The sequence below is a fragment of the Acinetobacter sp. 22512 genome, from assembly GCF_052044755.1.
GTDB lineage: Bacteria > Pseudomonadota > Gammaproteobacteria > Pseudomonadales > Moraxellaceae > Acinetobacter > Acinetobacter pittii.
Window position 1 is genome coordinate 33463 of record NZ_JBQENP010000007.1, and the last position, 57671, is coordinate 91133.

Sequence of the window (57671 nt, forward strand, 5' to 3'; positions counted from 1 at the left end):
AGGCACCGGGTTTTGATCTCGGCATCCGTTGGTTCGAATCCAGCCGCCCCTGCCATCTATTTCATTACATACCAACCGCCAAGGGTGCTTCATGCCCAATCTTGTCGTTTTTAGTGGAAATGCTCATCCACAGTTCGCTCAAAAAGTCGTAAGTCACTTACATATCCCTCTAGGTGCTGCATCAGTCGGTCACTTTTCTGATGGAGAAATTTCAGTAGAAATTACTGAAAATGTTCGTGGTAAAGACGTATTTATCGTTCAGCCTACTTGTGCCCCTACCAATGATAACCTTATGGAAATCTTGGTTATGGCAGATGCTTTGCGTCGTGCAAGTGCTGGTCGTATTACCGCTGTTATCCCTTATTTTGGTTATGCTCGCCAAGACCGTCGTCCACGTTCTGCACGTGTGCCGATTACAGCTAAAGTTGTTGCAGACATGCTTACCACTGTTGGTATTGACCGTGTCGTGATGATCGACTTACATGCTGACCAAATTCAAGGTTTCTTCGATATTCCAGTCGATAACATCTACGGTACTCCTGCTTTGCTTGCTGACTTACGTCAACAACAACATGACAACCTTATGGTGGTTTCTCCTGACGTTGGTGGTGTAGTACGTGCTCGTGCTGTTGCCAAACAGATGGGTGACATCGATTTAGCAATTATTGATAAACGTCGTCAAAAAGCCAATGAGTCGCAAGTTATGCACTTAATTGGTGACGTAAAAGATCGTGATTGCGTTATCGTAGACGATATGGTTGATACTGCTGGTACATTGTGTAAAGCAGCTGATGCGCTTAAGCAATTTGGTGCACGTCGTGTAGTTGCATACGCAACTCACCCTGTACTATCAGGTAAGGCTATTGAAAACTTACGTAATTCAGTTATTGATGAACTGGTTGTGACTGATACCATTCCTCTTTCTGAAGAAGCATTGACCTTAGGCAAGATCCGTCAGGTTTCTGTTGCTAGCATGGTTGCTGAAACGATTCGTCGTATTAATAACGAAGAGTCTATCAGTGCAATGTTCGATAGTTTATAATATTGCAGCTTTTTATAAACCCTAGCCTTGGCTGGGGTTTTCTATCACTAAACTGGTCGCAAGTTTAGTCTTTTAAACTTTAATGAGGATTTACTCATGGCAAACTTCGTATTAAACGCTCAAGCGCGTGCTGAAGACAAACAAGGGAAAGGTGCGAGCCGCCGCCTTCGTCGCGAAGCTTTAATTCCAGCTATCATTTATGGTGGCAACGCTGAGCCTGTAACTGTTACTTTAGAACTTCGTGAGCTTGTAAAAGCTTTAGAAAGCAATGCTTTCTTTGAAGAAGTTGTAGAAATCAAAGTGGGCGACAAAGTTGAAAACGTTAAAATCCAAGCGTTACAACGTCACCCATCTAAAAACACTCCTATGCACGCTGACTTCAAACGCGCATAAGTGTTTAAAGGCGTAGATTAGTGTCAAATATTTCGCTAATTGTTGGTTTGGGCAATCCTGGTTCAGAATATGCCCAAACCCGCCATAATGCAGGTTTTTGGTTCATTGAACAGCTTGCTGACAAATATGGCATTACATTAAAAAATGATCCGAAATTTCACGGAATCAGTGGACGTGGTAATATAGAAGGACACGATGTCCGTCTACTTCTACCCACTACATTTATGAACCGTTCTGGACAAAGTGTAGTTCCATTTGCAAAATTTTATCAAATTGCTCCCGAAGCAATTTTGATTGCTCATGATGAACTTGATATGAGCCCAGGTGTAATTCGTCTTAAAACAGGCGGTGGACACGGTGGTCATAACGGTTTACGTGACATTGTCCCTCATATTGGTCCAAATTTTCACCGTTTACGTATTGGTATCGGACATCCTGGCTCGAAAGAGAAAGTTTCAGGTCACGTACTTGGAAAAGCGCCAAGTAGTGAACAAAGTCTGATGGATGCTGCAATTGATCATGCCCTTTCTAAAGTGAAGCTACTTGTTCAAGGACAAGTTCCACAGGCCATGAATCAAATTAATGCATATAAACCCACTTAAATTGTTGAACAATCATGCTTGCTATCTTGCTTTTTTAGGAGCAAAATGCGCATCAGCCACTTTGCCAACCGCAAAAGCTAAAGATTTCACCATAAGATCTACCTCTTAGGTCTACTCAGGAGACGCTAGCCATGCTATCTCGTTTATTAAAATGCAAAATTCACCGTGCAGTTGTAACCCATGCTGAACTTCACTATGAAGGTTCTTGTGCAATTGATGGCGTATTGATGGACTTAGCTGGTATTCGTGAATATGAAGAAATTCATGTTTGGAATGTAACCAATGGCAAACGCTTCACAACTTATGCGATTCGTGGTGAAGATAACTCTGGAATTATTTCAGTAAACGGCGGTGCTGCACATCAAGCAGACGTTGGCGATTTAGTAATTATTGCTACATTTGGTGATTTTACTGAAGCTGAAGCAAATATTCATAAACCACGTTTGGTATATGCTAATCCAAATAATACAGTCAACCACACAGCGAATTGCATTCCTGTTCAAGTTGCCTAATTTATTTTAAGAATAAAAAGCCCGCATTGACGGGCTTTTATTATTTTATAAATCCTTAATAGTTCCTTCCCACCAGTTCTTTTGTTTTTCACAATTTAATGGTTGAAGCTGCTCTCCTCGTAATTCGAACAATATCACCTCTCCTTCAGGATTTACCTTAAATTCAGCATATTTGGCTTTTTCATAACATTGAGCCAAGCCTTCTGCAAACAAGAAACTGCGAGAGGCAGGATATAAAGCCTGCAAACGATTTTCAGGATTTTTTAAAATTAACCTCTGCCCAGCAAATGAATTATTAATATCTAAAATGGTACGAACTACGCGATTTTGTGAATCCAAAATAACTTTTGCGGGAACGGAAGAGCGATTAAAAATCACCTGTTCCAGAGCCTCACCTTCACTTCCTGCAAGAGCTTTAAGAGATTGTAAATGTAATTCATAAGCCAGTGCCATATAGTCACCTTGTAAAATTGAACGAGGGTCAACTGGCTTAAGCTCAATAAAAATACTTTTACTATGGTGCAAATGCCATTCATTTTTCGCCACTAAACCTGCAAAAAATAATATGGTGGCTAATGCAAGAATAAGAGAAAAATACTTTTTCATTCTTTCTCTCCTTTAACAAGATCATTTTTATTTTCACGTTGAAGTAACCAAGACAGAGCCAATAAAACAATACCCGAAATAAAAATAGATGCACTCTTAGCTAGAAAAGTTATTTGTAGGTTGTAATAGAGCTGCCAGAACACAAAAACGAATACAGTTAAGCTCACTCCATACACAATATAATCTTTCTTTTTTAATGCCCACGTTAAAATAATAAGCAGGATGAAAATTTCAAAATATCCCAACACAATAAGTAACACACCAAATATTAAAAAGGCGAAAAAAGTGAGTGCCTTAAGTTGTCGATATAAATGAAGAACACTAAAGCAAAGTAACCAGACAACAGGTAGCAAATATAAAACCCATAACTGCTGATCTATCGAATTTTCTGGTACCAACCCCATAAAAGTATTGAAAAAAGAAGCTACAAGAATTACGACCAGCACGCATAAAAAAATACTACGCTCGTATAGGGCTATTGATTCTCTCTTAGGTAAGAGCACCAAACTAAAAACCAAGTAACTGAGCAAAGTTAAATTTAAATAAGTCTGAGTAGAATGTATTGACCACAATGAATGGTCCAGTTGTAGCAAATAGATAAAAGCTATGCCATACGTAGCAAGCATTTGAATTAAAATGAAGAACCAATGAGGTTTAAGAAAATAACTAATACATAGAATAAAAATCTGTGCAATTAAAACCCATAGAATTTGATCTGTTTCTGAACCAAGATGAAATAAGAAAGCGGTCTGCCCACTGATAAATAAACAATAGGCAAATTGCCGAAAGAAATAGCTTTGTGATTTCTTTAAAAGAATAAACGCCGATCCAACAAAAACAATTCCAATAACTAAAGAAATAGCTTCCCAAAACACCAGCGTAAAAGCTGCAAGTGCCAAGCCAGCAAGCCAAGCACCAATTGCCAATGGAATGATATAAAAGCGGCTTTGACGAAAAATTTTTATTAAAAGATAGCTAATCAGCGCAAACCAAATAAAAATAATGCCTGCAGTCAATAAAAATATGAACTCATTAGAGTCTTTAAATAGGTTATTAATCCCATCTACAAGCCATATGGTTGCGGTCACGCCCAGAACAGCAGCCATTAAACTGGCACATAACTGATCATCTTTTTTGAAGAAATAATAAAAAGCGATTATTCCTGAAAAGAAAGCAGAAATTAGATAAGCAATATTCTCATTCGATAAATATTGAATCATTCCAATAATCGAAATAACGGCGAACCAAGCGATAAAGACAAATCGTAAAGCACGATATTTCTTTATACACACCCAAAATTCAATAAGGCTTAATAAATTCAGAGCAAATAGATATACATAAGGAAATTTTTCTGACCAGAAAGTCTGTTTAAAAAATAAAAAAAGTGTAAGTTGGCTGGTAATACAAATTAAAGCAAAGATTCCAATATTTGGTCGATATAACCACGGCAGTATAAGCAATGTCCAAATTAAAAAAAGCAAATAACTGTCCGCACCTGTTTGATAAACCTGTCCAATAACGGCCAAGCTTAAGCCTATCATCAAACCACAAACGCTATGTAAGGTCTGCCTAACCCCATCACTTAAAGTATCTTTTGTGCTGAACCATGCTGACACAAGTAATATAACGGGCGGGATAGCGAGTTGAATACTGTTTGGAAGCATAAACCAGTTGGCAGCAATTAAATAAAGGATACTTACTGCCATAAATACATAACTGAAAATATGGAGATGCTGAATAAATGAGCTATTGGTTAGAGGATAATAGTCTCTTATCTGCATGAAACACCTATTTTATTTATAATTTTCTATAAAAAACATAGCATTCCATTTTCATATGAACAAGTAAGCTCTTGTTAAAAAGCCTATTTCGATTTATGAAAATGCTTATTCATAAAGAAACTTAGCATTCTATAAAAGCATCTAGCCAATTCTATCAAGCGCGCTATAATAAAACCCATCGCTTCAGGGCGGGGTGCAATTCCCCACCGGTGGTAAAGTTAATTTTTATAAATAGATTAACAAGCCCACGAGCTTAAATTGTGTAATTTGAGCAGATTTGGTGAAACTCCAAAGCCGACGGTATAGTCCGGATGAAAGAAGACGACGAACTGGGATAAATCCGTTTTATTTCAGTGCCAGCCTGTTTTTACATCAGTCCTGAAATGTTCAACCGTATTTTTACGAGAGCGTTTCATTATGTCTAGCTTAATTCAACCAGAACTTTTTTTCTCAGCTCTCTCTCCTGCTGAGCAACGCATTCAGCAAGCATTAGAAGATATCCGTCAAGGCAAGCCTGTCTTGGTTATGGACGACTTTGATCGCGAAAATGAAGCAGATTTAATTGTTGCAGCCGAAACTTTAACGGTAGAAACAATGGCACGCATGATTCGTGATGGCTCGGGTATCGTATGTTTATGCCTTACAGAAGAGCTAGCAGACCATCTAGAACTACCACCAATGGTTTCTCAAAACTCGAGCCAGTTTCATACCGCTTTTACAGTGACTATTGAGGCAGCTCAAGGCGTTACCACTGGTGTTTCTGCTAAGGACCGTGTAACAACCATTCAAACTGCTATTAAAGATGGTGCTGTTGCAAGTGACTTAAATCGTCCGGGTCACGTTTTCCCATTACGTGCACGTAATGGTGGAGTCCTTACTCGTCGAGGTCATACCGAGGGAACAATTGATCTAGCAAGATTAGCTGGTTTAAAACCTGCTGGTGTGTTATGTGAATTAACCAATCCAGATGGCACGATGGCATCAGGCATTCAAGTTTTAGCATATGCTCAAACTCATCACTTAACGGTGATTACGATTGAAGAACTTGTTCAATACCGCCAACAACACAGCATTTAAACAAAAAAGGTTTGGCTTTAGATCAAAGCCAAACCTTCAAATTAAAATTTAATAAATAATATTTAAGAAACTTTCTTTTGTGCTGCCAGTTCTTCAACGTAGTCCAAAAGCTCAGAAAATTGCTTAATCATTGCTTTTGGCTGTGCTTGAGCAAGTTCCTCTGCTGTTCCGTAACCATAAGTCACCGCTACCGCCTCAATACCGTTATGACGAGCACCCAAAACGTCATATTGACGGTCACCGACCATCAAGCATTCTTCTGGGTTTAATTGCTCATGCTCAAGAATATAATGGATAAGATCAGCTTTATTTGTGCGCTCACCCGTTAACTCACTCCCATAGATATGTACAAAGTATTGACTTAATTCAAAATGGTCCAAGATACGTTTTGCATAAATCGTTGGTTTAGCAGTTGCGACAAATAAACGATATCCTTCTTTTTTTAAAGCGCTAAGCGTTTTGGCAACAGATGGATACACTTCATTTTCGAACAGGCCAACCACCGAAAAACGCTCGCGATAAGCAAGTAAAGCTTGTTCAGCTAAAGCATCATCTTGAGTAGCTAATAATTTTGCGAGTGATGGCTTTAATGGTGGGCCAATTGTCCAATCAATATCTAAATCAGCAGCCAATGGATAGCCTAATTTCTCCATTGCATAGCGAATTGAAGTATGGATTCCAACTTTTGGGTCTGTTAAGGTTCCATCCAAATCAATCAAAATATGTTTTATAGCCATTCAATCACTAACCCAGTAAAGTATTTAATTCAATTGGTCGAGAGTTTAATCAAACTCTCTTATACTAACGTAAATTTAAATTGAAAAGGAAATAACCGTGCGTCCAACCGTACTTTGTTTCTCGGGTTTAGACCCTTCAGGTGGTGCAGGTTTACAAGCCGATATCGAAGCAATTGGACAAAGTGGTGCCCATGCAGCAATTGCATGTACTGCCCTCACAATTCAAAACTCACAACAAGTATTTGGCTTCGAAGCAACCTCAAAAGAACTCTTATTAGCACAAGCAAATGCAGTTGTAGGTGACTTACCCATTAAATGTGTTAAGTCAGGCATGCTTGGCACGACAGATAATATTGCGGCACTAGCTGAATTTTTACGTGCTCATCCTGACTATCAATATGTACTTGATCCTGTTTTAGTCGCAAACAGTGGCGGCTCTTTAGGTGATCAGGCAACTCTCGTTAAAGCGTTCGTTGAACTTATTCCTCTAGCCACAATTATTACTCCAAATACCGTTGAATTACGTGCTCTAACAGGTATTACTGATTTAGATCAAGCCACTCAAAAGCTTTTTGAAATGGGTGCTAAAGCTGTTCTAGTGAAAGGTGGACATGAAGATACACCAGATCATATTAAAAATAGTTTATACATAAATGGTGAACTAGCAGCGAGTAGTAGCTGTCCTCGCCTTGAAGGTGAATATCACGGCTCAGGTTGTTCTTTAGCTAGCTTTATCGCTGGCCGTTTAGCTTTAGGTGATTCTTTAAAAATTGCAGTACAGCATGCTGAAACATGGTTATTCGGTGTTTTAAAAAATGCAGACACCCCTGTACCAAACGGACAAAAGATTCCAAAGCGTTTTTAAAAGCACAAAAAAGGCGCTTAAAGCGCCTTTTTTATTAATCTTAATTATTGAGGAATACGTAAAACTTGCCCCGGGAAAATCTCATCAGGATCTTTTAACATTGGTTTATTTGCTTCAAAGATTTTTGGATATTGATTTGCATCACCGTAAACTTCTTTCGCAATTTTTGAAAGGTTATCACCAGATTTCACTGTATAAAATTTACTTTCTGGTTCAGGAGTTGCCACTGTCATCTGGTCATCTACTTGAGCCACATGATCAATGTTTCCAACAATAAGAATAATTTTCTCTTTATCTGCTTGGCTTTTTACCTGCCCTTTAATAATTGCAGTATCAGTAGTACCGTTATAGGTTACAGATAAGCCTTCTACCCCTAAGCCCAAACTTTTAATTAAACCTAATAATTTATTTGCAACTTCTTGTGCAGAAGGTTCTGCTGGTGTTGCTGGAGCTGGTTGTGGTTCTGCTGGTGCGGTATTTTTTTTGCCAATACCTTTTACAAAATCAAAAAGACCCATCTTTTAGTCCTCATATTATTGTTTATAGTAAAGTCATTAAACTGACCTTTATTGTTATACTTCAAAAAAGTTATACCTCTGCTATCAATTGAGGTTGATCTTGTAAAAATATGTATCTCTTAAATTTTTTCTAAAATAAAAAAAGCCACCTTACGGTGGCCTTCTTTTTATTCAGCAATATGCGAATTAACCAAGTTTTTTAGTTACATAGTCAATTGCAGATTGAACTGTAGTGATTTCGTTAGAATCTTCATCAGGGATAGTGATGTCGAAGTCATTTTCGAAAGACATAACAAGTTCAACTAAATCTAAAGAGTCAGCACCTAAGTCATCCATAAAAGATGCTTCGTTTTTAATCTCTTCAGCTTTAAGACCAAGTTGTTCTGCAACCGCTTGTTTAACGCGTTGTTCGATATCGCTCACAGGAATTCTCCTCATTGCTTGTGGCGTTTAATTTGCCACTAGTTTAATTGAATATAAAAATTTTTAAAAGTTTATACATCGGCGTTAGGCCATGTATAAACCACCATTTACATGTAATACCGTACCGGTAATGTAACCTGCTTTATCACTTGCAAGGAAACTCACCGCATTTGCGATATCTTGTGGCTCACCTAAGCGATTTAAAGCCACTTGATCACTCATTTTTTTGCGAATGTCTTCACTAAGTGCATCTGTCATTTCTGTTGCAATAAAGCCTGGCGCCACACTGTTTACAGTAATTTGGCGGCTACCCATCTCTTTTGCAAGGCTACGGCTGAATGCTTCAATACCTGCTTTAGCAGCAGAATAGTTCGCTTGGCCTGGGTTTGCAAAATGAGCTACAACAGAACTGATATTAATAATTCGACCAAAACGCGCCTTCGTCATACCCTTAAGCACACGTTTAGATAAACGATAAACTGCTTTAAGGTGAATGTTGAGAATGTCATCCCAATCATCTTCAGACATACGAAGCAACAAATTGTCTTTCGTAATACCTGCATTGTTAACTAGAACAAGTACAGGACCATAGTTCTGTTCAATATGAGAAACGACTGCTTCAATCTCATCGAGATTACGCACGTCGAGCGCCAAACCTGCCCCTTGTTCACCAAAGCTATCACTTAACTTTTGTGCACCAGATTCAGAAGTCGCAGTACCTACAACAAAATAACCGTCTTGAATAAGTTGCTGGGCAATGGCAGCGCCAATACCCCGACTCGCGCCCGTTACTAATGCAACTTTGCGTTCTTGTGTCATGCAATTTTTCCTTCTGCCACTAAAACAGCATTTAGGGCATCTTCCATTTTGCTCTTACTATCAATAGAAAAAGCTTTTTCAATATTTGGTAAACGCTTTGCGAGATTACTCAATACTGTACCTGGACCACACTCAACAATGTACTGAATACCTTGGTCTTGTAGAGACTGCATGGTACGTGTCCATTGTACAGACTGGTACAATTGTGCTGTTAAAGCCTGACGTAATTGAGCAACATCGGTAGCAATTCCCGCGTTGACATTTTGTATTACAGGAATGGTAGGTAGCTCAATGGCAGTTTGTTCCAAAGCTTCTGCAAATTTTTCTGCTGCCGGCTTCATCAATGAACAATGTGATGGAACAGAAACTGGTAAAGCAATTGCTTTAGCAGATTGTTCTTTTGCCAATGCCATAACTTGCTGTACAGATGCAGTACTACCAGCAATCACAACTTGACCTTGTGAATTATAGTTTGCTGCTTCAACTGAACCTTGGCCTGATGCAGATACGCTCTGGCACAATTCAACTACTTTATCATCAGCTAAACCAAGAATAGCAGCCATAGCGCCTTCCCCTTGAGGAACAGCATTTTGCATGAGTTTTCCACGCAAATTAACTAACTTAACTGCATCCGCCAAACTCATTGAACCTGCTGCAACTAAAGCGCTGTATTCACCTAAAGAGTGACCTGCAAGGTATTTAGGAGCTAAACCACCTAAATCTAACCATAAACGCCATAAAGCAATACTGGCAGTTAATAATACAGGTTGGGTATTTTCTGTTTGGTCTAAACCTTCACCACTTTGTGCAATGTGCCAAAGATTAAATCCTAGCGCGTCTGAAGCTTCGGCAAAAGTTTGCCCAACTCCACTAAACTGTTCTGCGAGTTCAGCGAGCATACCAACTTTTTGTGAACCTTGACCTGGAAACACAAATGCAGTTTTTGTGGCTAAAGCTACTTGTTCAAGACGTTTAGCAGACATAAGAAATCCTTTTTGGGTTTTCACTCATTTCTCTGGAGCGGAAATTTAACATTTAATTTGTATATTTATAATTGCGAAAAACAACAAAAAAAGGGAGCTTTCGCTCCCATTTTTTCTATACTTAAGCATCACGCTTAATGCATATCATGCAATTATTCAGCATCAGCTGCTTTAGCGAATAATTGGCGACCACGGTAGAAACCGTCTTTAGTCACGTGGTGACGACGATGAGTTTCACCAGTTGCTTGGTCTACTGTTAATGCATTCTCGGTTAAAGCGTCATGTGAACGGCGCATGTCACGGCGAGAGCGACTTTTACGGTTTTGCTGAACGGCCATGATGGCTCCTTACAAAGATCGAAAAAATGGATCAGAACAAATTCAGTTGTCTTATCTCACAATTATAACACAAATTATGAGTTAAGTTTACCCTTCAAACCTGCCAAAACATCAAACGGATTATCCCGTTTTTCTTCGACAACATTCTGAATGGTAGGTTGATGTTTATGTTCACAAGCATCATGCTTGGGAGATAAAGGCATCAACAATAACAGTTCATCTTCTAGTAATGCGAGTAAGTTAATCGAGGCAGGCGTATCATAATCGCCTTTCGTCGAAGACTCACTTTCACCTAAAACGATGAAATCAGCATCCTCATCCAAGCGCTCTATCAGTGACTCATCATCCACTAATGCAATATGGAAGTCTAAGACAAGAGGCATTTCAACAGGTTCCAAACAACGTTGGCACTCCATTGGAACTTTCGTGTCCATGTGACCGTCCATCCACACAATGCGATGATATGCATCCATTGATAGCTTACAGTCTATGTTGATCAATTGATTATCAATTGATCCAACAGCTTCACGAGCGATACGAGCAAAGCGAGACAAGGGCAGTTGACCTGACCATGTAAAGCCTTGTTCAGCCCATTTAAACGGCTCAATCTGTGCCGGAAAGGTATTTGCTGACATAATTAAGGCGGCAATTCTACAAATTCATCGGTACTCTGTCAAAGATTAAGATACAATTTTGCACTTCTTTAGACAGAACTCGGGGTAAATTAAGCAATGCACCTGTTGCAGCCGCAACCTGAAGTTAACACTTCATTACTCGTTTGCACCCATTCAACTCATCAGAACACTCTTGTACCTGACCTAGTGCAACTCTCACCATGGTCAAGCTCAAAATCGGAGTCTGAGCAAGTTGATTGGCTTATTTTACACTTTAATCACTGGTTTTCCCACCATAATGTGACATTAGTTCGTGGTGATTTTGAACCTGAATATTTTCCAGCGACAAATAAAGAACCAGCCAAGATCCAATTTGCTCACGGTTTCTTTAATAGTGCTTTGCATGAAATTAGTCACTGGTCTATTGCAGGTGAAAAAAGACGTCTATTACCAGATTTAGGTTATTGGTATGCACCTGATGGTCGCACCCAAGAACAGCAAAGTTTATTTGAACAAGTAGAAATTAAGCCACAAGCAATTGAATGGTTATTTGCGCAATCTTTTGGCCGAAAATTTAGAGTTTCACTCGATAACCTTACAGGTGATAGCGGTGATGGCAAACTATTTAAAGATAACGTTTATGCTCAAGTGCAACGTTACTTTTCGGGTGAAGCTAAGTTGCCACGTGATGCAGCATCATTTATTGGTTTTATTTGCCAATGTACACGTTCGGGTACACCTTTACAATTAAATGAATTTAAACGTGAACTCCTTGATTAATTGACAAAAAAGCTACGTTAATTACTTGCCTAGGCCATTTAAAAAGCCTAATAATTATTTTTAACACTGGCGTGATGGAGTCTCTAAAATATGATGCATTTACATGTACATCCTGAAAATCCACAGCAACGCCTCATTGCCCAAGCGGTTGAACGTATCCGAGCAGGAGATGTTGTGGTCTACCCTACCGATGCTGCCTATGCAATTGGGTGTCAAATCGGTAATAAAAATGCCATGGAACGTATTGCACAGATTCGTGGCTTAGGGCCTAAACATCAATATGCCATTATGTGCTGTGACTTATCTGATATTGCAACTTATGCAAAAGTTGATAATGCGACATATCGTTTATTGAAAGCGAATACACCAGCTATTACTACATTCATTTTACCTGCAACAAGTGAAGTTCCTCGTAGATTGATGCACCCTAAAAAGAAAACGATTGGTTTACGTATTCCAAGCAACCCGATTTGTCAGGCTTTATTACAAGAACTTGGTGAGCCGCTACTCACCAGTACATTAATTTTACCGGGTCAAGAAGACCCTCTAGATGACCCTTATGATATTGAAAATCAGTTAGATAAACGAATTGATATATTTATTGACGGTGGTTTTGGTACCTTGACCAGTACAAGTATCGTTGATTTATCGGGCGAACATCCTGAAATTATCCGCCGTGGTGTTGGCGATGTAAGTGCTTTTGAATAAGCACTTACTTTTTTACCAATAGTTTAAAAAAAAGTATTATCACTCAAAAAAATACTCTTTATTTATTTTGGATTTTTTTTACACTTTAGTCGTTAAGTAATTTATTAAAAGACACAATTCATTTAGAATGATTTTCACTATCTGCTGTTCTTCTACTTACAGCTGTCTAGGACTTGAATAACAAGTCTCATGCTTTTGAAAATTCGCGTGGCTTATAATCGTAATGAATCAATCACTTCATCAATCCATGGAAGACGCTCCACACATCCGTGTTTTAGATGAGTGGCATGACAAAATTCCAGAAGATCTCTATATACCTCCAGCTGCATTTGAGATTTTGCTCGAGCGGTTTGAAGGTCCATTAGATTTTTTAATTTATCTGATTCAGAAAAACGGTTTCGATTTAATTCAACTCGATATTGCTCCTATAGCGACTCAATATTTGGCCTATATGGATAGCATGAAATCTTTAAATATCGAGTTGACAGCAGATTATATGGTGATGGCTGCTTTATTGGCTGACTTGAAGTCTCGCCTACTTCTACCAAAACCTACAATTATAAGTATTGAAAAAGATCCTAAGCAGGAGCTTATTGATCGTCTTGAAACCTATCTACGCATTAAGCAAGCAGCTGAGCGTTTAGGTCAAATGCCAATTCTTGAGCGCGATACATTTAGTGCCAATGTAAGCTTGGGACATATCTCTCCTGTTTATGAAGGTTACGATATCTCAGCGCTACATGATGCGTTGTTCTGTGTATTTAATCGCCCCGAACCTATTACCCATGTTGTCGCTCAAGAACCTGTTTTACTCGAAGAACGTATTGCATATATTGAAGAGAAATTAGAGTCTGGTGACGTGTTAAGTTTTAAAGAATTACTCAATCCCCAGCAAGGTCGTATGGGAATGGTTGTTACTTTTATGGCAGTTTTAGAATTGACTCGCCAACAGAAAATTAAAATTATTGCCACTGGTATTGAAGCCCCGTTAGCAATTCAAGGATCTTCAATATGAGTAGTTTTGAACAAAATAATAGTGATTTGTCATTAGCTGACATACATCATGAAGTCTTATTACAACTTGAAGCAATTATCTTTGCCAGTGAAGCGCCTGTTTCAATTGCCCGCTTAAAAGAAGCATTTAACAATCAATATAATAAACAACAGCTTCGTCAGCTCTTGCAACAGCTCGCGCTATTACAACATGGTCGATCTATTGAGCTGATTGAAACAGCACAAGGGTTTCGCTTTCAGGTAAGATCTAAATATCGTAGTATTATTGCGCAAATTTGGCCAGAGCGACCAACAAAACTGTCGCCTTCATTACTAGAAACCCTGGCTGTCATTGCTTATCATCAACCGGTTACCCGAGCTGATATTGAACAAATTCGTGGTGTATCTAATAATAGTCAAATTCTTAGAACACTATTTGACTGGAACTGGATTAAAGAAGCCGGTTTTAGAGATTTACCCGGAAGACCTGCGTTGCTAATTACAACGCCTCAGTTTCTGAATGCTTTTGGTCTAGCCTCTCTAGGCCAATTGCCTCCCCTACAGAACGCCAAGGAAGCCTTTATGGCTCTCGATGCAAATGCACCGAAATCATAAAGAGGTGGACTGTTGATCATTATGTCTAAGGTTGTGCTGTCATGAGTGAAAAATTGCAAAAAGTATTAGCGCGAATCGGATTAGGTTCCCGCCGATATATGGAAGAGGTTATTGCCGCAGGACGCGTGAGTGTAAACGGTCGTGTTGCCCAAGTGGGTGAGCGCATTGAACCAGGCGATGAATTACGCATTGATGGCCGTAAAGTTCAGTTTCAGATTGAAGACGAAATTCGTCGTCGCGTACTGATTTATTATAAGCCTGAGGGTGAAATCTGTTCACGTAATGATCCTGAAAAACGCCCAACCGTATTTGATCATTTACCACAAATTGCCAATGACCGCTGGGTAATGGTAGGTCGTCTGGATATTAACAGTACTGGTTTATTACTATTCACAAATGATGGTGAACTTGCTAACCGCTTAATGCACCCATCTAATGAAATCGAACGTGAATACGCTGTTCGAGTAATGGGTGAAGTAACGCCAAAACTACGCCAAAACATGGTCAACGGAGTAGAGCTCGAAGATGGCCCTGCCAAATTCGAATCATTCTCTGAAATTGGTGGTGAAGGTATTAACCGCTGGTACCAAGTTGTAGTAAAAGAAGGTCGTAACCGCGAAGTACGTCGTATTTTTGAATCGCAAGATCTTAAAGTAAGCCGTTTATTACGTACACGCTACGGCACAGTTATTTTACCGCGCGAATTACGTACTGGTCGTTGGATGGAACTCGACAAAACTGACATCGACAACTTAGCCAAATCGGTTGAGTTAAAACCACGTCAAGGTACAGGTTTATTTGGTATGGCAAAACGCCGTACTGATCGTATGACTGAAAAACCAATGGCTGCGCGTCGTGGCGGATACTTACGTCAACAACGTCGTGATGATGAAAAAGAAACTCCTGTTAACACAGGGAACCAACGTAAATCGACTGGTTTTAACCGCGGTTCGAAGAAATTCTAAGATATTAAAAAGATGTAAAAAAAACCGCTCAAATTTGAGCGGTTTTTTATAGCCGTTTAACTTAATTCATTTTTGCCAGTTCAATCCATTCAGCTTCGGGGAAATGAATAGCTAAGTAATCTTTCAAATAATTTGAAGTATCTTGAGAAATTAATGGATCTTTTGATTCATCTTTTAGATTATAAACCAAGGCATGCAACTTCAGCCCCCGAGACTTAAGTGCTTCAAGACTAAGCAAAGTATGGTTAATACTTCCTAAACGGCCCGATGTTACTAAAATAACGGAAAACTGATGCTGAGCGACATAATCAATGGTAAGCAAACTAGTGGTTAATGGCACCATTAAGCCTCCAGCACCTTCCAACAATACGATTTCAAAACGCTCCGCCAATGTTTTGGTCGCATTTTCAATTTTTTGAAAATCAATTTCTCGGTTATCAAGACGTGTTGCAAGATGAGGTGAAGCAGGATAACTGAAGATTTCAGGCATGGTTAGCTTGTCATGATCTTCTTGAAACCAACCCTGCCCCATAATTTCACGATGCTTTTCAATATCCTCAGAAATATCAGTATTACCTGTCTGAATGAGTTTTTGAGTAATCACTTTTTTACCCTGCTCAGTCCATAATTTTGCTAAGAAACCTGTCGCATAGGTTTTACCAATTTCGGTATCAATCCCACTCACAAAATAGATCTGGCCACTCATTTACTTCATTCTCCGGACAATACAATAAATCGGATGATATGTTAGGGAATATCCTTCGGCATACTTAAACCGATCATAATCTTGATAAAACTGTTGTAAAGTTTGCTTAGTCCAACGATGCTGCGCCGTTGCTGTTACACCTGTTGCTTTTAAATGCTGTAACACGTCTTTAGGTGAATCGAAATAGAGTTGAGTTTCTGATTCTGACAAATGCAAAATCTCAAAACCAGCCTGAATTAAGGCACTATTCCAATTTTCAACTGACCAATAACTTAAACCTTGTCCTGTTAATTCTTTAATCTCTAATAAGTTTTTAGAACCGAATGTTGAGAAGCACAACCAACCTCGCTCAGTTAAAGCCTCATTACAACGTTCGAGCAAATGCGGTAAATCTTGCATCCACTGTAAAGCTGAACCTGAAACAATCATATCCAGCTGCTGAGGGAAATCTAAAGTTTCAATATCCCCAATCAACCATTTTAAATTTTCTTGATGACTAAAGTGCTGCTGCACATCTGCATATAGATCATTCAAAATTAACTCTTCAAACTGAAAAGATGTAGCAAGAAGACGAGTTAAATTGCCAGAACCACAACCAATTTCAAAGACACGCGACATCGTAGCTGGGCAGAACTGCTGAACTAAACCTGTTAAATTTTGGCAAATCTGTTTTTGAACAATTGCATGCTCTGAATAGCTTTGCCCTGCTTTGGCAAAACGCTGGGCAACTAAGTTTTTATTCAAACTCACAGAAAACTCACCAATTCTTCAAGTTCATGTTGCTGCACCATTGACGTTAAAGAAATACGCAAACGCGAACTGTTTTTAGGTACTGTTGGTGGACGCACAGGCATAGCATAAAAACCACTTTCCTGAACGTATTTCGCTTTATCGATCGCAGCCTGACTTTCTCCAACAATGACTGGAATAATATGGCTGGTCGATGGGCTTACATAACCCTTTTGCACAACAGCTTGTTGAAGATATTGGCTAATATTTTTTAAGTGTTCACGTTGAGATTGAGAGACTAATACTTTTTGAAAAATAAAGTTTGCCCATGCCATAACAATCGGAGGCTGTGCAGTACTAAAAATAAGTGGGCGCATTTTATTAATGAGATAATCTTTAATAATTGGATCACAAATAATGTAACCACCGACCGCCGCTAATGCTTTGCCTAATGTACCGACCAGAAAATCAATTTCCTGAATCACATTATATTGTTCAGCACATCCTAAGCCTTGCTGACCACGAACCCCAATTGAATGCGCTTCATCAACATATAACATAGTTTTAGCAAACCGTTTTTTTAGCTGAACTAAAGCGGCTAAATCCGTCTCATCACCGTCCATACTAAAAATACTTTCTGTGACCACAATGATTCTTTCGATCTTGTCATCATCATGATATTTTTGGAGGAGTTGTTCCAAGTGTTGTAAATCGTTATGTCGATAACGCACATACTGAGCGCCAGATAAACGTATACCGTCAATCATACTGGCATGAACTAACTTATCCGCCAATATTAAAGTTTTACTATCAGCAACAGCTGGCAAAATACCAATATTCATATGGTAGCCACTATTAAATAATAGTGCCGCGCGACCACCAAATGCTTGGCTTAGGCTATTTTCTAATTGTTCATATTCATCAAAATTGCCCGTTAATAGACGTGAAGATGATGAACTAAAATAGCTACGCTCGATTGGAAAGCTATCTAAAAACTCTTGACGAAGATTGATATCAGCAGCCAACCCAAGATAATCATTTGAAGCTAAGTTGAGCATCGTTTTATTTTGAATCGTAATAAAACGTCCGTGCTGCACATTTTGGGTAAATTGTCTAAAGTTACCTTGTTGCTTTAACTCATCTAATTCGGCAGAAAAATGATCAAGCAATGACATCTTAATTCGCTCCCTGCATCGTTTGAACAACTTCAACCAATTGTTCGAGCAAATCGCTTAACTCTTGATGCGTGATGACATACGGTGGCATCACATAAACCAATTTTCCAAAAGGACGGATCCAGATTCCACGGTCTACAAATTGTTGCTGTAAGGTTTTCATATCAACATTAAAGGTGAGTTCTACTACACCAATTGCACCCAGCACTCGCACATCGGCAACATAATCAAGCTGACTTAAAGGCGTTAAATATTGGCTAAGCTGTTGTTCAATTCGCTCAATATTAGCCTGCCAATCTTGCTCAATTAATAATTGGGTACTTTTTAAAGCGACCGCGCAAGCAAGTGGATTGGCCATAAAGGTTGGACCGTGCATAAACACCCCAGCCTCACCGCGACTAATGGTTTCTGCAACATGCTTTGTCGTTAAGGTAGCAGATAACGTCATGTAGCCGCCTGTTAGTCCTTTACCTATGCACATAATGTCTGGCTCAACTTGTGCATGTTCCCAAGCAAAAAGCTTACCCGTGCGACCAAAACCAGTCGCAATTTCATCAAAAATTAATAACAGATTATATTGTTCACAAAGTGCTTTCGCCTGACGTAAATATTCAGGATGATAAAAACGCATCCCCCCTGCACCTTGAACAATCGGCTCAATAATCAGTGCAGCAAGGTTTTCATGATTTTGCTGAATAGCTTCTTCTAGCTCGGCAATATCTTCTTGGTTCCACTCTTCATAAAATTTGGTTTGCGGAGCTGCTACAAAAAGACGGTTCGGTAAACTTGTACCAAAAATCTGATGCATACCTGTAACAGGATCACAAACAGACATCGCATTCCATGTATCACCGTGATAACCGGAACGTGTAGTAATAAAATTTGTTTTTTGTGGTTGGCCTTGTGCTGTCCAGAATTGCACAGCCATTTTCAAAGCAACTTCAACGGCTACCGAACCTGAATCTGCATAGAAAATTTTATCGAGACTTGGCGGCGTAATTTTTAAAAGAATTTTTCCAAGTTCAATTGCAGGATCGTGAGTTAAACCACCAAACATGATATGTGACATGTTTTGTAATTGATCTGTCACTGCCTGATTGAGTTCAGGGTGGTTATAGCCGTGAATTGCACACCACCATGACGACATACCATCAATTAAAGTCTTACCATCATCTAGTTCAATCGTTGCCCCATAGGCACGTTTAACTTTAAACGTTGGTAAAGGTTGGGTCATTGAGGTATATGGATGCCAAATATGTTCCAAATCAAAATTATCGGTCATCCTCTATACCCTTTTACAGCAATTAAATCTTTCATTTAGCACATGTTAAACCTGTTAAGAATGAAAGAAAATTGCGAGATCAACCAAAGCTTATTAACTTTGCTGATGAATTGTTAAAAATTGGCAGATTTCTTCAATTGTTCGATCTACTTCTAGGTATGGAAAAGCATGAGTAGCGCCTTCTAATACTTTATAACTCATGTTTTCTGTCGCGATATCCTTGAAATTTTCACTAATTTTGCAAGGAATGACATTATCTTGCTCGGCAAACACATGAAGCTGCGGACCTAGATAGTTTTTTAAGTTATTTACCAAATTTAGTTGCTCAAGCATTTGCAAACCTTCTGATAGCAATTCACTTGAAGGCGGATTTGCTATGTTTTGCATGCTTATCCAATCTTGTTTAGCCTGAGAGGAACCGAGTGTAATTAAATAATAAAAACGCTTTAAAGTGGCTTGCGGGTTTTGTAAAAAAGAAGTCTTAAATTGACTAAACACATCAGCAGGCATAGCAGTCTGCCAATTATCGTTGGTAACAAAACAAGGATTTGAAGCGAGCGTAATTAAAGTTTTAGTTTGCCCTGTTTGTTCATAAAAAGTATTAACCAGTTGAGTTGCTAACTGTCCACCTAAAGACCAACCTATTACTACATCAACCTCAGCAACTAAATCAAGCTGGGCACGATACTTACCATCTAAAATATTAAAAATATTAATAAGTTGTGTTTGATAGCCAGCTTTTTCCAATTGCAATTTAAGGGACTGCAAAGGCTCCACTCCTACTCCCCAACCTGTAATTAATAAAATTTTATTTTGTAACTTCATATGCCTGCTCAAAGCCAATTTTATAAGGATTATATAATAATATCGATTTAAAATATCTTTTAAAATCAATATAAAAATTAAATTTTAGAGCATAAAATTAAGCATTTATAATGTGATAATATTCTGAAATATATTGATAAATAAGACCCGCATTATTCATAGTAAACATACAAAAAATTAATTATCTAAACATTGAAGCCAATCAAAAAACAACATACTCCACACTTCGCCTATAAATCCATTATGCAATGTAATTAATGTTAATACTTATGTTTTTTTATTAAAAAAAATGACTCACCAATTCATTTTAATGCTAGAAGATTAATTATTGATCAAAAAGTATTAGGAAGGCTAATATGAACAGTCAAAGCACAATATCTGATGGGAGAGAAAAAAATACATCTTTTGTTACACCCAATGATATTATAAACAACTTATCTTTAGATAAAAATTACTGCTTATTTTTGGATATTGATGGTACATTAGCACCCTTTCAAATTAATCCTGAGCATAGTTTTATTCCACAAACTACCTTAGACGTTATAAAAAAAATTACTAAATTAAATATACCTGTTATTGCTGTAACAGGTCGTGATGTAGATACAGCAAGCAAACTACTACATCCTATTGAAGTTCCAATTGCTGGTTTACATGGTTTAGATATTTATTTTGATTCAGGAAATTATATTCGACCAGATTTAAGCAGTATTAATTTCAAAAAATTAAAACAAGATATTACCAAAAATTGTGATAAACATCCTGAATTATTAATTGAAGATAAAGGATATTCTATTGCCTTACATTATCGTAAAAATCCTAATTTAGAAAATAATGCCATTAATATTATGCAAAGAATTAATTTAAATTATCCTCAATTAAAAATAAATAGAGGGAAATTTGTTGTTGAATTAATTCCAAACCAAGCTGATAAAGGTAGAGCAATTAAAACTATATTAAATCATCTTGATTTACCTGCTGTATTACCTATTTTTATAGGTGATGATTTAACAGATGAATCTGGTTTCACTTACATTAATCAGCAATCTGGCCTTAGTATTAAAGTAGGTCCGGGTGAAACACAAGCAAAATATAGATTAAAAGATATTGATAATGTCGCGGATTTTCTTCTTTTATTTCAAAACAGAATAAAAAGCTTATATGTCAAAAATAGCCAAAATCAGAATGGAGAAAAATTATGTCTAAATTAATTGTATTATCGAACAGAATAAGTATGCCATCGGGTAAAGCTTCAGCAGGTGGTCTTGCTGTAGCTGTACAAGATGCACTAAATGATAGTAACGGCATCTGGTTAGGCTGGAATGGGCAGCAAATTACCGATAGCGAAGCGCCAGAATTTGCGCAGGCTTATTCTCAAGGAATTGACTACATTACCTGCCCTCTCACTCATCAACAATATGCCCAATATTATTGTGGTTTCGCTAACAAAGTTTTATGGCCAGCAATGCATCATAGAGATGATCTAATTGAATATGATGCAGAAGAATATAATACCTATCAAAAGGTTAATCGCTTATTTGCTCAAAAGCTAAAAGAGCTTGCTCAGCCTGAAGATCTTATTTGGGTGCACGATTACCACTTTTTTAGTGTGGCTCGCTATTGCCGTGAATTAGGCATGCAAAACAAAATTGGTTTCTTCTTACATATTCCTTTTGCCAGTCTGAATATCTGGCACAAAATTCCGGTAGCCCGTGAGTTAATTCAAGACTTGAGCCAATATGATGTTATTGGCTTACAAACTCAGATTGACCAAAATGCCTGCATGCAGACTTGTCTGAATTTACTCGAAGCTCAAAAAATTCAAAGCAACAGTATTAGCTATAAAAAACGTCAAATATTAATTAAATCATACCCAATTGGTGTTCAGCCTGAACTTATACAAAAACAAGCCCAGCAAGATTTGGCTACCTCTTCGGTGTTTAATTTTGAAGAAATACCACGTCAAAAGACAATTATTGGAGTTGATCGTATTGATTATTCAAAAGGTTTACTCGAAAGATTTAATGCATTTGCAACCTTTTTGGAAACCAGCCCTGAATATCATGGCTTAGTTCGACATCTTCAAGTGGCGATCCCTTCTCGTACCGATATTCCAGCTTATCAACGCTTATATCAACGTTTTAAAACCAAGCTGGAGTTAATTAACGAAGAGTTTGCGCATGAAGACTGGAGACCTGTAGATTGCTGCTATGACACGGTACAACACCATAATCTCATGCACATTTATCGTCATTCAGATATTTGCTGGATCAGTTCACTACGTGATGGGATGAATCTAGTAGCTAAAGAATATATTGCGGCTCAAGACCCAGAAAATCCAGGTGTGCTCATTTTATCTAAATATGCTGGTGCTGCTGAGCAGATGTCTCAAGCCTTGATTGTTGACCCACAAGATAGAGCGGCAATGATGGATGCTTTAAAAATGGCTTTAGAAATGTCTAAAGCTGAGCGTATTAATCGTTATCAACAATTGATAGAGGGATTAACATCATCTGATCTTACCCATTGGCGAAATAATTTCTTGGATGATTTAGAAAAGACACCAACTTTACTAATGAAGCCTCAACGATTATTACAAGATAATTATCAATCTATTTATCAGGTTTTATAAATCTAAATAAAAGAACATCGAGAAATTTAATTTCTCGATGTTCGCTATTTGGTGATTATTATTTATAAATTAGTTTGTCTTTACTAATGTAAAACGGTTAAGTAAAGCAATAATAAATAGTAATACAGCGACGCCTGTTAAAACCGTACTTAAACCAGTCCATTCCCCAATTAAACCGATTAAAGCTGGTCCACTTAATGAACCGGTATAGGCAATTGTTGATACTAAAGAAAGTGCTGCTGCTTTAGGCATATTGTTTTGTCGACCAACACGAGAAAACATCACTGGTACAATATTAGAACAACCTAATCCTAACAGTGCATAACCCAATACAACCACTTGCCACACTGGTGCAGTTACAATAACAGCCATACCAATGGCGGCTCCAATTGCACTATAAGTCACAATATTTTTTTCACCCCATTGCTTAAGCAAGATATGACCTGCAAAACGACCAGTCGTCATGCTAAGCGCAAAAAAAGTGTAAGCTAAACCAGCAAAAGCAGGATTAAGCTGATATTTACTTGTTAAATAAATACCACCCCAGTCCATTGCTGCACCTTCTGATAAAAAGGCGATAAAACACATCACACCAATAAGCAGAATAATGCCATCAGGACGATAAAGTTTTTTGGGCGCTTGAGTGGTATCTTCATGTGGCTTTTCATCCTGTTCAAAAGACGTTAAACAAGATGGAATCGCAACACCACCAATAACAAGCAAAATCATAACGACTGATAAAGTACTCATTAAGGGTGAAAGACCTACTGCCAATAATGCTGTCACAAGCATAGCGCCTGTTAAGCCACCAAGACTGCACATTCCATGGAAGCTAGACATAAGAGCTCTCACACTATGTTTTTCAACAACTACTGCTTGTAAATTGATAGCTACTCCAAGACATCCTGCTGCCGATCCAAAAATAAACAATGCTACGGCCATCGTCACAATGCTGCTCCACATCGTAAGGCTAGGCAATAAAACCATTAACAACATCAATGCCAAAGCAATTAACGGACGACATCCCCAGCGCTTTACTAAAGCACCAGTCGCAGGCATAGCAATCATTGACCCGATACCCATACACAGCAAAAGTAAACCAAAATCGGCATGATTTAGGTTTAAACGTTGCTGTGCAAAAGGAATAAGAGGTGCCCAAGCTGCAGTCGCAAAACCTAAGCTAAAAAAGCTTAGTCGTGTTGCAAGACGCTGTGTACTTAGGAGAGTAGCTGTATCTAGAACAGCAGGTTTGGTAAATAACATATTTCGCGAACTCACCATAAAATCATTGGCGATCCATACCAACCGATTTTCCATAGAAAAACCCTTGCCTCATTAAATTTCTAGGCAAGGGTTTTATTGGCGAAATTATAAACAATTTCATAAAAAAAACAGGGGGTGCGATACAATTTTTCTGACTTTTTTGTAACTGCCAAAGCCTTATATAGTAAGGCTTTGAATATGTTCAATTTGACAAAAACAACATCTAAGTTAAGACTTCATTTTATTAAAATGAGCCAATAAAAAACCCAGCCTTAGCTGGGTTTTTTATTAAATTTGAGATTGAATATAGTTTTGCAAGCCAATCAACTCAATTAAACGTAATTGCTTTTCTAACCAGTATGTATGGTCTTCTTCAGTATCTGATAATTGTTGACGCAACATATCACGGCTAATGTAATCGCCCTTCTCTTCACAAAGTTTGATACCTGTCGCTAACTTTTCACGAACATGATATTCAAGCGCCAAATCAGCTTTTAAACAAGATACAACGTCTGTACCAACATTGATATCTTCACGGTGCATGTTTGGTTTAGCACCTAAAAACAATACACGGCGAATGATCGCATCAGCATGAGAAGCTTCTTCTTGCATCTCATGATCAATACGTTCATAAATTTTATTTAAACCCCAATCTTCATACATACGAGAATGGATTAGATATTGATCACGGGCAGCCAATTCTCCGCCAATGAGCATATTTAAATAGTCTATGACTTCTGGATTGCCACGCATAATAAATCTCCTATCGTATGAGAACTATTATGGGCAATCTTAAAAGTGATTGCAAAACAAAAAATGGTTAAGTTTATGATTTTTATCAAATTAAAATGAGAAACATACGCATTTGCAGTTTAAGTTATTTAAATTTCCTCTGCAAAAAGAAACGCTTGTCCAATTTATAAGTTCAGACAAGCGTTAAAATATGGCTCAAACCATCAATTTATAAATTTGTAACTAAAATCAATGGTTCTTATTTCGGTAGATCTATTCGCTTAAAGTCTGCCCGTAGCTTGCCATAAGTGATAAGAAATCAGTCTCATTCATAACAGCAATACCTAGTTTTGCTGCTTTTTCTAATTTCGAACCAGCCTTCTCACCCGCAACAACACATTTGGTTTTACTCGATACACTACCGCTTACACGCGCACCTAATGCTTGTAGCATTTGTGTTGCCTGATCACGGGTCATTTGCTCTAAAGTGCCTGTTAACACCCAGCTCTCGCCATTTAATGGTTGGCGTGTTGGTGCAGTCGGTGCATCCCAATGAATTCCTGCTGCTATTAATCGATCAAGCACTTCAATGTTGTGCGGTGCCAAGAAAAAGTCAGCAATCCACTCGGCAGTAATATCACCAACATCTGGTGTTTTCTTTAAAGCTTCAACATCAGCAGCTTTAAGCGCTTCCAAAGTTTGGAAAGTATTGGCTAACATCCTAGCTGTTGTTTCACCTACCCCACGAATTCCCAGAGCATAAATAAAACGCGCAAGCGTTGTCTTCTTACTGGCTTCAATGGCATCAATTAGATTTTGTACCGATTTCTCACCCATTTTTTCAATCCCGAGTAAAGTTTCTCGGTGTTCGTGCAAATGATAAATATCGGCAACATCTTTGAGCAAATCGAGGTGTAATAAAGACTCTACCCAACGATCGCCTAGACCTTCAATATCTAGAGCTTTACGTGATACGAAGTGACGAATCGCTTCAATACGCTGTGCAGCACAATACAGTCCACCAGAACAACGTGCTAAAGCTTCCCCTTCTGGCATTACCACTGGTGAGGCACAAACAGGACAGTTTTCAGGTAAATGTACAACTTCAGCATCAACAGGACGGAACTCTGGCCAAACTTTTTCTACTTTAGGAATAACATCGCCTGTACGATAAACACTCACCGTGTCACCAACACGTACATCTAGGCGATGGATCTCACCAATGTTGTGTAAAGTTACATTGGAAACCGTAACTCCCCCTACAAACACAGGGTTTAAACGCGCTACTGGAGTCAAAGTACCTGTACGCCCTACTTGCCAATCAATCTGATCAACCGTAGTTAATGCAGCTTGGGCAGGGAATTTATAAGCAGTTGCCCAACGTGGTTCACGACTTAAAAAACCAAGTTGTTGCTGTTGCTTTAAGTCATCAACCTTTACAACCATCCCATCAATTTCAACTTGTAAATCTGAACGTTCTTGCTGAATTTGCTCATAACGTTGCTGTACTTCTTGAATTGAATTACAAAGATATTGACGTTCAGCAATTTCAAATCCAAGTTTTGTGAGCCATTGCAGACTGTCATGCATGGTAGTTAAGCCATGATTAGGTTCACATTGAGCGATGCCGTAAGCATAAAATGCTAAAGGTCGAGCCGCAGCAATATTAGGATCGAGTTGTCTTAAACTACCAGCTGCAGCATTACGCGGGTTGGCAAATGTTTTATCGCCTTTGGCTTCCTGTTCAGCATTGAGTTTTTCAAAACCAGACTTTGGCATAAGTACTTCACCACGAACTTCCAGCAAACGTGGAATTTCAAAGTGATCTGAATGTAACACTTTAGGCAAATTACGAATCGTTTTAACGTTCTGCGTAATGTCCTCCCCAGTTTCTCCATCACCACGTGTAACGCCACGTATTAACACACCATTTTCATACCAAAGAGAAATCGCAAGACCATCAAGTTTTAGTTCGACTTCGTATTGTACTTTTTGATTAGGCAAACGCTCTTCAACACGACGTGCAAATGCAAACAAGTCTTCCTGATTAAAAACGTTCCCCAAAGAAAGCATCGGAACTACATGAGTCACACTTTGAAATTTAGAGAGTGCTTGTCCACCTACTTTTGTAGTGGGTGAATCTGATTGAACAAGATCAGGATATTGCTCTTCTAAAGCTTTTAGCTGGTGAAATAAATGATCATATTCACTGTCCGAGATTGTCGGCTGATCCATGACATAGTAGGCATGGTTATGCTTTGCAATCAGTTGAATAAGCTGACGCATCTGTTCGATCACGGAAGTTGTTGCCATTATGTTATTCACCATAAAAAAGGGTGGAAATTTCTCCACCCTGAGCTGCGACTAGATATGTTGCAATTATCGCAACGAACGTAAAAAATTAAAACTAGGCGGTCGCCTGTGCCGGACGATAATCAATCACATGATGACGCCAGTGCTCTTTTAACTGTGGCGTAAATTCAAGATTATTCTCATCGTAAACTTTGCCATCAATTTCACGAGCGATTAAACCTGCAATACTCGCCATCATGTCAAAACCAGTCACGGCTTTACTGTTTGGAAGCGCAAGGAAAAATGCTAACCCTTGAACTTGTTCAGTAGATAGCGTTTCAAGATCAAACCCAGCTGGTCCATTGTCTGTCATACGCAATACAGAGAACATGAGTACACTCGGCTCATCGGTATTTTCATAACGATGGAAGCACGACATTTCACCGTAGCGTAAACCATATTTCAACAGCACTTTAAGCGCTTTATCGCCAGACAATGCACGACGAGGGTTTGGATAAACATTTAGCGCAATAATCTGTTCAGCCATCGCTAATGCACTTTCATCATCATAACGTTGCTGTTCATGTAAATGCACATCCAGAATATTACTCTCGCCTTCAAACTCAGCAATTTCGGCAGTTTCAATATTCGGGTTTAAACTCAGCTCAGGCTCAGTTTTTTCGCTTTCAGCTTCCAGATTTTCTTTTGCTAAAGCTTCAGCTTCCGGTTTAACAGAAACTGTATCAACCAACTCAACTGAACCATCTTTATGAATGGTAGAGCTTGGTAGTGTTTCTTCAGATTTAATTTCTTCTACAGAAGCGTTTTCAACAACTGCTTGAGTTTGTTCAGTTTGAATTGCTTTAGCGGGTTCTACGGTCTCAATTTCTGACTGTTTTGTTTCAGGTACTTGTGACGGCGCGGCTTCGCTTAAAGTCGGCTCTACTCGCTCTGCACTAGTCACCGCCACAGATTCAACTTCAGTTTTCTCAAGCTGATCTCTCACGTGCCTAGGTATAACTGGTTGATTACTATCAGGATTAATATGTAAATCACTGTCTAATGAGGGTTCAGCATGGTTTGGCTTTTTTAAAATCATTTTTAAGCCAATTAGCATAATTATAATGGCAACAACGATGCCAATAATCGTATTGATTTCCATTCTATGACTCCGAAACTAACCCGTATTCTTTTGCCTGTTCTAAATCGACAGTGACTAATTTTGATGTACCTGGTTCAGGCATGGTCACACCCAACAAATCAGTTGCCATGGTCATCGCCAGCTTATTATGTGTAATGTAAATGAATTGTACATGTTCAGAAAGTTCTTTTACCAAATTACAATATCTCTGAACATTCGCATCATCAAGTGGTGCGTCCACTTCATCTAGTACACAAAACGGTGCCGGATTTAATCTAAAAATCGCAAATACTAATGCTAACGCTGTTAAAGCCTTTTCTCCACCGGAAAGTAATGCTAGAGAACTATTTTTCTTACCCGGTGGCCTTGCCATCAGTTTAACACCAGATTGCCAGTCATCTTCAAGACTTAAACTCGCCTCACCACCATTAAAAACCTTTGGAAACAGGTTTTGCAACTCCTGATTGATCTGATCAAAAGTTGTCATAAACAGCTTACGGGTTTCTTGATCAATGCTTTTCATCGCATCTTTTAATTGAGTTACCGTATTTTCCAAATCTTGAATCTGGTGACTCAGCTCATCAAAACGCTGAGAAACTTCTTCAAACTCTTGTGAAGCGGCAAGGTTAACCGCTCCAATTTTTTCAAACTGTTTCTGTACTTTTTCCAGTTTTTGCTGGTGCTCGGCTAAATCTATTTGTAAGCCTTTTTGGAGTTCGGCATTTAGCTCTTTAAGCTGCTCTTGATAATGCTCACGATCTGACTTGGCTGCTTGCCATGCCAATCGTTTCGCTTCAAGTTGTTCTCTAAGCTGCTCATCTTTTTGTTGATATTGATGACGCTGATCGGTCAAAGTCTGCTGTTTTTCCTGCACACTATTGAGTTCAAGCTGCCATTCATTCCAGTTCTTTTGCAACTTTTCAGTTTGAGCAAATTGTTGCTGAAACTCTGACTCAAGATTTGGTAACTCCAATTGAATAGGGTCAACAAACTTTTTCGCTTGCTCCATTTGAACATTAATTTGCTGATATTGGCTTTGCAAGAATGAGATATCTTTTTCAAGCAACTCAATCTGTTGAGTTGTCTGCGTGCTATTACGGCGTAAAATTTCACGTTCTTGTTGCTGATGTTGCAAGGCTTGTTGCTGCTCGTCTAACTGCTCTGTTAATTCTTCTACCCGAAATTGCAAAGTTTTATAGTCAGGTAAAATGGTTTCGAGCTTAATTGCTAATGCATGCAAATCAATTTCAAGATCATCTTTTTGCATTGCATCTTCTTCAAGCTGCATGTCTAACTGACCAAGTTGATCTTTTAATTGCTGTTTTTGCAGTAAAAATGCTTGTGCCGCGGTTTGTTGCTTAGCAATTTGCACATCTAGCTGTTGTAAGTCTTTTTGCTTTTGTTTCACAACTTGCTGTTTGTGCTGCACACCAGACTGTAATTGCGCTAATTCATCTTTTTGCTGAACTACAATTTCATCTAGTGCTTGTAATTGAGGCTGTTGCTTTTCAAGAGCTTGTTCAATTTCATCTAGACGAATACGGTGGCTCAGCATACCTTGTGCACTTTGACTTTCGTCATCATACATAAGGGCAATCACCCAATCCTGCCCGACATGATAGCCATCTAAAGTCAAAACAGACTGGCCATGTTGCAACTGCTTTTGCTCATTTAAAGCTTGAGTCAAATCTTGTGCAATCGCTACATTTGAAAAGATTGATAGCTGTGGCGATGCAATCCACTCATTCAAACAAGCCAAGTTACCTTTAAATTTACTTGTTTGCTCTGAAGGTTTTAACTGGCGGGCAACTCCTTCTTGAAAGACTTGTTTGGTCTCAAGAATATGAGCTTGTAACCATTTTGCTAAAAACTTCTCAACAATCTGCGCATGTGGTTTACCTTGCTCTGTTAACTCTAGAGCCTGCATTAAACGTAGCGTATCTTGATGTTGTTTTGGACTTTGCTTTGCAACAAGCTGGCTTAGGTTTTTCTGCTCTGATAATAAAACTTGGATTTCTGTTTTCAGCGTTTGCTGCTGATTTTTACTTGATTGATGTTGCTGTTGAGATTGCTCTAAATGCAGTAATTGTTGCTCAATTTCAGTTTCAAGCGACGCGATTTCGCCAAGTAATTTCTGTTGCAGTTGCTCAAGCTCGCCCTGCTCATCTTCATGAACATGCGATTGAATTTGGTTTGCTTGATGTTGCAATGTTTCTTTTTGCTGCTCAATGCGCTGAACATTTTTACCCAACTGTTCAATTTGAGCTGACATCTGCATTTTTTGCTGCTGTTGTTTTTCAACCTGAGCTTTTACTTGTTCAAACTGTTGTTGTGCTTGTTTTTGCTGAGACTGTAAATCAGCAAAGTTTTGTTCAGCCTCCGTCGCTGTATGCTCAACTCCAGCTAAAGCTTCTGTTTGTTCTTCTAGCTGATGATTCAGTGTTTCGAGTTGCAATTCAGAAAGCTGTAAACGTTCTTTAGTTTGGAATCTTTGCTGCTCTAACTGAACGAGAGTCGTACTATTTTGCTGGTATAAACTCTGTTTTTGTTCAAGAGTCATTTTAAGTTCAGATAGTTTCTTTTCAGCTTGTTGCCATTCTTGTTGTAGCGGTGAAGATTGCTGAATAAGTCGCTGAAACAAAGCACTGGTTGCTTCTAAATCATGTTCAATCGTGCTTAATTCTGAGCGAACCAATTTAAAGGTTTCGCCCAATTCATTCATTTGAACGGTATATTCTTCTTGTAGGCGTACACTTTTCTCTGCCTGAAAAGATAAAATTTCAATTTTAAGCGTACGAATCTGGCTTTCTAAAGTTTTATATTGAACCGCTGCTTCCGACTGACGTTTAAGCGTCTTAAGCTGCGATTTTAACTCTAGTGCAATATCGTCTAAACGTGAAAGGTTTTGCTCTGTATGTTCAAGATGCTGCAAAGTTTCACGGCGACGAGCCTGATAACGAGAAACACCCGCAGCTTCCTCAATGAACACACGCATTTCTTCAGGCTTGGCATCAACCAAGCGGTTAATCATGCCTTGCTCAATGACCGCATATGAGCGTGGTCCTAAGCCTGTTCCCAAGAAAATATCGGTAATATCACGGCGGCGACAACGTGTACCATTCAAGAAATATTCTGACTTACCTTCACGAGTGACCTGACGGCGAACAGCTAACTCATTATAAGCATTATATGATCCGCCCAACTTTCCATAAGTATTATCAAAGCGTAGCTCAACACTGGCCACACCAACGGGTTTACGTTTGGAAGTCCCCGTAAAAATAACATCTTGCATGCTACCACCACGGAGCTGACGAGCGTTTGACTCCCCCATCACCCAGCGGATCGCATCGATTACATTGGATTTGCCACAACCATTTGGGCCAACCACTGCTGTGCGGTTCGCCTTAAAATTTAAGGTTGTACTATCTGCAAAAGATTTAAAGCCGGAAAGTTTTAAACTGCTTAAACGCATAATGCCCTAACTAGCGGCGTGAGCGTCTTGCCCAAGCCAATTCAATCTGTTTCATTCGTGTCAGCGATTCCAACACAAGGTTACGTAAGTGTCGACAAAAATCTTCCATAAATAAAGCGGCTTGTTGTGATTTTCGGATTAAAATTGCATCAGTCACGAGTTTAAATAATGCAAATGCTTCTTGTAGTTCCCGCTTAGAGGTATTTAAGGTCAAAAAATAACTACGACGTAATGAAGGCAATAACTCTTTATAAAATTTCATTAGATAAGGATTACCCACCATATCTTGCTGTTCAGCTAAATATTGGAAGACCCCATCATAAAATTTTTCGATATCACCTGCTTTGACATGCTCAAGAAGTTGCTCTAATAGCAATTGTAATTGATCTGCTTCATGCGCACGCCATGTTTCGCTCATGCGTTGTACAATATGCCCCAATAACATCATATTTGTATCAAACAACGCTTTAACTTGTTGTGCAGACATTTCTGAAACAATTGCCCCACGGCGTGGAAAAATCTCAATTAAATGAGTACGCTCCAATAATAATAATGCTTCACGAACTGATCCTCGGCTAACGTCAAGTTCTTTAGCAATACGTAGTTCTTGAATACGTTCGCCTTCTACTAGCTCGCCACTAATGATCTGTTCGCTAATATATTTGACAATTTGCTCAGAAAGACTTTCTGTCTCTTCGAGATTCATAAATCACCCGCTACTTTTTATATGCATTAATCCATGCTTTTCTTTCGCATCCTTGTTTTTAACTGATCCCATCGATTAAAAACTATGTCATTGTCTGACAATTTTATTGCATTTTAAGCCAACTCATTTAAAAACAACACCAAAATCAGATGAATAAAAGCTTGGAGCGCTCTTATATTTTATAAATAAAAAAAGCTCGAACTCCTAAAAATTCAAGCTTTTACACCCCAGTCTTATAAATTTAAAATTTTAGTCTCTAGTGCATAATGCCTTTATAAATAAAATAACTACCCACTACGACTAACAAACAAGCAAAGCATTTTTTTAGCATCTGCGGCGACAAAGCATGAGCAACCTTTGCTCCAAACTTCGCCGTGACAAAACTCATGACACTAATGCCAATAAACGCATAGATATGCACATAACCAATCGTGTTTGGGACTGAGATTTGTTCTTTTGCACCAAACCACATAAAGCCAATCGCTCCAGCAACTGCAATTGGTAAACCGCAAGCGGCAGAAGTCGCGACTGCTTTTTGCATGACCACGCCATGACGGTTTAAATATGGAACGGTTAAACTTCCTCCCCCAATTCCAAAAATTGCAGAGGCAATACCAATGCCTCCACCCGCCATGAATTGCATAGGGGTTGAAGGGAGCTGACGCGTTGGATCAACAACTACATGTGCTCCTTTAAACATACGATAGGCCATCACAACCGCAAAAATACCAATAAGAAGTTGCAAATGCTGACCAGACATCAGATCAGCAATACCCGCCCCTAAAAATGAGCCCAACACCAGTCCAGGCGCTAAATTACGAAAAACAGGCCAAAGTACTGCACCCTTTTTATGATGAGCTGTAACAGAACTAAAAGACGTCACAATAATGGTTGCAAGCGATGTTCCGACTGCAATATGCATGATTACTGCGGGGTCGTAGTGCAATTGGGTAAAAACCACATAGAGGATTGGTACAATAATTAGTCCACCGCCAACTCCAAACAATCCGGCAGTAAAACCAGCAATTGCGCCAATGAGTAAATATATGATTAACTCCATAAATGTTTTACCACTCTGCTCATATTCAACATGGATTTAGAGACTCGCCAACTACAACAACTTTTAAGCGCAAAAAACCAGCTTCCAGAAGTGGTTTTATTAAAAGCAACCACAACTTCGACCAATGATGATATTCGTGAAATTGCCCAAAAAGGCATTACAACGGGCTTGGTTTGCAGTGCTCAACAAACTCAAGGGCGAGGTCAACATCAACGGCAATGGATTTCACCTGAAGGAAACATTTATTTAAGCACATTGGTGCAAACTCGAACACCCTTAGATGGTCGCTTAGCACTTGAAGTTGCTCTGAATATTTTGCAAATCCCACAGTTACAAGCTCTTAATCTGCAAGTGAAATGGCCAAACGATTTATATAGTGCTCAGGGCAAATGGGGTGGAATTTTAGTCGAACCACTGTCTCAGCATCAGGCTATTGTAGGTGTAGGTATTAATTTAAAAACACCACCAGTGACTGATAGTAATCAACCAATTACCTCTTTAGAAGATTTGGGCCTAGAGCAAATGGGTCGTCTTGAGTTAATTTCAGAACTTTATATTGCGATTCAAAATGCTGCTCGCTGGTTTGATCATGGCTGCTACAATTTGGCGGGGCGTTTTAACCACCACGCTGCATGGCTTAATCAGCTAGTTCAGTTTGAACATAGTCAGGGACTGGTACATGGTCGTTTTGTTGGAATCTCCAATGAAGGTGCAGTAATTCTTGAAACTCCAGAACCACAGCAGTTTTATCAAGGTCGCCTAAGACCACAAACAACTCAGTAATCAGGTATTTTCCCCATGAAAAGTTTATGGCTTGATATCGGAAACACCCGTTTAAAATACTGGATTACTGAAAATCAGCAAATTATTGAACATGCAGCTGAGCTACATTTACAGTCTCCTGCCGATTTATTACTTGGGTTAATCCAACACTTTAAACATCAAGGCCTGCATCGAATCGGGATTTCTTCGGTACTCGATACCGAAAATAACCAACGTATTCAGCAGATTTTAAAATGGCTTGAAATTCCTGTTATTTTTGCCAAAGTGCATGCTGAATATGCTGAGTTAAAGTGCGGCTATGAAGTTCCGAGTCAGCTCGGGATCGACCGTTGGCTACAAGTACTCGCTGTAGCTCAAGCAGATGAAAACTATTGCATTATTGGTTGCGGAACAGCGCTCACAATTGACCTAACTCAAGGTAAACAGCATTTAGGAGGTTACATCCTGCCTAATTTGTATTTGCAGCGAGATGCTCTTATTCAAAATACCAAGGGTATTAAAATTCCAGACTCAGCTTTTGATAACCTAAATCCGGGCAATAACACTGTAGATGCAGTACATCACGGTATTTTATTAGGCCTCATTAGTACCATTGAAAATATTATGCAGCAATCTCCTAAAAAGCTACTGCTGACTGGTGGTGATGCAACACTATTTGCCAAGTTCTTACAAAAATATGAGCCTGTGGTAGAAACCGATCTTTTACTCAAAGGATTACAGCAATATATTGCCCATTATCCTAAAGACTAAAATACACAACAAAATAAAAGGCGCTATATGCGCCTTTTATTTTATGGATTTATTTCTTTTGGTCATTATTACCAAAGAGTGGGCCCATTCCGCCACCGCCGCCGCCAAATTGCTTTTGCATATTGCCTAATGAACGCATCATTTTGCTCATACCAGATGGATTCGCAAATTTCTTCATCATTTTAGCCATTTGCGCTTGTTGCTTAATGAGTTTGTTCACTTCAGCAACATCCATACCACAACCTGCCGCAATACGTTTTTTACGACTTGGGTTCATTAAGTCCGGATTACGGCGCTCTTTAACAGTCATTGACTGGATAATCGCTTCCATCTTCTTGACTTGTTTTTCAGGGTTCGCTTGCTCAATCGCTTGCTGAATTCCTGCACCGCTCATGCCGGGCAACTTGTCTAAGAAGCCCATCATGCCGCCCATTTTTTTCATTTGCTCAAATTGCATCAGCATATCTTCAAAGTTGAAGCTACCGCCTTTTTGCAATTTTTTCGCCATTTTTTCGGCTTTTTCTTTGTCGATTTTACGTTCAACTTCTTCGACTAAAGAAAGTACGTCACCCATGCCTAAAATACGTTGAGCAACACGATCCGGATGGAATGGTTCTAAAGCGTCAAGCTTCTCACCCATACCCAAGAACTTGATTGGCTTACCAGTAATGGCGCGCACAGAAAGCGCTGCACCACCACGTGCATCACCATCAGTTTTAGTAAGAATCACACCTGTAAGAGCTAAAGCATCATTAAATGCTTTTGCTGTATTTGCAGCATCCTGACCTGTCATGGCATCAACCACAAACAAAGTTTCAGTCGGCTTAACTGCTGCATGTAATTCTTTAATTTCGTCCATCATGTCTGCATCGACATGTAAACGGCCTGCCGTATCGACAATCAATACATCAGCAAACTGGATTTTTGCCTGTTCAATTGCACGATTAACAATATCAATTGGCTTTTCAGAAGGATCTGAAGGAATAAAGCCTGCACCAACTTCATTTGAAACAGTTTCTAACTGTTTAATTGCTGCCGGACGGTAAACGTCGGCAGAAACAGTCATTACTTTTTTCTTTTGACGTTCTTTTAAGAAACGTGCCAGCTTGGCAGCAGTTGTGGTTTTACCTGCACCTTGTAAACCAGCAAGTAATACTACAACAGGAGGTTTCGCACTTAAATCAAGTGTTTCATTCGCCTCACCCATCATCTTGGTGAGTTCGTCATAGACAATTTTTACAAATGCCTGGCCTGGTGATAACTGGGTCATCACTTCTTGGCCCAATGCCTCTTCCTTAACTTTCGCGATAAATTCACGAGTTACAGGTAACGCGACATCGGCTTCAAGAAGTGCCATACGTACTTCACGTAAGGTATCTTTAATATTGTCTTCGGTCAGCTGCCCTGAGCCAGTAACATTTCTTAAACTCTGTGTGAGTCGTTCTGTTAAGGTATCAAACATTGCAAAATCCGCTTAAAATGGCTAGTTGCAAAAAAATCTTTCTCGAAATAGAAAATTTATGCATAGAATGCTATAGGATACTTTAGTTCGCAGCGAATTTATATCTTATATAGATGAATTAATCCTGAAAAAGGTTTGACATGATTAGCCTCCCCTTGGTTTATACAATTTTGGCACTCATCGCATATACCACTTCTTTCTGGTATCTGTTTATTCGTTTAATGTCAAAACGTGAACCAAACTCATGGTTATTTGCTTTTGTTACTATCTTGGCATTAGTACTGCACGGCACAGTTTTATGCGATGCCATGCTTACACCAGCAGGAATTAACTACGATGTATTTAACCTGATGTCTTTTACATCGGGGCTTATGTTATTGTTAAGCTTAATTTTTAGTACTTTCCGCCCTATTCTGCCGTTAAACTTGTTAGGCATTCCTGTCGCAGCTATTGGTCTTATTTTAGGGTTTGCCTTTAGTCGACCAGATCAATTTATTGAACAGCATTCGTTAGGGCTTGATACTCATATCATTCTTTCGCTTTCTGCCTATGCAGTTTTACTGATGGCAACCATACATGCGATCTTAATGTGGTTCCAAAATCGTGAACTCAAAAAGAAACAAAAAAAACGTTTCTGGGTCAACTTACTCCCGCCAATTCAGGCGATGGAATCTTTATTATTTGACCTAATCATTACAGGTTTCATTTTATTAACAATTGCGCTTACATTTGGTTTTTTAACAATTGATAGCTTCTTTGCTCAGCATCTCGCTCATAAAACCGTATTTAGTATTATTTCTTGGTTTATCTATGGCTCATTACTGATCGGCCATTACAAACTTGGCTGGAGAGGTCAAAAAGCAATTCGTTTTACCTTAATGGGTTTTGTACTTTTAGCGATTGGATTTATCGGCAGTAAATTTGTGCTTGAGATGATCTTAGGGCGCTAGATAAATTAAAATTTAATCGATACTAGACAGCGTTATGCATATCCCGTATAACGCTGTTTTCGTTTTACTCAGGTGACACAGACTGTGAAACTCATACTCGCTCCAATGGAAGGTTTAACTGACCCGATCATGCGGGATACACTCACATCTGTTGGTGATTTCGACTGGTGTGTGACCGAGTTTATTCGCGTTACAGACAGTATTTTGCCAGACCACATCTATTATAGTTTTTGTCCTGAACTAAAAAATGATGGTAAAACAGCAGCAGGTACGCCTGTTCATGTTCAGTTCCTAGGTAATAACCCAGATATGCTGGCAGCAAACGCAGCAAAAGTTGTTGAATTAGGTGCACCTGCAATCGACCTTAATTTTGGTTGCCCTGCAAAAACCGTTAATCGACATCGTGGTGGTTCAGTCCTTCTTGATGAACCAGACGTGGTACATCTGCTGATTAAAGCAGTGAGAGATGCTGTACCTGCTCATATTCCTGTTTCAGCAAAAATGCGTTTAGGTTATCTTGATGAAAACCATACGATGGAAAATGCCCACGCTGTTGAAGATGCAGGTGCCAGCTGGTTAACTGTACACGCTCGAACTAAAGCAGATGGCTATACACCACCAGCTTATTGGGAAAAAATTCTACCTATTAAAGAAGCTTTAAAAATTAATGTGATTGCTAACGGTGAAATCTGGACCAATGCTGATGCTAGAGCTTGTCAGCAACAATCTGGTTGTGAAGACTTAATGATTGGCCGTGGTGCGGTAACGACTCCAGATTTAACACAATGCATTCGCCAAAATATGGATGAAGCATTATTTAGTTGGGAACAACTCGTTGACTTACAAATTCGCTTTTTAAACGGTCAAGCAAAAACAGAAATTGGGATGGTTGGTCGTTATAAGCAGTGGTTAGGCATGATGACCAAAGCCTATCCTCAAGCAAAAGAATTATGGGATCAGGTGAAACGTATTAAAGCTTTAGATGAAATTGTTCACCAATTAGAACACACCAGATCAGATACTATTTAACTCGGCATAGCCTTTAAAAAAAAGAGGGCGATTATTTTCATAGTCGCCCTCTCGTATTTCAGGTTAAGCTATTATTCTTTTTTAAAAGCCGCTTACTTTCATTTTAAAGTCAGTTACAGAAACACCAGTGACACCAAAACTCCCCATAGAACCATTAGGTAAATTATTAAATGTTGTTGTATTTTGAGTAGCCATATTCCCTAAAGTGACATTATTAAGTGAAGCATCAAATTTACTAGATGCGCCTGTATTCCCAAAAGTTAATCCAGTTGGATCAACTCCTGCATAAAAACCATCTAACACAAAACCAGTTGAAGTATTTGTTCCCGCAAATTTAAATCCAAATGTAGCACCCGTATTATCGGACACTAAAGTAATTGGACAACCCGTAGCAGTAGAACAAATAGATTGAATTGCTCCACCAAATTTAACCATGACGGACTGGGCAGCATGACCCAGTTGAATATTTAAACGGGGTTTATTGGTTTGTACAAAGTTAATATCAAGATTTCCAGTAGAGCGAATGATTTCTTTTACACCCGTATTTACTGTCGTTCCCGAACTAAAAATTGATTTTGGTGCATAACTTGTTAATGCATAATCGGATGGGCTAGATAAAGATGTACTTGGGGCTAAATAAACTGAAAAAGGTAGAAGTCGAATACCGTTTACATCATTCCCCATAGATATAGCTAAATTTAAAAAAGGATTTCCCCCCCCAGCATCGGTATCCATTGCAATATTAAAAGAAGGATTACCCGATACAGCAGCTTTAATAAACTCTATACCAGGAACTGGGTTAGTAGAGTTTCCAGCAATGACAAAACCAGCCTTACTGTTATAAGAAGTTGAAGCAATACCGTTAGTATCAATAAGTGCGACTTGATTAAATTTAACTTTATCGGCCTGAATTCCTAAAGTTAAACCATTTTGACCCGTCGCTGCTGCAAGGCTTTGATCATCCAAAGGTTGCATTGCAAATACACTTGAACTACTGGCAAGCAGCAGCCAGAACCCTATATTTTTATTCTTCATGTCGCTCTAATCCTTAAGAGACAAACGCTTATTATTTGTTCAGACTATCAGAATAATATTCAAGTACAAAGCAATTATCTCTATAACCCGACGAATGCAAATCCAATCACACTAAAATAAAATTTATATAAAAAAGTGACGATAATCGTCACTTTTATTTATTAGTTAAAGGCCCCATTTCTAGGCACAATACTAAAGCTACTATTTAAACGTCCACCAGTAATTGCAAGCTCACCTAAACGTGCTCCCGCTCCTGTTGAAGGAGGATAGAAATTAATATCTTTAACACGTAATGCACCGTCAATACTCTTATCAGGGTTAAAATAAACCGCCGTATTTACGCCAACTTTACCTAAACCACTTGTTGTATCTTTACCCACAACCAAAGCACTATTAAACGCTAGCTTTCCTGTAATATTGTCAAAACCAATTGCAGAACCATCAATCGGATCACTAATTTGAACCGTATTTCCAGTTGCTGTCGCAGGCACTGTGAAATCGCCGAGTACAGTTAAGGCACTACCATCTGCAATTGAACTATTTGGCACAATTGATAAGTTAAGATCGCCACCTAAACGGAGTTTTAGACCAAATAAGACATCATTATTTTTGGCAAAATTATCAATAGGTGAAGTACATGAACCCGTCGCTGGACAAGTTTTATATTTAGCCCCTGGTAAATAACCAGCTGCAATTTCTGTTGATAAAGCAAGTAGCATCTCTTTTAAACTAATATTAAGACTGCCATTTTCTAAACCAATACTTCCATTGCCTTTGAGGAACATATCGATATTACGTAAGCCCATGTAATAATCAGTAGGACTACCACCATTATTAGCATTTGGAGAACCATCAATTAATAAAATTGAGGTTGTTTTAGTTCCAGTCGCATCACGTCCCGTAGTTCCAGCAGCAATACCAAAACCTAAACGCGAAGTCGTTCCAGATGCAGCTACAGCATTTCGAATAGGCTTACCATTTGTATCTTTTGTATAGTAATAAGCGCTATTTGCCGGTGCATCTAAACCATATACAGCAGCGTTAGCATTTAAATTATAAAAAGGTAAGGCTAAGCCCCACTGGTTATTTGCACCATTGTCTGCAAACTGATTGGCAGCAGCAACATTTGCACTTGTCGTAAAACGACCGCGTCTTGAAAATGCTTGAAACTCTGCTCCACGCATCGCAAGAATTAAGCTAAACGGATTAGTGACCGTATCACGGTGAATATTATGCTGATAATCAGCAGCTGTTGTTAAAGTACCCGCCCCTAAACGAATTGCATTTAAAGTCGCGTTGTTTGGCATTAATAATGTTTTTGTATCAGCAAGATTTAAATAAATATTTCCGCTGTCAAAATAACCGCGCGTAGCTGAGTTAAGGCCTGTTAAATTACCAAATTCGAAACCATAGGCATTCAGACCTGCTCCACCAATTTCTAAAGTGGTTGCTTTGCCATCTGAGCCTAGCATTGAGTCATTGTCTTTAGTGAATTCACCTTTCATACGAAAGGCAATCCCAGAATTACCTAAAATACTATTACTTGAGCCCGTACCTGTAGCGGTATTTGCTGTACCTAATATTGTTGTATCTGACGTACCATCCATGCCACGGACTTGTAAATAACTATTTACCATACGTCCGCTAGCACCTAAACGAATCAAACCTTTCGCATTTTGGGGACTATTGGTTGCATCTAAAGCATAAGGGTTAGTTTTATCCACATTAGAACTTAACATGACCTCAATATTCAGGCCTGAATTAGTTACTTTTCCACTACTATCTACATATGTTCCTGCTGTTAGACCAGAAGCTGAATCTGCTACACGGTTAAAATCAACATAACCATAGGTACTATTTGGGGTTTGCCCTACACTAGCAACGTTAGTTCCAGTATTCGTCTGTAAAACTAGGCCACGAGTTGGGTCAATCAGCATGGCTCCTTTACCGACAAAATTAAAGTTAAAATTTCTTAAAATTAACTGATTTAGCTGACTACGAGCATCTAATTGCCCTAAATAAATATTGGCATTATTAATACCAAGCGTCATGCTCGACTGACTATTTGCATTAAATAGACCATCTTGGGTTGTAAGTGCCAAATTTAGAGGAGAAGTCGTTTGAATAGCTAGCTGCCCCAGTGTCGGCGAACAAGTAGCAGAGTTATTACATACTTTAAAACTATTTACAGTTATAAGTGATGGACTGCTTTGCATAGAAAAGTCGAGTCCAGTTTTACCCGTAGTTGGGTTACTCCCTACATCTAAACGGTAATTTGTACTTAAAGGCTGACTAGATGCATTACTTTTTTGAACTTTTATCCCGCTCGCTTGCGCTCTTAAGACCTGATCTGCACTACCAGGTGTACCTGCATGATCGTCCCAGTAAGCATTATCAATATTGATTTCATTAAACGTCGTTTGAATCGAAATCCCATCTTGCCCATTAACAGCACTCATGTCAGCATCTGTTAAAGCTTCTAACGCAAAAACATGTCCGCTCACTAACAACATGCTGGTTGTTAATGCGTTTAAAATAAACTTTGAGCTGTGATTTTCTTTATTTTTTTTCATCACTTCAGTTCCTTTGAAATCTACATTAACCCTTAACAACGAGGATGGCTACCATCACAACTAAAGACCATGACTTTTCCTTGGATAGCTAAATTCCCATTCATCATCAAGCCCATAAAACCAGTTTCACGTCCATGGTCATACGCCGATGGTGTTGCAGTAGCAACTTGCTGGTTTGCACTATTAGCAGTCGCCGCATAAGTTGGTTTTTTGAAATATGCATAATCATACATATTTGCACTCGACCCTTGCGCTGTTGTTGAGCTGGTAAAGTTATCTTGCTCAATTGATAAGGCATTAAAACCAAAGTTACGAATTAGAATTGGCTGTGCTGCACTAAAACTAAGCTGAATAGCAGGCTTAATCATTTCAGTATTGTTTTTATCCAAATACTTTAAATCAGCGCCATCCAAACCCATTTTTTGAATATTTAAAGTACCTTGTACGCCTTTAAATACAAGCCAAAGTTTATTACCACTATCACTATTTTCGGCCCAACCACTTGGTTTGGTCGCATCTGCTTGTACAAAACGCTTATTAATTGCCAAGCCAATATGGCAAAACTCTACGTTCTCACAGACACCACCACTACCATTGTCAAATACACCGTTAACTGTCTGGTTTAAATTGAGCATTAAAGATAAATCAGCACCCGCCTGACCATTAATCGCCTGTAATGCGTCATTATCTAAAGTTTGTAGCTCTGCATGAGTGACCGTTGCACAAAGAGCGAGGATTAAAGTACTTATTTTTTTCATAGCATTCTCCTCCTCTTATAGACCTTTAGTTGTCAGTTTCAAGTGTTGGATTAAAACACCGTCGATTGAAGCGGATCCCAAGTTATTTAAAGGACTAATGTTAGACAAAGCTGGAGCTTGATTAGCTGTAGGAATAACGTATCCAGTTGTGCCATTACTACTACCAATTAAATCGTTGACGACAGCATTTCTTGAAGTCAACCATGGAATAGCAGAGTTAGTCCAATCACGATTCGAAGTAGCTCCATACATTGGCGTCGAACCCGATGTACTCGTACATCCTAAAGCACCAGAACAAGTTGTTGCATCAGCTGGTTTTGGCGTTGGATTTGTAATAACCCACGCACCAGTTCCTTTGCTATATTCCCATTGATATAAATATCCTAATGTTTTATAACCACAGTTAGAATTAAACAAACCACAACTATATTCTTGTTTCCATGTCTGGGTATTCTGTTGTCTTTGTTTAAAACGGACCTCTGTCATTGTGGCGGAAGTAGTACCAGATACTGAATTAGTCATTGATACCAAACTACCGGCAGAAGTCCCAGAAACTTGCGTACCTGTTGAAATTAAACGCCCAAAGGAAACGCCAATTGCACCTTCGCCGGTATTTGCTAACAAGGTTTTTCCATTATCAGGACTATATACGGTACCAATCGTAATACTACTATGCGTAGGGTTAACACATGAATAAACGTTACACGTAGAACCTTTGTAAGTCGTGTCAGCACCAGTGTAATCAGTATAAATCTGTTTATATATTTCTGGTTTATTTGCAATTCGAGCAATTTCAATACTAAAGTTTTTGCCGTCGGAACCTAAAATAAGCGGTTGATATAAATTACCTAATACTAAATTAATATTTGGATTGTAGAGATATAAGCCTTCACTATCAGCAAACTTCGGTGCTACAGCGCCTGCAGAGTCAAATGCAGGTGTATATAAATTGTTTGATGCATTTGGTGAGTCTGAAGTTTCACGGGTACTAAATCGCAATACCTTATTTGTATCATTAAAGGCAATTCGTGTTTTATTCGATGTTTTTGTATCTGTTCTAGTTCGATTTTCTACATAGTAACGGCATCCACGAGAGGTACTAAAACTCCCTGTGCCACTGTTACCACAGTCTCCAGTACTACTTGCACTTAAAGTTGAGTTTGCACCCGCATGTACTGTTTGCCATCCATTATTACTACTTGTAGCGTATGTCTGCGTTTGACTCGTAACATTTTCAGTCACAATACTGGTATTTTTGCTATCACCCGTATTTAAGCGAACTAGTCCAGACATTCCTAACGTATTATTATAAAAAGGACTCATTCCTCCAGCCGTAGTTGCACCACCTAATGTTTGGAACATACTAATCTGGCTACCATTTAAACTAAAGCCATTTAGAATGCCTTGCAAACGTAATCGGTTAGCACGAGTTGTATCAATACTGGTACCAATTAACCCGTTATTATTACCATATTGAAATTGGGCTAGAGAGCCATTTGTTGTAGCGACAACATTGGGATTACGTACAAATGCATCAGCCCATAGCCCTAATTTTAAATTATATGCATCAGCTCCCTCTGCCCCATCAATTAATGGTTGATATAGAGGAGCTTCTAAAGATAAATACGTTACTGGGTAAACACCGCTATCTGTTGTACTAAAATTAGGAACATTGGTCGCAGTTTTTACTTTAAATATCCATGGATTGGCTCCTGTGCCCCAACTTGAAATCGCTGCTGCAGCTGAGGTGTTAGCAATACGCGAATTTGCATCGCCATCTGACTTAGATAATGCTAATCCATAAAGAAATATGTCTGCTTTACCTACTGCGCGGTCTTCTGGTCCAACAGTGCCATTACCACTTGTATCAGCCGCACCAACACTCAAAGGCCCTACGGGTACATAGTTAATATAACCTGTATCTTTACTACGATCGGTAATAATTTGATTTACAGATTCATTTGGACCAGCGCCACGAAATACCATGAATGTATTTTGTGGTAATATTGCAATACCTTCGCCTATAGTTTCACTTAAACCAGCATCAGAAAGTTCTTCAAGAGCAAAGCTTGACTGACTTAAAAAAAGTCCAATTAAACTTGCTAAAACGGTTTTTTGAAACCTTACCGTATAATTAAGTGTAGTCATCGTGACCTTCCTGTTTTATACGATGCCACGCACCATATTTCTTTTTCTTTAACAGTCCTTGATGTGAGATTATTTCCTTTTTCATCTCACAAGGGGCAAACTTTTAAAAATTGCCAACCTTTCCACATTTCCATTATGCTGAATATTTACTCAAATGCAAAATTAAATAAATAAAAACTCATTTTTCCGATAAACGAGAAATAAGAGATGCATTTAACAGAATTTTAAAGAACCATAACAGTTAGCTGAGAAGTTTTGTTTTTGAAGCACTACATTAGTTAAGGCCATAGAAGCTGGTGTTTTCCCTGTTAAATCAACAGTTCCAATAGGAAGATTACCTGCTAAACAGTTTAATGCTAATGCTCCACATTTAACAGGATGTGTTTCTAGATAAGAACTAACTTGTCCCAAGGCATCAGTAATTGTAGCTAATGCAATATCAACATTTCCCGTAGGAGTAATTTGTCCAATATCAATTGGGTTTGTAAGCTCTAGCCACCATCCTGTTTGTGCCGTTGAGGCTGCCTCTGGCCATAATATATTTACGCCCTGTACGGAGAGATAACCAGCAGAGCCATTCAGTTGAGCAGCATGGAAATAACCCAGACTTTGTTTAATTGCCACATTTACATCAAGATTATTTACTGTTCCAGTTACATCACCCGAAATCGGAACAGGAATACCCAGCACTGAAGCAGTTGCATCTAAAGTCCCCGTAACTGCAATCCCTCCAACCCTTGCTGTTGCATTCAAATTAGCTGTATTAATACGCTTACCCGTAATAATTTGTTGCCCCATAGACAATGTTCCACTACCTGCACCTAAATTTAGATTATAGGCCGTAGATGTAAATGGAAGTGTTGCTATGTTACCTATAAATTCTGCCCGTCCTGTAATTGCAGTTCCGGTTTCATCTTGGGTAATACCATAGTAAGGATTCGTAGTTACCGTACCTCCAGTTGGTTTAGTTACCATATATCCACTTAATGAATTAATACCACTAGCAGCATCACCATTTTCTAAACCAAAAGTAAGTAAACCCGAAAGTGACTTAGCACTTAACCGAAAACCTTGGATCTCACGTGTAGAAGCTGAATCTGGATTTTTAACAGCAAATTCTAAAAATGGATTGGTAATAATAGCGGAAGAAGAAGCACGCTCAGTACTAGTACTATCTACCGTGCCACCACTTAAACTCAAATAATCAATATCGATGTCACAGGCACCAGCGCCATTTACCCCACCACAACCTAACTGTAATTTTTTAATATTGGCATTAAGTTCTAATTGGGCATCTAATGCAAGTCGGTAAAACCCCATATTTCCATTTGAACTTGAGTTACTTGCAGAATCTGTAGGCGCAATATAAGACATACCCATTAAAGCTTGGCCACGAGTTGCTGATAGTTCAGCATCTGACATAGGGACTAGTGTAGAAGCAGCGTAAGCTGAAGAAAAACATAAGCTTCCGAGAGTTAAAAGTGCTACTCGAAGAGACGTAAACTGTCGCATGGCCGACCTCCGTATCCGTGGGGGCATAATCCTATTTAATTTCTTTTTATTTGGCCTATCTGCATTTGATAAATATTTAACTAAACATTATCAAAGAGAGCCTATATCAACCACATTTGCCTTTAAATTCTGTGATGCAGAACAAAAAACAAATCAATTATTGATCATATTATATCATTTTTTACAAAAGGAAACTGTCGTTTATCATAATTCCGATAAACGCTTCTCAAAAAAATTTTATTTATAAAATTGGGCCACCTAAGTGACCCATTATTTTTAAAATCTTTTCATCGAGGAAAGATTAAGTTTTAGGAAGCGTAACACCTGTTTGACCTTGGTATTTACCACCACGGTCTTTATAAGAGGTTTCACATACTTCATCACTTTCAAAGAATAGCATTTGTGCTACGCCTTCCCCAGCATAAATACGTGCAGGTAAATTTGTCGTATTTGAAAATTCTAACGTAACGTGACCTTCCCATTCAGGTTCTAATGGAGTCACATTTACAATAATACCGCAACGAGCGTAGGTCGATTTACCTAAGCACACTGTTAACACATTGCGAGGTATACGGAAATATTCAATTGTACGCGCTAGAGCAAATGAGTTTGGCGGAATAATACAAACGTCAGACTCAATATCGATAAAACTTTTGTCATCAAAATTCTTTGGATCGACAATTGCAGAATGTACGTTTGTAAAAACCTTGAATTCACGGGCACAGCGTACATCATAACCATAGCTAGAGACCCCGTAGGAAATCAACTTTTCACCATTTTTATCAAAACGGACTTGATTCTCTGCATAAGGTTCAATCATGCCGTGTTTTTCGCTCATCTCGCGAATCCAACGATCAGACTTAATGGCCATGTATTTTCTATCCAAAAGGTAAATTCATTGATTTCGACGTACTTTAACTTAAAAAACCAATTATGAAAACAACACAGAGCTACTCAAATAAATAAGAATAGCTCAGCAGTACGTTTAAAGGTTCAGTAAAGCAGAATAACTAATTGGAATTGAAAAGCTGACCAATACAAGTGAAGCGGTTTTTTGCAAGTTAGTTTGATTTAACCAACCCACTTTCTTAGAAGCTAAAACCGATCCCAAGAAAATCCAGAACAATGCAATTGGGGTAATAAGCGCTAAATAAGCCATCATATGAATTAAATAAATATGAAAATTACTCCATGCAGCTACCGGGAAAATTGCTGAGGCAAAGAGTAAGGCTTTTGGGTTTAATAAAGTGGCGCAGAATAACTCACGAGCACGAATCGTTGGCTGATTTAATTCAACTTCTTGATTTGCCGTATGCCATAACTTGATGGCTAAGAAAATAATATAGCAAGCGCTCAATAGCTTTAGAATAGGCGGCAGCATTGGTAGTGTGCTAGACACTTTTCCAATCAGCATTCCCCATGCAGAAATAGAGATTACATAACCCAAAACTTCTGCTGGAATAAGTTTTACTGACTTCCTTAAACCCACTTGTACTCCTGAAGAAGCGAGCAGAGTATTGGTTGGGCCTGGAGTAAGTAAAATTGTGGCTACTAAGCCAATAAAAAGCCATGAAATCATTGAATGACCTCACAATATAGTCATCTCAGATTAATAGATATCCTGTCACAAGGCAAAAGGTAATTGTAAGACAAAGTATTTCAAGTTATTTTCAAAATAAAAATAAAGTATATAAAAACAAATATTTATAAAATTACCACATAAAGTCGAGAAGAAAACTTTACGGTCAGTTGTTATACTTTTCAAATAGATTCTGAGTTAAGTAACATAACTATTTTTATTTTAAGTCTATTTTTCCATCAAAAGTCTTTATAATAAAAAATATATAGCACTGGTAAGTTTAAATTTTAAGCTTTTAATAAGTTTCAATTCATATATTGTTTCTGATTTTTTATATAGAGCATCGCGCTTTACTACCCTTAATGATTATGGCAAAGCATTTTTTTCAATCTTGGCTTCCCTCCCCCGAGAAAGTTTCAAATATGAAATTTCTAAGGATTTTTGGTAAAAAGACTCTTAATCCTGTGCTTTGGTATGTCAATCGAAAATCAATTACCCGAGCTGTTTTTGTCGGAACTTTTTTTGGTTTACTGCCTATTCCTTTTCACAGCGTATTTATTGTGATGGCTGTATTACTATTCGAAGTAAATTTACCAATTAGCTTGATGCTCGCTTGGTTAAGTAACCCGCTTACATTAGTTCCTATTCTATATATCGGTTTTTGGTTCGGTGCTCATATTTTTCATGTGCATATGATTAACAAAGAAATGTTACTGGGTGTATTGCATCAGATTTCTCGTTGGATTACTCATTTCGGCCATGGCCATATTGATTTTAGTCTTGCGAAAATCTTGATGACTGGACTTGTTGTAGAAGCTTTTGTATTTGCTGTCATTTTATATATATGTACAGAAATTTTCTGGCGCTGGATGGTTGTTAAAAACTGGAAAAGTAGACATCGTCAAAAGAAGCAAGAAGAGGTTTTATAAAATTTTCACTCTTCTTGCATAAGTTTAAATCATTATTTCGGCAATTTTGATTTCATATATTCTTCAGCTACATTAAGTACATATTCTTGGCAAGCCTCTCCTGTACCAGGGTCATAAGCTCCATTATTGGTAATATTATTAGATAAGATTCGAATGCCTAAGAAAGGAACGTTAAATTGACTTGCGATTTGCGCAACAGATGCCGCTTCCATTTCTTCAACAGAAGTACCATAACGTTGATGGAAAAATTGAATACGATCTAGCTCATTATTCCAGACATCTGCTGAACCAATCGTTCCTTCAACCACATCACCTTTATCATAACGGACTTTATGTGCCGCCATTAACAACTCTTGGTCACCTTCAAATTTGCGTATTGCAATCGGCTCTGGGTCAGATTCACTTGTTGGCAAAACGTCAAAAGCCTCAACCCATGTGAGTGAGTTTGAACCACCACCCACTGGCTGTTTAGGTGTTCTAAATGCACCAATATTGGTTGTATATTTTCCTAAAACAATATCATAAACATGTAAGTCAGGATCATGTCCACCCGAGGTTCCCTGATTGATGATCGCAATTGGTTTATAGCGTTCAATCGCTAGAGCAGTTGATGCAGCAGAGTTACTCATACCCATGCGGGTTTTAGAAATAATCATTGGATAACCATTATAGGTCCCTTTCCAGAAGCTCCATCCACCAATGGTTTCAACAGTCTTATTTTCTAACTTTGAAGCCATTCTTTCCGACTCTACAGGTAAAGCACCCTGAATAATGATCGGCTGTAACTTCTGTTTTTGTTCCTGAAGTGTTGGTGTTTGTGAAGCAGATGAGTTGTCATCGTTACATCCAACTAAAAATAAAGCGCTACATAAACTGATTACGCCCAAACTATACTTAAATTGCATTTTTTAACCTTTCTTTTTAAAAAGTGTAAAGTAGCAATCTACATGCCAATTTCAAGTTCAGCTTTGTTATTAGGATTCAGTAATTTAATTTTTTATTTTAATCAGATGATAAAAAACCCGACTTAAAGCCGGGTTTTAATAAATTAGAAAATACGCTTATCATCACGTGTGCGTTGAGGGATTTTTTCAATCTGCTGCCAGACTGCTTTAGCAATCTCAATATAACTATCAGCCGCATCATCCATTGCCACAACACTCGGTTTACCCTGATCAGCATGTTCACGTATTTGAGCATTTAGAGGCAAACGGCCTAACAATGGAATATGGTATTGCTCGGAAAGCTTATCACCACCACCGATACCAAAAATTTGCTCTTCATGGCCACAGTTTGAGCAAATATGAGTCGACATGTTTTCGACAACACCTAATACGGGAATACCCACTTTATTAAATAACTTAATTCCTTTGGTGGCATCAAGCAAGGCAACATTTTGTGGAGTAGTCACAATGATGGAGCCTGTAACCGGAATACGCTGTGCAAGTGTCAGCTGAATATCACCAGTACCCGGCGGCATATCAATCATGAGTACATCTAGATCAGGCCAAAGCGTTTGATTAAACAGTTGCATTAAAGCCCCCGTTGCCTTTGGCCCACGCCACGCGACAGGTGTGTTGTTATCACCAGTTAAATGTCCAATCGATAACACGGCCATTCCATAGGCATCTAAAGGCACGAAATTTTCACTTTCAATAAGAGGTGTTTTGCCTGCATTGCCTAGCATTGTCGGGATACTTGGGCCATAGATATCGGCATCCAAAACTCCAACCTTAAGTCCCATTTTTTGCAAGGCAAGTGCCAAATTGACCGTAGTTGTCGATTTACCAACACCACCCTTTCCAGATGAAACTAAAATAACATTCTTAATGCGAGGGTGAAGAGGAACATCTCTTTGTTGCGGAGCGGCTTTTTGAATCGGTGGATTATTTGGATCTGGTTCTGATTTAGGTGAGGCGTCAAGTACAGGAGGTAAATTTGAACTTTCTTGTGTAGGGCGCTTTTGTTGAACCACGTGTAAATTAAGTTCTTCAATACCGCACTTTTCTAATGCACCCGCTAAATCATCATGGATTTGCTGCAAATGCTCTTTTTCATCAGGAAATGTATTAATCGTAAGTTGTAATACACGACCCTGAACTTGAAGCTGACTAATACGCTCCTTTAAAGCATCTTTTGAATCCGGTAATAAATAATTTTGGAGTACGGTTTGGATTTCATCTTCTTTCACCTCTTGTGCGGGTGAAAAAACGGACTTTAATGAAGAAAGCCAAGACATATTGTTTACTCCAAAAACAGATCATTACAGCTTAATGGAGATAGTGTAACAGTATTGCTCCGCACTCGCTCACCTTGGGATGAATAATTACTAACTTCACATCTCATCTTTTAGGTAAGGAGTGCAGATTTTAGTTTAAATCAGCTTATTCAGCAGAATCATGGTTCTTTAATTTATTGAGTTTATCGGTCGCAGTTTTCTTCAACTCATCAAGTTTTGCGGTTGCTTGCGTTTTCAACTCATCCAATTTTGTAGCAGCCTCTTCCTTTAATTCCGCAGCTTTGGCTTTAGCATCGTCAAGTTTATGAGCTGCTTCTGTACGCAAATGATCAAACTTATCTTGTAGACTATGCTGAACATCCTCAAGTTTACCTTTTAAATCAGTTGCTTTTTCTTCAAGAGCCTCTTTACCAGAAGCTTGTTTCTCTTTTACATTTTCCTTTAAATCGTCCAAAGCTTTTTCGCCTTGTACTTTCGCATCAGCTGCTTTTGCCTTTAATTGGTCTACCTTATCTTCAACTGCTTCTTTACCAGCAGCTTGCTTCTCTTTTACATTTTCCTTTAAATCGTCCAAAGCTTTTTCACCTTGTACTTTTGCATCAGCCGCTTTTGCCTTTAATTCATCTAATTTATTTTCTGTAGTCATCGTTGTTATCCTCATAGTTAATTAAAAAATTACCTGAAATAAGTTATTAGTTATACATCGTTATGGCTTATTTTCTGACCGTAACTGCAATTTGAAACAAAGACAATACAGGAAGATTCAAATATTTTTTGATTTATTTATCTGTTCTAAAGAGAAACCATGCCTGACCAAAATCCATTTTAATAGAAATCGCTTATGCCAAGCTGGAGATTATTAATCTTTGCTTATCTCCCTGCATCAGTTAAAATCTTCCACCTTATAAATACGAATGAGAGAATGAAATCCGTGCGTAAAATTTTAGTCACTAATGCCCTCCCTTATGCTAATGGTCCAATTCATATGGGTCATTTACTCGGTTACATCCAGGCAGATATCTGGGTTCGTGCCATGCGAGCAATGGGTCATGATGTGACTTATGTATGTGCGGATGATGCTCACGGTACAGCAATTATGCTACGTGCCGAAGCAAATGGTATTAGCCCAGAAGAGCAAATTGCGAATGTTCAAAAAGAACACATCCGTGATTTTGACGGTTTTGGTGTACATTTCGATCATTACGATTCAACGCATAGCGATGCAAACAAAGCACGTTCAACAGATATCTATATTAAAAACCGTGAAGCTGGAAATATTGCAGTTCGTCCTGTAACTCAATTATTTGACCCAGAAAAAGGGATGTTCTTGTCTGACCGTTTCATTAAGGGTACATGCCCAAAATGTAAATCAGAAGATCAATACGGCGACTCATGTGAGGTGTGCGGTACAACTTACAATGCAACTGAGTTACTTAATCCACGTTCAACATTAAGTGGCGCAACACCAGTTGAAAAATCATCAGATCACTATTTCTTCAAGCTTCCAAACTTCTCTGAATATTTACAAAAATGGACGCGTGATGAAGGACGTTTACCTCTTTCAATTGCGAACAAGTTAGATGAATGGTTTGAAGCTGGTTTAGCAGACTGGGATATTTCTCGTGATGCACCATATTTTGGCTTTGAAATTCCAGACGCACCAAATAAATATTTCTACGTATGGGTAGATGCCCCAATTGGTTATATGTCTAGTTTTGAAAACTATATCAAAGCTAAACGCCCAGATTTAAACTTTGATGATTTCTGGAAAAAAAACAGCCAAAACGATGTTTATCATTTTATTGGTAAAGACATTGTTTATTTCCATGCTTTATTCTGGCCTGCAATGCTTGAAGGTGCGAACTATCGCACCCCAACAGGCTTATTTGTAAACGGTTTCTTGACTGTAAATGGACAAAAAATGTCTAAGTCACGTGGTACTTTCATTAAGGCGGAGACGTATTTACAGCATTTAAACCCAGAATATTTACGTTACTACTTTGCGTCTAAACTTTCAGATAAAGTTGAAGACTCTGACTTAAATCTTGATGACTTTGTTCAGAAAGTAAATTCAGACTTAGTCGGTAAAGTCGTTAATATTGCTAGCCGCTGTGCGAAATTTATTAACAGCAATTTTAACAATACTTTATCTGCTGACTGTGCAGAAACTGAGTTAGTACAAAGTTTTATTGATGCTGGCGATTCAATCGCTGCTGCATATGAAGCACGTGAATTCTCTACGGCGATCCGTGAAATCATGGCGCTAGCTGACCGTGCAAACCAATATATTGATGAGAAAAAGCCTTGGGCACTTGCTAAACAAGAAGGTCAAGAGCAACAAGTTCTTGACGTCTGCTCTGTGGGTATCAACTTATTCCGTCAATTAGCGGTTTACTTGGCTCCAGTTCTGCCAACTTTAGCTCAACAAGTTCAAGATTTCTTAAAACTTGAAAGCTTCGATTTCGAGTCACGCAAACAAATTCTTGTAAGCCATGAGATTGCGCAGTTCCAACCGCTTATGCAGCGTGTTGATCCAAAAGCTGTTGCAGCTATGGTTGATGCTTCTAAAGAGTCTTTAGGTGCTCCTGCTCCAGAAGCAACAAAAGCGGCAGTGAAAAAAGACAAAGCAGCTGAGAAAAAAGCAGCGCCTACTCCAGCAGTTGGTGAAGCTGAAATTATCGGTATTGAAGATTTCTTAAAAGTTGACTTACGTGTTGCTCAGGTCATTGAAGCAGGTACAGTTGAAGGTTCAGATAAACTACTACAACTTACTTTAGACGTTGGTGAAGCTGAACCACGCAATGTATTTAGTGGTATTCGTAGCCAATACACACCAGAAGACCTAAAAGGTAAATTGGTTGTTATGGTGGCTAACCTTGCACCACGAAAAATGCGTTTTGGTATTTCAAACGGCATGGTACTTGCTGCCGGAAATGGTGAAGGTATTTTCATTATTTCTCCAGACAGCGGTGCGAAACCTGGCGATAAAGTTTCTTAATCTGCTTTCAAAAAAAGCTCCCTAAATTGGGAGCTTTTTTGTTTTTAAGGACTTTGAATAGGTTTAAACGAGGCTTACTAAATTAGGACCACGGCCACCCTTCGCAAGGGTTATTAAATAAAACGTGTATATTTCCCAACTCTTCATTTGTTAAATAGCCATTCTTATTTTCATCTAAATAATGAAATAGCTCTGTCTGCTTGTTTTCACTTTGAAAACGCTTATCACTCGGCCAGTTATAGGGATAAAAGTCTTCAACACGTTGAAACTCTTTGAGGCTATACATGCCATCATGATTTAAATCATATTTTTCCTGAAAAAGCTCCCAATCTAAAGATGCAGGCTCACACGCATTTACCATATTCAAAATACAGTAAGTTGCACATCCAGCAAGTAACTTAATAGTTAGATTGCTCATGATTATTCACTTGTATATCGGAAATTTTATAATCCTTTTCGTGAACTGGAGTACCCACAATACTCATAGTCCGCTCATTTGCCGATTGTTGTTTACTCGTCGTTCTCATCTCACATCCTGTAGTTAAGATGAGAAAAACTACAGAAATGCTCACTATTAGTTTTTTCATAACGTGATCCTCATTTCTTTTTGTTTTATTTATTAAGTTACCACTTTTAAAGTATTTAAGTGCTAAAAAAGATATTTCAATTTGTATATATTTCACTCAAAAATAAAGCCAGTCTATAAATAGCTGGCTTTGGATTTTGTAGATATTTTAATTAAAGAGTAATCATTTGAAGAAAATTAATTTTAAACCCAATAAAGTCACAATACTTCCAGCAACTCGATCCACCCCTGTTTTTGCTTTCAGATACATTTTTCGAGGCTTCTCTGAAGAGAGCAGCATTGCCACACATGAGTACCAACCCGCATCAATCATAAAACAAATCACTGGTAATGCGACGTAGTAATAATTTGGAATTTCTTTTGGCAACAAAGCAGTAAATACACTCGCTAGCACGACTGCGATTTTTGGATTACTTAACTGGGTAATTAAGCCATATCGATATGCCTGTTTATAGGTCATTTTCGATTTGCCATCGTTTTCCATCGCAATTGGTTCTTTAGCATGTTTAATAATTTTAAAAGCCAGCCAAAGCAAATATAGCCCACCACCAATTTTTAAAATTAAATAAGCAGAAGGCACCGCCAATAAAACTGCTTGCAATCCCATAACTGCTAATAGACCAAAAAGCGCTGCGCCTGTCCCCGTCCCTAAAGCGGTAAACAACCCATGTTTACGTGATTTAGAAATTGAATTTTGTGCAACATAAATAAAGCTTGGCCCAGGACTTATTGCTCCAAGCATCAATGCCATCGCAATTGAAAAAAGAGGAATAAGGGACTCAAACATTGTATTGACCTAGCATCATGCAATTGCGCGGTATTCTAACAGCTTTTTGTGACACATATAAAAATGGCGAAGATATAAATGATGAAAATTGAATTTTCATGTTTTTACAATTTAAATCTTCACAACGGACAAAAATGTCCGTTAAATATATAACCTTTAGAACTCCCCAAACCGATGACATGAGTAAACGTCAAAAAATTGCAGCCCATAATCGGGATGAATTACTCAATGCAGCCGAAGAATGTTTTCGTATTCATGGCATTAATGTTCCCTTACAAGTTGTGATTGACCACGCTGGGGTCGGCAGAGCGACGTTCTACCGTAACTTTTGTGATCGAAAAGCTTTAATTAGTGCACTTTTAGAACGTGCGATTACACAGCTAGAGCAAAAAGCAGCTCATTTTCAACAATTCGAAGATGGTTTATTTCGTTTAATTGAAGGACATATTGGGCAACTTCCCAAGCTCGCAATTTTGCAAGATTTTTGGAGAGTGATTGATCGACAAGATCCAATTATGTTAAAAATTTATGAACGGCGAAATAATGTACTTAACCCACTGATTGAAAATGCGATAAAACAAAAATTGTGCCGAGCTGATCTGACCGCCGATGACTATGCAATGGTCACAGCAATGTTGGGTTCTTCATTTCAAGGACATGAGCCAGAAGAACAGACTCGCTTAGCAAAACGAGCAATTGAATTACTATTTCATGGTATTCAAATACAAAAAATTCGAGGGATAGAATGAGTAAAACGCCTCGTTACTTAGAAACACCACCAGACTGGACCCCAGAAGAGCAACCGACTTTACCTGGTTCACCAGCAGCTATTGAACACTCTGTACCTAAGCGATTTATTTACTTTTTTATTGGTTTATTTATCGCCCTTTCGGCAAGCTTAAGTAATGGTTTTATTACGGCAAATTTACCTTTAATCCAAGGTGAGTATGGACTAACTCCTTCCGAAGCGGCTTGGTTGCCTGCTGCTTATGTCATGGCAAATGTCAGTTCAAACCTGATTTTATTTAAAGCCCGGCAACAGTATGGCCTGAGAGTATTTTCGGAAATAGGACTCGTGATTTTTATTGCAGTTCTGGTATTACATATTTTTGTGCATACTTATGAAATGGCCCTATTTGCGCGGGTTGTAGCTGGTTTAGCTGGTGCGCCATTAAGCTCTTTAGGTATGTATTACACCATGCAAGCTTTTAAAAAAGCAGACATGGCAAAAGGTATATATATTGCCTTTGGTTTTCAGCAACTTGGCGTGCCGTTAGCTTGGATTATTTCTCCATTTCTCGTAAATACAGATAGTTGGTCTGTTCTATATACCTTTGAGCTCGGCTTAGCACTTTGTTGTTTAGCCATGGTCGTTTCATTGAAGTTACCACGTAGCTTAAGAATTTATGTTTTTGAGAAGCAGGATTTCTTTACATTTGCTTTATTGGCTCCAGGTTTTGCCTGCTTGTGTATTGTGCTCACGCAAGGTCCAATTTTATGGTGGTTCAACAGTGAATGGCTTGCTTACGTCTTAATTGCAGGTTTTAGTTTAGTTGTTCTTGGTTTGCTCTATGAGCACTATCGTGCCAATCCATTAATTATGACACGCTGGTTAGGCGCCGCTTCGACCCTACGCTTCATTTTTGGTGCTTTTGCTATTCGACTTTTAATGTCAGAACAAAGCTACGCAGCTGTTAACTTCTTAAAAACAATGGGGATGGGTCCAGACCAATTTGTTCCACTCTATGTGGTCATATTGATAGGGATTTTAAGCGGAACACTTTTTAGTGCACTGACTTTTTCACGCGAACGGATTATCTTCCACTTACTTTTTGCAGAATTTTTAATTTTAGTCGCATGTGGACTGGATTATCACTTAACCAGTGATGTCCGACCTGTGAACTTCTTTGCAAGTCAGTTTTTAGTAGGCTTTGCAGGTGGTTTATTTATTGGGCCATTGCTCCTGATTGGCTTTGCGCAAACTTTGGCTAAAGGTCCTTCGTATGTGGTGACTTTTATTGTGCTGTTCTCTGCAACTCAAACATTTGGCGGCCTTGTCGGGTCTTCATTCTTCTCGACCTATCAACAACACCGCACGCAGAACTATCAAGTCGAGATTATTAAAGATTTAGAACAAGCAGACCCTCTAGTTGCTCAAAGGCTCTCTATA

At 38.6% G+C, this 57671-nt stretch carries 56 protein-coding genes and 1 riboswitch (1 of these 57 running past the window's edge); of the genes, 21 read left to right on the plus strand and 35 right to left on the minus strand.

Features of this window, described 5'->3' with window-relative positions; genetic code table 11:
• The first annotated feature begins 91 nt into the window (after positions 1 to 91).
• The 4 genes from ACTJJG_RS09470 (at position 92) to panD (ending at position 2549) form a co-directional block, all read left to right on the plus strand.
• On the plus strand, positions 92 to 1042 hold the full coding sequence (locus tag ACTJJG_RS09470; RefSeq protein WP_002120445.1) for a ribose-phosphate pyrophosphokinase: 951 nt from the start codon (positions 92 to 94) through the stop codon (positions 1040 to 1042).
• A 96-nt stretch (positions 1043 to 1138) separates the two neighbouring features.
• Positions 1139 to 1435: a 50S ribosomal protein L25 gene (gene rplY / locus ACTJJG_RS09475; RefSeq protein ID WP_002120443.1), complete on the plus strand. Its 297-nt coding sequence runs from the start codon at positions 1139 to 1141 to the stop codon at positions 1433 to 1435.
• 20 nt (positions 1436 to 1455) lie between these two features.
• A complete protein-coding gene (gene pth / locus ACTJJG_RS09480; RefSeq protein ID WP_017481319.1) occupies positions 1456 to 2037 on the plus strand; it encodes an aminoacyl-tRNA hydrolase in 582 nt (193 codons plus the stop codon).
• 131 nt (positions 2038 to 2168) lie between these two features.
• Entirely contained in the window at positions 2169 to 2549 is a 381-nt protein-coding gene (panD, locus tag ACTJJG_RS09485; RefSeq protein WP_002120296.1) for an aspartate 1-decarboxylase, read from the plus strand.
• 45 nt (positions 2550 to 2594) lie between these two features.
• Here panD and ACTJJG_RS09490 read toward each other — a convergent pair whose 3' ends face one another.
• Positions 2595 to 3155, minus strand: coding sequence for a GDYXXLXY domain-containing protein (locus tag ACTJJG_RS09490; RefSeq protein ID WP_032056902.1), 561 nt, complete (start codon positions 3153 to 3155; stop codon positions 2595 to 2597).
• A complete protein-coding gene (locus ACTJJG_RS09495; protein ID WP_032056903.1) occupies positions 3152 to 4936 on the minus strand; it encodes a DUF2157 domain-containing protein in 1785 nt (594 codons plus the stop codon). The genes ACTJJG_RS09490 and ACTJJG_RS09495 overlap by 4 nt, the downstream gene beginning before the upstream one ends.
• 176 nt (positions 4937 to 5112) lie before the next feature.
• Positions 5113 to 5263: riboswitch (FMN riboswitch) on the plus strand.
• A gap of 90 nt (positions 5264 to 5353) precedes the next feature.
• Here ACTJJG_RS09495 and ribB point away from each other — a divergent pair.
• On the plus strand, positions 5354 to 6013 hold the full coding sequence (ribB, locus tag ACTJJG_RS09500) for a 3,4-dihydroxy-2-butanone-4-phosphate synthase (protein ID WP_017481316.1): 660 nt from the start codon (positions 5354 to 5356) through the stop codon (positions 6011 to 6013).
• Between the two features lie 62 nt (positions 6014 to 6075).
• Here the strand turns inward: ribB and ACTJJG_RS09505 are convergent, their stop codons facing one another.
• The gene (locus ACTJJG_RS09505) at positions 6076 to 6750 is read right to left on the minus strand and encodes an HAD-IA family hydrolase (RefSeq protein ID WP_002120346.1); all 675 of its coding nucleotides are present in this window, start codon (positions 6748 to 6750) and stop codon (positions 6076 to 6078) included.
• 97 nt (positions 6751 to 6847) lie between these two features.
• On the opposite strand from ACTJJG_RS09505, the gene ACTJJG_RS09510 reads away from it, so the two are divergent.
• Complete coding sequence (locus tag ACTJJG_RS09510) at positions 6848 to 7615, plus strand: hydroxymethylpyrimidine/phosphomethylpyrimidine kinase (RefSeq protein WP_005075247.1); 768 nt, start codon at positions 6848 to 6850, stop codon at positions 7613 to 7615.
• Between the two features lie 44 nt (positions 7616 to 7659).
• Here ACTJJG_RS09510 and lysM read toward each other — a convergent pair whose 3' ends face one another.
• From lysM to ACTJJG_RS09540, 6 genes are all read right to left on the minus strand, one after another.
• Entirely contained in the window at positions 7660 to 8133 is a 474-nt protein-coding gene (gene lysM, locus ACTJJG_RS09515; RefSeq protein ID WP_002120434.1) for a peptidoglycan-binding protein LysM, read from the minus strand.
• A gap of 186 nt (positions 8134 to 8319) precedes the next feature.
• Entirely contained in the window at positions 8320 to 8556 is a 237-nt protein-coding gene (gene acpP, locus ACTJJG_RS09520; protein WP_001279871.1) for an acyl carrier protein, read from the minus strand.
• A gap of 84 nt (positions 8557 to 8640) precedes the next feature.
• Complete coding sequence (gene fabG / locus ACTJJG_RS09525) at positions 8641 to 9375, minus strand: 3-oxoacyl-ACP reductase FabG (RefSeq protein ID WP_002120395.1); 735 nt, start codon at positions 9373 to 9375, stop codon at positions 8641 to 8643.
• Entirely contained in the window at positions 9372 to 10358 is a 987-nt protein-coding gene (gene fabD / locus ACTJJG_RS09530) for an ACP S-malonyltransferase (protein WP_032056904.1), read from the minus strand. Before fabD ends, fabG begins: the two co-directional genes overlap by 4 nt.
• 152 nt (positions 10359 to 10510) lie before the next feature.
• The gene (gene rpmF / locus ACTJJG_RS09535) at positions 10511 to 10696 is read right to left on the minus strand and encodes a 50S ribosomal protein L32 (RefSeq protein ID WP_000290730.1); all 186 of its coding nucleotides are present in this window, start codon (positions 10694 to 10696) and stop codon (positions 10511 to 10513) included.
• Between the two features lie 74 nt (positions 10697 to 10770).
• On the minus strand, positions 10771 to 11331 hold the full coding sequence (locus ACTJJG_RS09540; RefSeq protein WP_002120393.1) for a YceD family protein: 561 nt from the start codon (positions 11329 to 11331) through the stop codon (positions 10771 to 10773).
• 96 nt (positions 11332 to 11427) lie between these two features.
• On the opposite strand from ACTJJG_RS09540, the gene ACTJJG_RS09545 reads away from it, so the two are divergent.
• The 5 genes from ACTJJG_RS09545 (at position 11428) to rluB (ending at position 15371) form a co-directional block, all read left to right on the plus strand.
• Positions 11428 to 12090, plus strand: a complete 663-nt coding sequence (locus tag ACTJJG_RS09545; protein WP_032056905.1) for an elongation factor P hydroxylase — start codon at positions 11428 to 11430, stop codon at positions 12088 to 12090.
• 90 nt (positions 12091 to 12180) lie between these two features.
• Complete coding sequence (locus ACTJJG_RS09550) at positions 12181 to 12798, plus strand: L-threonylcarbamoyladenylate synthase (protein WP_372552699.1); 618 nt, start codon at positions 12181 to 12183, stop codon at positions 12796 to 12798.
• 223 nt (positions 12799 to 13021) lie between these two features.
• Positions 13022 to 13813, plus strand: coding sequence for a segregation and condensation protein A (locus ACTJJG_RS09555; RefSeq protein ID WP_017387236.1), 792 nt, complete (start codon positions 13022 to 13024; stop codon positions 13811 to 13813).
• Positions 13810 to 14406: an SMC-Scp complex subunit ScpB gene (scpB, locus tag ACTJJG_RS09560; RefSeq protein ID WP_002120355.1), complete on the plus strand. Its 597-nt coding sequence runs from the start codon at positions 13810 to 13812 to the stop codon at positions 14404 to 14406. Before ACTJJG_RS09555 ends, scpB begins: the two co-directional genes overlap by 4 nt.
• Before the next feature lie 41 nt (positions 14407 to 14447).
• Positions 14448 to 15371 carry a 23S rRNA pseudouridine(2605) synthase RluB gene (gene rluB, locus ACTJJG_RS09565; RefSeq protein WP_017481313.1) on the plus strand — a complete coding sequence of 308 codons (924 nt, stop codon included), beginning with the start codon at positions 14448 to 14450 and terminating at the stop codon, positions 15369 to 15371.
• Positions 15372 to 15432: 61 nt separating this feature from the next.
• On the opposite strand, the gene bioD is transcribed toward rluB, so the two are convergent.
• From bioD to ACTJJG_RS09590, 5 genes are all read right to left on the minus strand, one after another.
• Entirely contained in the window at positions 15433 to 16077 is a 645-nt protein-coding gene (gene bioD, locus ACTJJG_RS09570) for a dethiobiotin synthase (RefSeq protein WP_017481312.1), read from the minus strand.
• A complete protein-coding gene (gene bioC, locus ACTJJG_RS09575) occupies positions 16078 to 16827 on the minus strand; it encodes a malonyl-ACP O-methyltransferase BioC (protein WP_017481311.1) in 750 nt (249 codons plus the stop codon).
• Positions 16824 to 17981 (minus strand): 8-amino-7-oxononanoate synthase, encoded by a 1158-nt coding sequence (locus tag ACTJJG_RS09580; protein ID WP_017481310.1) that lies wholly within the window; start codon positions 17979 to 17981, stop codon positions 16824 to 16826. Before ACTJJG_RS09580 ends, bioC begins: the two co-directional genes overlap by 4 nt.
• Position 17982: 1 nt before the next feature.
• Positions 17983 to 19263, minus strand: a complete 1281-nt coding sequence (gene bioA / locus ACTJJG_RS09585; RefSeq protein WP_017481309.1) for an adenosylmethionine--8-amino-7-oxononanoate transaminase — start codon at positions 19261 to 19263, stop codon at positions 17983 to 17985.
• Between the two features lie 93 nt (positions 19264 to 19356).
• Positions 19357 to 20088 carry an alpha/beta fold hydrolase gene (locus ACTJJG_RS09590; protein WP_017402526.1) on the minus strand — a complete coding sequence of 244 codons (732 nt, stop codon included), beginning with the start codon at positions 20086 to 20088 and terminating at the stop codon, positions 19357 to 19359.
• Positions 20089 to 20444: 356 nt separating this feature from the next.
• Here ACTJJG_RS09590 and otsB point away from each other — a divergent pair, with 356 nt between their 5' ends.
• A complete protein-coding gene (gene otsB, locus ACTJJG_RS09595; protein ID WP_017481308.1) occupies positions 20445 to 21296 on the plus strand; it encodes a trehalose-phosphatase in 852 nt (283 codons plus the stop codon).
• A complete protein-coding gene (locus ACTJJG_RS09600) occupies positions 21284 to 22717 on the plus strand; it encodes an alpha,alpha-trehalose-phosphate synthase (UDP-forming) (protein WP_032063852.1) in 1434 nt (477 codons plus the stop codon). The genes otsB and ACTJJG_RS09600 overlap by 13 nt, the downstream gene beginning before the upstream one ends.
• 69 nt (positions 22718 to 22786) lie before the next feature.
• Here ACTJJG_RS09600 and ACTJJG_RS09605 read toward each other — a convergent pair whose 3' ends face one another.
• The 7 genes from ACTJJG_RS09605 to ACTJJG_RS09635 form a co-directional block, all read right to left on the minus strand.
• Positions 22787 to 23980, minus strand: coding sequence for an MFS transporter (locus tag ACTJJG_RS09605; protein ID WP_081318441.1), 1194 nt, complete (start codon positions 23978 to 23980; stop codon positions 22787 to 22789).
• Between the two features lie 288 nt (positions 23981 to 24268).
• Complete coding sequence (ftn, locus tag ACTJJG_RS09610) at positions 24269 to 24733, minus strand: heteropolymeric bacterioferritin subunit Ftn (protein ID WP_001214863.1); 465 nt, start codon at positions 24731 to 24733, stop codon at positions 24269 to 24271.
• Between the two features lie 252 nt (positions 24734 to 24985).
• Positions 24986 to 27025, minus strand: coding sequence for an NAD-dependent DNA ligase LigA (gene ligA, locus ACTJJG_RS09615; protein WP_005071003.1), 2040 nt, complete (start codon positions 27023 to 27025; stop codon positions 24986 to 24988).
• A 94-nt stretch (positions 27026 to 27119) separates the two neighbouring features.
• A complete protein-coding gene (locus ACTJJG_RS09620; protein ID WP_334378260.1) occupies positions 27120 to 28166 on the minus strand; it encodes a cell division protein ZipA C-terminal FtsZ-binding domain-containing protein in 1047 nt (348 codons plus the stop codon).
• Between the two features lies 1 nt (position 28167).
• Positions 28168 to 31617 (minus strand): chromosome segregation protein SMC, encoded by a 3450-nt coding sequence (gene smc / locus ACTJJG_RS09625; RefSeq protein WP_372552698.1) that lies wholly within the window; start codon positions 31615 to 31617, stop codon positions 28168 to 28170.
• Between the two features lie 10 nt (positions 31618 to 31627).
• Positions 31628 to 32323, minus strand: a complete 696-nt coding sequence (locus tag ACTJJG_RS09630; protein ID WP_016144478.1) for a GntR family transcriptional regulator — start codon at positions 32321 to 32323, stop codon at positions 31628 to 31630.
• 256 nt (positions 32324 to 32579) lie between these two features.
• Positions 32580 to 33383: a sulfite exporter TauE/SafE family protein gene (locus ACTJJG_RS09635; RefSeq protein WP_005071011.1), complete on the minus strand. Its 804-nt coding sequence runs from the start codon at positions 33381 to 33383 to the stop codon at positions 32580 to 32582.
• A gap of 30 nt (positions 33384 to 33413) precedes the next feature.
• Between ACTJJG_RS09635 and ACTJJG_RS09640 the strand changes: the two genes are divergently transcribed.
• On the plus strand, positions 33414 to 34166 hold the full coding sequence (locus tag ACTJJG_RS09640) for a biotin--[acetyl-CoA-carboxylase] ligase (protein WP_017481303.1): 753 nt from the start codon (positions 33414 to 33416) through the stop codon (positions 34164 to 34166).
• Positions 34167 to 34181: 15 nt separating this feature from the next.
• Positions 34182 to 34916, plus strand: coding sequence for a pantothenate kinase (locus tag ACTJJG_RS09645; RefSeq protein WP_002120277.1), 735 nt, complete (start codon positions 34182 to 34184; stop codon positions 34914 to 34916).
• A 49-nt stretch (positions 34917 to 34965) separates the two neighbouring features.
• Here the strand turns inward: ACTJJG_RS09645 and ffh are convergent, their stop codons facing one another.
• Positions 34966 to 36378 carry a signal recognition particle protein gene (gene ffh / locus ACTJJG_RS09650; RefSeq protein ID WP_002120334.1) on the minus strand — a complete coding sequence of 471 codons (1413 nt, stop codon included), beginning with the start codon at positions 36376 to 36378 and terminating at the stop codon, positions 34966 to 34968.
• Positions 36379 to 36518: 140 nt separating this feature from the next.
• On the opposite strand from ffh, the gene ACTJJG_RS09655 reads away from it, so the two are divergent.
• Entirely contained in the window at positions 36519 to 37328 is an 810-nt protein-coding gene (locus tag ACTJJG_RS09655; protein WP_002120294.1) for a cytochrome C assembly family protein, read from the plus strand.
• A gap of 84 nt (positions 37329 to 37412) precedes the next feature.
• Positions 37413 to 38357 (plus strand): tRNA-dihydrouridine synthase, encoded by a 945-nt coding sequence (locus ACTJJG_RS09660; protein WP_025468420.1) that lies wholly within the window; start codon positions 37413 to 37415, stop codon positions 38355 to 38357.
• Positions 38358 to 38438: 81 nt separating this feature from the next.
• Here the strand turns inward: ACTJJG_RS09660 and ACTJJG_RS09665 are convergent, their stop codons facing one another.
• From ACTJJG_RS09665 to ACTJJG_RS09695, 7 genes are all read right to left on the minus strand, one after another.
• Positions 38439 to 39392 (minus strand): DUF6160 family protein, encoded by a 954-nt coding sequence (locus ACTJJG_RS09665; RefSeq protein WP_230445064.1) that lies wholly within the window; start codon positions 39390 to 39392, stop codon positions 38439 to 38441.
• Positions 39393 to 39553: 161 nt separating this feature from the next.
• Positions 39554 to 41965 carry a DUF6160 family protein gene (locus ACTJJG_RS09670; protein WP_069119161.1) on the minus strand — a complete coding sequence of 804 codons (2412 nt, stop codon included), beginning with the start codon at positions 41963 to 41965 and terminating at the stop codon, positions 39554 to 39556.
• A gap of 32 nt (positions 41966 to 41997) precedes the next feature.
• Entirely contained in the window at positions 41998 to 42723 is a 726-nt protein-coding gene (locus tag ACTJJG_RS09675; protein ID WP_017481298.1) for a DUF6160 family protein, read from the minus strand.
• Between the two features lie 15 nt (positions 42724 to 42738).
• Positions 42739 to 44871, minus strand: a complete 2133-nt coding sequence (locus ACTJJG_RS09680) for a hypothetical protein (protein WP_017481297.1) — start codon at positions 44869 to 44871, stop codon at positions 42739 to 42741.
• Positions 44872 to 45084: 213 nt separating this feature from the next.
• Positions 45085 to 46383 (minus strand): hypothetical protein, encoded by a 1299-nt coding sequence (locus tag ACTJJG_RS09685; protein ID WP_005071030.1) that lies wholly within the window; start codon positions 46381 to 46383, stop codon positions 45085 to 45087.
• Positions 46384 to 46684: 301 nt separating this feature from the next.
• Entirely contained in the window at positions 46685 to 47254 is a 570-nt protein-coding gene (gene dcd, locus ACTJJG_RS09690) for a dCTP deaminase (protein ID WP_002120290.1), read from the minus strand.
• Between the two features lie 114 nt (positions 47255 to 47368).
• Positions 47369 to 47962 (minus strand): LysE family translocator, encoded by a 594-nt coding sequence (locus ACTJJG_RS09695; protein WP_005071033.1) that lies wholly within the window; start codon positions 47960 to 47962, stop codon positions 47369 to 47371.
• Between the two features lie 362 nt (positions 47963 to 48324).
• On the opposite strand from ACTJJG_RS09695, the gene ACTJJG_RS09700 reads away from it, so the two are divergent.
• Positions 48325 to 48891 (plus strand): DUF2062 domain-containing protein, encoded by a 567-nt coding sequence (locus tag ACTJJG_RS09700; RefSeq protein WP_017401861.1) that lies wholly within the window; start codon positions 48325 to 48327, stop codon positions 48889 to 48891.
• Between the two features lie 32 nt (positions 48892 to 48923).
• Here the strand turns inward: ACTJJG_RS09700 and ACTJJG_RS09705 are convergent, their stop codons facing one another.
• The 3 genes from ACTJJG_RS09705 to ACTJJG_RS09715 all read right to left on the minus strand — a co-directional run bounded on the left by ACTJJG_RS09705 (position 48924) and on the right by ACTJJG_RS09715 (position 51776).
• The gene (locus ACTJJG_RS09705; RefSeq protein ID WP_032056913.1) at positions 48924 to 49796 is read right to left on the minus strand and encodes a 5'-methylthioadenosine/S-adenosylhomocysteine nucleosidase; all 873 of its coding nucleotides are present in this window, start codon (positions 49794 to 49796) and stop codon (positions 48924 to 48926) included.
• A 143-nt stretch (positions 49797 to 49939) separates the two neighbouring features.
• Positions 49940 to 51130, minus strand: a complete 1191-nt coding sequence (gene apbC, locus ACTJJG_RS09710) for an iron-sulfur cluster carrier protein ApbC (protein ID WP_032056914.1) — start codon at positions 51128 to 51130, stop codon at positions 49940 to 49942.
• A 145-nt stretch (positions 51131 to 51275) separates the two neighbouring features.
• Positions 51276 to 51776 carry a hypothetical protein gene (locus ACTJJG_RS09715; RefSeq protein ID WP_032056915.1) on the minus strand — a complete coding sequence of 167 codons (501 nt, stop codon included), beginning with the start codon at positions 51774 to 51776 and terminating at the stop codon, positions 51276 to 51278.
• A 285-nt stretch (positions 51777 to 52061) separates the two neighbouring features.
• On the opposite strand from ACTJJG_RS09715, the gene metG reads away from it, so the two are divergent.
• Positions 52062 to 54128 carry a methionine--tRNA ligase gene (gene metG, locus ACTJJG_RS09720; RefSeq protein ID WP_032056916.1) on the plus strand — a complete coding sequence of 689 codons (2067 nt, stop codon included), beginning with the start codon at positions 52062 to 52064 and terminating at the stop codon, positions 54126 to 54128.
• Between the two features lie 82 nt (positions 54129 to 54210).
• Here the strand turns inward: metG and ACTJJG_RS09725 are convergent, their stop codons facing one another.
• From ACTJJG_RS09725 to ACTJJG_RS09735, 3 genes are all read right to left on the minus strand, one after another.
• Positions 54211 to 54546 carry an EF-hand domain protein gene (locus ACTJJG_RS09725; RefSeq protein WP_032056917.1) on the minus strand — a complete coding sequence of 112 codons (336 nt, stop codon included), beginning with the start codon at positions 54544 to 54546 and terminating at the stop codon, positions 54211 to 54213.
• A complete protein-coding gene (locus ACTJJG_RS09730; protein ID WP_032004289.1) occupies positions 54527 to 54715 on the minus strand; it encodes an NF038215 family lipoprotein in 189 nt (62 codons plus the stop codon). The genes ACTJJG_RS09725 and ACTJJG_RS09730 overlap by 20 nt, the downstream gene beginning before the upstream one ends.
• Positions 54716 to 54877: 162 nt before the next feature.
• Positions 54878 to 55501: a LysE family translocator gene (locus tag ACTJJG_RS09735; RefSeq protein WP_002120398.1), complete on the minus strand. Its 624-nt coding sequence runs from the start codon at positions 55499 to 55501 to the stop codon at positions 54878 to 54880.
• A 179-nt stretch (positions 55502 to 55680) separates the two neighbouring features.
• Here ACTJJG_RS09735 and ACTJJG_RS09740 point away from each other — a divergent pair, with 179 nt between their 5' ends.
• Positions 55681 to 56250 carry a TetR/AcrR family transcriptional regulator gene (locus tag ACTJJG_RS09740; RefSeq protein WP_032056918.1) on the plus strand — a complete coding sequence of 190 codons (570 nt, stop codon included), beginning with the start codon at positions 55681 to 55683 and terminating at the stop codon, positions 56248 to 56250.
• Positions 56247 to 57671 carry the 5' portion of an MFS transporter gene (locus ACTJJG_RS09745; RefSeq protein WP_032056919.1) on the plus strand. 219 nt of this gene lie beyond the right edge of the window, so the window shows 1425 of its 1644 coding nt (coding positions 1–1425); it begins with the start codon at positions 56247 to 56249; its stop codon lies off the right edge, out of view. The genes ACTJJG_RS09740 and ACTJJG_RS09745 overlap by 4 nt, the downstream gene beginning before the upstream one ends.

Coding starts and splice junctions, on each gene's coding strand:
- ACTJJG_RS09470 (WP_002120445.1), top strand. CDS start 92: ATGCCCAATCTTGTCGTTTTTAGTGGAAATGCTCATCCACAGTTCGCT.
- rplY (WP_002120443.1), top strand. CDS start 1,139: ATGGCAAACTTCGTATTAAACGCTCAAGCGCGTGCTGAAGACAAACAA.
- panD (WP_002120296.1), top strand. CDS start 2,169: ATGCTATCTCGTTTATTAAAATGCAAAATTCACCGTGCAGTTGTAACC.
- ACTJJG_RS09490 (WP_032056902.1), bottom strand. CDS start 3,155: ATGAAAAAGTATTTTTCTCTTATTCTTGCATTAGCCACCATATTATTT.
- ACTJJG_RS09495 (WP_032056903.1), bottom strand. CDS start 4,936: ATGCAGATAAGAGACTATTATCCTCTAACCAATAGCTCATTTATTCAG.
- ribB (WP_017481316.1), top strand. CDS start 5,354: ATGTCTAGCTTAATTCAACCAGAACTTTTTTTCTCAGCTCTCTCTCCT.
- ACTJJG_RS09505 (WP_002120346.1), bottom strand. CDS start 6,750: ATGGCTATAAAACATATTTTGATTGATTTGGATGGAACCTTAACAGAC.
- lysM (WP_002120434.1), bottom strand. CDS start 8,133: ATGGGTCTTTTTGATTTTGTAAAAGGTATTGGCAAAAAAAATACCGCA.
- fabG (WP_002120395.1), bottom strand. CDS start 9,375: ATGACACAAGAACGCAAAGTTGCATTAGTAACGGGCGCGAGTCGGGGT.
- fabD (WP_032056904.1), bottom strand. CDS start 10,358: ATGTCTGCTAAACGTCTTGAACAAGTAGCTTTAGCCACAAAAACTGCA.
- rpmF (WP_000290730.1), bottom strand. CDS start 10,696: ATGGCCGTTCAGCAAAACCGTAAAAGTCGCTCTCGCCGTGACATGCGC.
- ACTJJG_RS09540 (WP_002120393.1), bottom strand. CDS start 11,331: ATGTCAGCAAATACCTTTCCGGCACAGATTGAGCCGTTTAAATGGGCT.
- ACTJJG_RS09545 (WP_032056905.1), top strand. CDS start 11,428: ATGCACCTGTTGCAGCCGCAACCTGAAGTTAACACTTCATTACTCGTT.
- ACTJJG_RS09550 (WP_372552699.1), top strand. CDS start 12,181: ATGATGCATTTACATGTACATCCTGAAAATCCACAGCAACGCCTCATT.
- ACTJJG_RS09555 (WP_017387236.1), top strand. CDS start 13,022: ATGAATCAATCACTTCATCAATCCATGGAAGACGCTCCACACATCCGT.
- scpB (WP_002120355.1), top strand. CDS start 13,810: ATGAGTAGTTTTGAACAAAATAATAGTGATTTGTCATTAGCTGACATA.
- rluB (WP_017481313.1), top strand. CDS start 14,448: ATGAGTGAAAAATTGCAAAAAGTATTAGCGCGAATCGGATTAGGTTCC.
- bioD (WP_017481312.1), bottom strand. CDS start 16,077: ATGAGTGGCCAGATCTATTTTGTGAGTGGGATTGATACCGAAATTGGT.
- ACTJJG_RS09580 (WP_017481310.1), bottom strand. CDS start 17,981: ATGTCATTGCTTGATCATTTTTCTGCCGAATTAGATGAGTTAAAGCAA.
- bioA (WP_017481309.1), bottom strand. CDS start 19,263: ATGACCGATAATTTTGATTTGGAACATATTTGGCATCCATATACCTCA.
- ACTJJG_RS09590 (WP_017402526.1), bottom strand. CDS start 20,088: ATGAAGTTACAAAATAAAATTTTATTAATTACAGGTTGGGGAGTAGGA.
- otsB (WP_017481308.1), top strand. CDS start 20,445: ATGAACAGTCAAAGCACAATATCTGATGGGAGAGAAAAAAATACATCT.
- ACTJJG_RS09600 (WP_032063852.1), top strand. CDS start 21,284: ATGTCTAAATTAATTGTATTATCGAACAGAATAAGTATGCCATCGGGT.
- ACTJJG_RS09605 (WP_081318441.1), bottom strand. CDS start 23,980: ATGTTATTTACCAAACCTGCTGTTCTAGATACAGCTACTCTCCTAAGT.
- ftn (WP_001214863.1), bottom strand. CDS start 24,733: ATGCGTGGCAATCCAGAAGTCATAGACTATTTAAATATGCTCATTGGC.
- ligA (WP_005071003.1), bottom strand. CDS start 27,025: ATGGCAACAACTTCCGTGATCGAACAGATGCGTCAGCTTATTCAACTG.
- ACTJJG_RS09620 (WP_334378260.1), bottom strand. CDS start 28,166: ATGGAAATCAATACGATTATTGGCATCGTTGTTGCCATTATAATTATG.
- smc (WP_372552698.1), bottom strand. CDS start 31,617: ATGCGTTTAAGCAGTTTAAAACTTTCCGGCTTTAAATCTTTTGCAGAT.
- ACTJJG_RS09630 (WP_016144478.1), bottom strand. CDS start 32,323: ATGAATCTCGAAGAGACAGAAAGTCTTTCTGAGCAAATTGTCAAATAT.
- ACTJJG_RS09635 (WP_005071011.1), bottom strand. CDS start 33,383: ATGGAGTTAATCATATATTTACTCATTGGCGCAATTGCTGGTTTTACT.
- ACTJJG_RS09640 (WP_017481303.1), top strand. CDS start 33,414: ATGGATTTAGAGACTCGCCAACTACAACAACTTTTAAGCGCAAAAAAC.
- ACTJJG_RS09645 (WP_002120277.1), top strand. CDS start 34,182: ATGAAAAGTTTATGGCTTGATATCGGAAACACCCGTTTAAAATACTGG.
- ffh (WP_002120334.1), bottom strand. CDS start 36,378: ATGTTTGATACCTTAACAGAACGACTCACACAGAGTTTAAGAAATGTT.
- ACTJJG_RS09655 (WP_002120294.1), top strand. CDS start 36,519: ATGATTAGCCTCCCCTTGGTTTATACAATTTTGGCACTCATCGCATAT.
- ACTJJG_RS09665 (WP_230445064.1), bottom strand. CDS start 39,392: ATGAAGAATAAAAATATAGGGTTCTGGCTGCTGCTTGCCAGTAGTTCA.
- ACTJJG_RS09670 (WP_069119161.1), bottom strand. CDS start 41,965: ATGAAAAAAAATAAAGAAAATCACAGCTCAAAGTTTATTTTAAACGCA.
- ACTJJG_RS09675 (WP_017481298.1), bottom strand. CDS start 42,723: ATGAAAAAAATAAGTACTTTAATCCTCGCTCTTTGTGCAACGGTCACT.
- ACTJJG_RS09680 (WP_017481297.1), bottom strand. CDS start 44,871: ATGACTACACTTAATTATACGGTAAGGTTTCAAAAAACCGTTTTAGCA.
- ACTJJG_RS09685 (WP_005071030.1), bottom strand. CDS start 46,383: ATGCGACAGTTTACGTCTCTTCGAGTAGCACTTTTAACTCTCGGAAGC.
- dcd (WP_002120290.1), bottom strand. CDS start 47,254: ATGGCCATTAAGTCTGATCGTTGGATTCGCGAGATGAGCGAAAAACAC.
- ACTJJG_RS09695 (WP_005071033.1), bottom strand. CDS start 47,962: ATGATTTCATGGCTTTTTATTGGCTTAGTAGCCACAATTTTACTTACT.
- ACTJJG_RS09700 (WP_017401861.1), top strand. CDS start 48,325: ATGATTATGGCAAAGCATTTTTTTCAATCTTGGCTTCCCTCCCCCGAG.
- ACTJJG_RS09705 (WP_032056913.1), bottom strand. CDS start 49,796: ATGCAATTTAAGTATAGTTTGGGCGTAATCAGTTTATGTAGCGCTTTA.
- apbC (WP_032056914.1), bottom strand. CDS start 51,130: ATGTCTTGGCTTTCTTCATTAAAGTCCGTTTTTTCACCCGCACAAGAG.
- ACTJJG_RS09715 (WP_032056915.1), bottom strand. CDS start 51,776: ATGACTACAGAAAATAAATTAGATGAATTAAAGGCAAAAGCGGCTGAT.
- ACTJJG_RS09725 (WP_032056917.1), bottom strand. CDS start 54,546: ATGAGCAATCTAACTATTAAGTTACTTGCTGGATGTGCAACTTACTGT.
- ACTJJG_RS09730 (WP_032004289.1), bottom strand. CDS start 54,715: ATGAAAAAACTAATAGTGAGCATTTCTGTAGTTTTTCTCATCTTAACT.
- ACTJJG_RS09735 (WP_002120398.1), bottom strand. CDS start 55,501: ATGTTTGAGTCCCTTATTCCTCTTTTTTCAATTGCGATGGCATTGATG.
- ACTJJG_RS09740 (WP_032056918.1), top strand. CDS start 55,681: ATGAGTAAACGTCAAAAAATTGCAGCCCATAATCGGGATGAATTACTC.